Source organism: Bacillus sp. EB106-08-02-XG196, assembly GCF_013396335.1.
GTDB lineage: Bacteria > Bacillota > Bacilli > Bacillales > Cytobacillaceae > Neobacillus.
In genome coordinates this window covers 395,048-452,718 of the sequence record NZ_JABWSY010000002.1, presented here as the reverse complement: position 1 = coordinate 452,718, position 57,671 = coordinate 395,048, and the positions used below count along the sequence as shown (strand labels likewise).

At 39.3% G+C, this 57,671-nt stretch carries 56 protein-coding genes and 2 other annotated features (1 of these 58 cut by a window edge); of the genes, 46 read left to right on the top strand and 10 right to left on the bottom strand.

What is annotated here, in order from left to right:
• The 3 genes from lonB to yihA all read left to right on the top strand — a co-directional run.
• Nucleotides 1–399, top strand: partial view of an ATP-dependent protease LonB gene (gene lonB / locus MLOOGBEN_RS05855; RefSeq protein WP_179157305.1) — the end only. Its footprint begins 1,269 nt before the window's first position; the window shows 399 of its 1,668 coding nt (coding positions 1,270–1,668); its start codon lies beyond the left edge, outside the window; it ends in the stop codon at nt 397–399.
• A gap of 215 nt (nt 400–614) precedes the next feature.
• Complete coding sequence (gene lon, locus MLOOGBEN_RS05850) at nt 615–2,942, top strand: endopeptidase La (RefSeq protein ID WP_179157304.1); 2,328 nt, start codon at nt 615–617, stop codon at nt 2,940–2,942.
• The gene (gene yihA, locus MLOOGBEN_RS05845) at nt 2,939–3,520 is read left to right on the top strand and encodes a ribosome biogenesis GTP-binding protein YihA/YsxC (protein WP_179157303.1); all 582 of its coding nucleotides are present in this window, start codon (nt 2,939–2,941) and stop codon (nt 3,518–3,520) included. The genes lon and yihA overlap by 4 nt, the downstream gene beginning before the upstream one ends.
• 29 nt (nt 3,521–3,549) lie before the next feature.
• Here yihA and MLOOGBEN_RS05840 read toward each other — a convergent pair whose 3' ends face one another.
• The gene (locus tag MLOOGBEN_RS05840; protein WP_179157302.1) at nt 3,550–4,038 is read right to left on the bottom strand and encodes a LiaI-LiaF-like domain-containing protein; all 489 of its coding nucleotides are present in this window, start codon (nt 4,036–4,038) and stop codon (nt 3,550–3,552) included.
• Between the two features lie 230 nt (nt 4,039–4,268).
• Between MLOOGBEN_RS05840 and hemA the strand changes: the two genes are divergently transcribed.
• From hemA to ysxE, 8 genes are all read left to right on the top strand, one after another.
• Complete coding sequence (hemA, locus tag MLOOGBEN_RS05835; RefSeq protein ID WP_179157301.1) at nt 4,269–5,609, top strand: glutamyl-tRNA reductase; 1,341 nt, start codon at nt 4,269–4,271, stop codon at nt 5,607–5,609.
• Nucleotides 5,610–5,621: 12 nt separating this feature from the next.
• Complete coding sequence (locus tag MLOOGBEN_RS05830; RefSeq protein ID WP_179157300.1) at nt 5,622–6,455, top strand: cytochrome C assembly family protein; 834 nt, start codon at nt 5,622–5,624, stop codon at nt 6,453–6,455.
• A gap of 15 nt (nt 6,456–6,470) precedes the next feature.
• Nucleotides 6,471–7,409 carry a hydroxymethylbilane synthase gene (gene hemC, locus MLOOGBEN_RS05825; RefSeq protein WP_179157299.1) on the top strand — a complete coding sequence of 313 codons (939 nt, stop codon included), beginning with the start codon at nt 6,471–6,473 and terminating at the stop codon, nt 7,407–7,409.
• A complete protein-coding gene (locus tag MLOOGBEN_RS05820; protein ID WP_179157298.1) occupies nt 7,403–8,185 on the top strand; it encodes a uroporphyrinogen-III synthase in 783 nt (260 codons plus the stop codon). The genes hemC and MLOOGBEN_RS05820 overlap by 7 nt, the downstream gene beginning before the upstream one ends.
• A 20-nt stretch (nt 8,186–8,205) precedes the next feature.
• On the top strand, nt 8,206–9,183 hold the full coding sequence (gene hemB / locus MLOOGBEN_RS05815; protein WP_179157297.1) for a porphobilinogen synthase: 978 nt from the start codon (nt 8,206–8,208) through the stop codon (nt 9,181–9,183).
• A 30-nt stretch (nt 9,184–9,213) separates the two neighbouring features.
• Nucleotides 9,214–10,500, top strand: coding sequence for a glutamate-1-semialdehyde 2,1-aminomutase (gene hemL / locus MLOOGBEN_RS05810; RefSeq protein ID WP_179157296.1), 1,287 nt, complete (start codon nt 9,214–9,216; stop codon nt 10,498–10,500).
• A 446-nt stretch (nt 10,501–10,946) separates the two neighbouring features.
• Nucleotides 10,947–12,041 carry a stage VI sporulation protein D gene (spoVID, locus tag MLOOGBEN_RS05805; RefSeq protein ID WP_179157295.1) on the top strand — a complete coding sequence of 365 codons (1,095 nt, stop codon included), beginning with the start codon at nt 10,947–10,949 and terminating at the stop codon, nt 12,039–12,041.
• 84 nt (nt 12,042–12,125) lie between these two features.
• Nucleotides 12,126–13,163 carry a spore coat protein YsxE gene (gene ysxE, locus MLOOGBEN_RS05800; protein WP_179157294.1) on the top strand — a complete coding sequence of 346 codons (1,038 nt, stop codon included), beginning with the start codon at nt 12,126–12,128 and terminating at the stop codon, nt 13,161–13,163.
• A gap of 18 nt (nt 13,164–13,181) precedes the next feature.
• On the opposite strand, the gene MLOOGBEN_RS05795 is transcribed toward ysxE, so the two are convergent.
• The gene (locus MLOOGBEN_RS05795; protein ID WP_133367472.1) at nt 13,182–13,379 is read right to left on the bottom strand and encodes a hypothetical protein; all 198 of its coding nucleotides are present in this window, start codon (nt 13,377–13,379) and stop codon (nt 13,182–13,184) included.
• A 170-nt stretch (nt 13,380–13,549) separates the two neighbouring features.
• Nucleotides 13,550–13,787, top strand: a binding site (T-box leader).
• A 70-nt stretch (nt 13,788–13,857) separates the two neighbouring features.
• Here MLOOGBEN_RS05795 and MLOOGBEN_RS05790 point away from each other — a divergent pair.
• From MLOOGBEN_RS05790 to MLOOGBEN_RS05780, 3 genes are all read left to right on the top strand, one after another.
• On the top strand, nt 13,858–16,503 hold the full coding sequence (locus tag MLOOGBEN_RS05790; protein ID WP_179157293.1) for a valine--tRNA ligase: 2,646 nt from the start codon (nt 13,858–13,860) through the stop codon (nt 16,501–16,503).
• Between the two features lie 73 nt (nt 16,504–16,576).
• Nucleotides 16,577–17,896, top strand: coding sequence for a bifunctional folylpolyglutamate synthase/dihydrofolate synthase (locus tag MLOOGBEN_RS05785; protein WP_179157292.1), 1,320 nt, complete (start codon nt 16,577–16,579; stop codon nt 17,894–17,896).
• Nucleotides 17,897–17,967: 71 nt separating this feature from the next.
• Nucleotides 17,968–19,683 (top strand): sensor domain-containing diguanylate cyclase, encoded by a 1,716-nt coding sequence (locus tag MLOOGBEN_RS05780; protein ID WP_368737758.1) that lies wholly within the window; start codon nt 17,968–17,970, stop codon nt 19,681–19,683.
• A gap of 50 nt (nt 19,684–19,733) precedes the next feature.
• On the opposite strand, the gene MLOOGBEN_RS05775 is transcribed toward MLOOGBEN_RS05780, so the two are convergent.
• From MLOOGBEN_RS05775 to MLOOGBEN_RS05765, 3 genes are read right to left on the bottom strand one after another with little or no spacing between them, the layout of a single operon-like run.
• On the bottom strand, nt 19,734–21,083 hold the full coding sequence (locus MLOOGBEN_RS05775; protein WP_179157291.1) for a hypothetical protein: 1,350 nt from the start codon (nt 21,081–21,083) through the stop codon (nt 19,734–19,736).
• A complete protein-coding gene (locus MLOOGBEN_RS05770; RefSeq protein ID WP_179157290.1) occupies nt 21,073–21,567 on the bottom strand; it encodes a prepilin-type N-terminal cleavage/methylation domain-containing protein in 495 nt (164 codons plus the stop codon). Before MLOOGBEN_RS05770 ends, MLOOGBEN_RS05775 begins: the two co-directional genes overlap by 11 nt.
• Nucleotides 21,530–22,048: a type IV pilus modification PilV family protein gene (locus tag MLOOGBEN_RS05765; protein ID WP_256988897.1), complete on the bottom strand. Its 519-nt coding sequence runs from the start codon at nt 22,046–22,048 to the stop codon at nt 21,530–21,532. Before MLOOGBEN_RS05765 ends, MLOOGBEN_RS05770 begins: the two co-directional genes overlap by 38 nt.
• Before the next feature lie 265 nt (nt 22,049–22,313).
• On the opposite strand from MLOOGBEN_RS05765, the gene MLOOGBEN_RS05760 reads away from it, so the two are divergent.
• The 18 genes from MLOOGBEN_RS05760 to minD all read left to right on the top strand — a co-directional run bounded on the left by MLOOGBEN_RS05760 (nt 22,314) and on the right by minD (nt 39,291).
• Nucleotides 22,314–23,096, top strand: a complete 783-nt coding sequence (locus MLOOGBEN_RS05760; RefSeq protein ID WP_179157289.1) for a hypothetical protein — start codon at nt 22,314–22,316, stop codon at nt 23,094–23,096.
• A gap of 19 nt (nt 23,097–23,115) precedes the next feature.
• Nucleotides 23,116–24,411 (top strand): VanW family protein, encoded by a 1,296-nt coding sequence (locus tag MLOOGBEN_RS05755; protein WP_179157288.1) that lies wholly within the window; start codon nt 23,116–23,118, stop codon nt 24,409–24,411.
• Nucleotides 24,412–24,429: 18 nt separating this feature from the next.
• Nucleotides 24,430–26,091, top strand: a complete 1,662-nt coding sequence (locus MLOOGBEN_RS05750; protein WP_179157287.1) for a GspE/PulE family protein — start codon at nt 24,430–24,432, stop codon at nt 26,089–26,091.
• Between the two features lie 12 nt (nt 26,092–26,103).
• On the top strand, nt 26,104–27,153 hold the full coding sequence (locus MLOOGBEN_RS05745) for a type IV pilus twitching motility protein PilT (RefSeq protein ID WP_179157286.1): 1,050 nt from the start codon (nt 26,104–26,106) through the stop codon (nt 27,151–27,153).
• On the top strand, nt 27,146–28,351 hold the full coding sequence (locus tag MLOOGBEN_RS05740; RefSeq protein WP_179157285.1) for a type II secretion system F family protein: 1,206 nt from the start codon (nt 27,146–27,148) through the stop codon (nt 28,349–28,351). Before MLOOGBEN_RS05745 ends, MLOOGBEN_RS05740 begins: the two co-directional genes overlap by 8 nt.
• A 140-nt stretch (nt 28,352–28,491) precedes the next feature.
• Nucleotides 28,492–28,971 (top strand): prepilin-type N-terminal cleavage/methylation domain-containing protein, encoded by a 480-nt coding sequence (locus tag MLOOGBEN_RS29580; RefSeq protein WP_179157284.1) that lies wholly within the window; start codon nt 28,492–28,494, stop codon nt 28,969–28,971.
• Nucleotides 28,971–29,723, top strand: coding sequence for a prepilin peptidase (locus MLOOGBEN_RS05730; protein ID WP_179157283.1), 753 nt, complete (start codon nt 28,971–28,973; stop codon nt 29,721–29,723). The genes MLOOGBEN_RS29580 and MLOOGBEN_RS05730 overlap by 1 nt, the downstream gene beginning before the upstream one ends.
• Nucleotides 29,724–29,739: 16 nt before the next feature.
• Nucleotides 29,740–30,735, top strand: a complete 996-nt coding sequence (gene pilM / locus MLOOGBEN_RS05725; protein ID WP_179157282.1) for a type IV pilus biogenesis protein PilM — start codon at nt 29,740–29,742, stop codon at nt 30,733–30,735.
• The gene (locus MLOOGBEN_RS05720; RefSeq protein WP_179157281.1) at nt 30,735–31,508 is read left to right on the top strand and encodes a PilN domain-containing protein; all 774 of its coding nucleotides are present in this window, start codon (nt 30,735–30,737) and stop codon (nt 31,506–31,508) included. The genes pilM and MLOOGBEN_RS05720 overlap by 1 nt, the downstream gene beginning before the upstream one ends.
• Nucleotides 31,505–32,287 carry a hypothetical protein gene (locus MLOOGBEN_RS05715; RefSeq protein ID WP_179157280.1) on the top strand — a complete coding sequence of 261 codons (783 nt, stop codon included), beginning with the start codon at nt 31,505–31,507 and terminating at the stop codon, nt 32,285–32,287. Before MLOOGBEN_RS05720 ends, MLOOGBEN_RS05715 begins: the two co-directional genes overlap by 4 nt.
• A 130-nt stretch (nt 32,288–32,417) precedes the next feature.
• On the top strand, nt 32,418–33,494 hold the full coding sequence (locus tag MLOOGBEN_RS05710; RefSeq protein ID WP_179157279.1) for an SPOR domain-containing protein: 1,077 nt from the start codon (nt 32,418–32,420) through the stop codon (nt 33,492–33,494).
• Between the two features lie 231 nt (nt 33,495–33,725).
• Nucleotides 33,726–34,295, top strand: coding sequence for a Maf family protein (locus tag MLOOGBEN_RS05705; protein ID WP_179157278.1), 570 nt, complete (start codon nt 33,726–33,728; stop codon nt 34,293–34,295).
• Between the two features lie 44 nt (nt 34,296–34,339).
• The gene (gene radC / locus MLOOGBEN_RS05700; protein WP_045523430.1) at nt 34,340–35,029 is read left to right on the top strand and encodes a RadC family protein; all 690 of its coding nucleotides are present in this window, start codon (nt 34,340–34,342) and stop codon (nt 35,027–35,029) included.
• Between the two features lie 159 nt (nt 35,030–35,188).
• Nucleotides 35,189–36,211, top strand: a complete 1,023-nt coding sequence (locus MLOOGBEN_RS05695; protein ID WP_179157277.1) for a rod shape-determining protein — start codon at nt 35,189–35,191, stop codon at nt 36,209–36,211.
• 69 nt (nt 36,212–36,280) lie between these two features.
• Nucleotides 36,281–37,168, top strand: coding sequence for a rod shape-determining protein MreC (mreC, locus tag MLOOGBEN_RS05690; protein WP_179157276.1), 888 nt, complete (start codon nt 36,281–36,283; stop codon nt 37,166–37,168).
• On the top strand, nt 37,165–37,683 hold the full coding sequence (gene mreD, locus MLOOGBEN_RS05685) for a rod shape-determining protein MreD (protein WP_179157275.1): 519 nt from the start codon (nt 37,165–37,167) through the stop codon (nt 37,681–37,683). Before mreC ends, mreD begins: the two co-directional genes overlap by 4 nt.
• Before the next feature lie 122 nt (nt 37,684–37,805).
• Nucleotides 37,806–38,486, top strand: coding sequence for a septum site-determining protein MinC (minC, locus tag MLOOGBEN_RS05680; RefSeq protein WP_179157274.1), 681 nt, complete (start codon nt 37,806–37,808; stop codon nt 38,484–38,486).
• A gap of 1 nt (nt 38,487) precedes the next feature.
• Nucleotides 38,488–39,291 carry a septum site-determining protein MinD gene (minD, locus tag MLOOGBEN_RS05675; protein ID WP_179157273.1) on the top strand — a complete coding sequence of 268 codons (804 nt, stop codon included), beginning with the start codon at nt 38,488–38,490 and terminating at the stop codon, nt 39,289–39,291.
• Nucleotides 39,292–39,625: 334 nt separating this feature from the next.
• Here minD and MLOOGBEN_RS05670 read toward each other — a convergent pair whose 3' ends face one another.
• From MLOOGBEN_RS05670 to MLOOGBEN_RS05660, 3 genes are read right to left on the bottom strand one after another with little or no spacing between them, the layout of a single operon-like run.
• A complete protein-coding gene (locus MLOOGBEN_RS05670) occupies nt 39,626–40,072 on the bottom strand; it encodes a hypothetical protein (protein WP_179157272.1) in 447 nt (148 codons plus the stop codon).
• Nucleotides 40,073–40,101: 29 nt separating this feature from the next.
• A complete protein-coding gene (speD, locus tag MLOOGBEN_RS05665; protein WP_256988895.1) occupies nt 40,102–40,620 on the bottom strand; it encodes an adenosylmethionine decarboxylase in 519 nt (172 codons plus the stop codon).
• A 37-nt stretch (nt 40,621–40,657) separates the two neighbouring features.
• Nucleotides 40,658–42,427 carry a spermine/spermidine synthase domain-containing protein gene (locus MLOOGBEN_RS05660; RefSeq protein WP_179157271.1) on the bottom strand — a complete coding sequence of 590 codons (1,770 nt, stop codon included), beginning with the start codon at nt 42,425–42,427 and terminating at the stop codon, nt 40,658–40,660.
• Between the two features lie 230 nt (nt 42,428–42,657).
• Here MLOOGBEN_RS05660 and MLOOGBEN_RS05655 point away from each other — a divergent pair, with 230 nt between their 5' ends.
• The 10 genes from MLOOGBEN_RS05655 to pheA all read left to right on the top strand — a co-directional run bounded on the left by MLOOGBEN_RS05655 (nt 42,658) and on the right by pheA (nt 50,431).
• Nucleotides 42,658–43,446, top strand: a complete 789-nt coding sequence (locus MLOOGBEN_RS05655; protein WP_179157270.1) for a M23 family metallopeptidase — start codon at nt 42,658–42,660, stop codon at nt 43,444–43,446.
• A complete protein-coding gene (locus tag MLOOGBEN_RS05650) occupies nt 43,439–44,305 on the top strand; it encodes a M50 family metallopeptidase (protein WP_179157269.1) in 867 nt (288 codons plus the stop codon). Before MLOOGBEN_RS05655 ends, MLOOGBEN_RS05650 begins: the two co-directional genes overlap by 8 nt.
• Before the next feature lie 43 nt (nt 44,306–44,348).
• Nucleotides 44,349–45,809 (top strand): Rne/Rng family ribonuclease, encoded by a 1,461-nt coding sequence (locus MLOOGBEN_RS05645; protein ID WP_179157268.1) that lies wholly within the window; start codon nt 44,349–44,351, stop codon nt 45,807–45,809.
• 48 nt (nt 45,810–45,857) lie between these two features.
• Nucleotides 45,858–45,939, top strand: a sequence feature (ribosomal protein L21 leader region).
• A gap of 12 nt (nt 45,940–45,951) precedes the next feature.
• Entirely contained in the window at nt 45,952–46,260 is a 309-nt protein-coding gene (gene rplU, locus MLOOGBEN_RS05640; RefSeq protein WP_179157267.1) for a 50S ribosomal protein L21, read from the top strand.
• A 15-nt stretch (nt 46,261–46,275) separates the two neighbouring features.
• Nucleotides 46,276–46,605 carry a ribosomal-processing cysteine protease Prp gene (locus MLOOGBEN_RS05635; protein ID WP_179157266.1) on the top strand — a complete coding sequence of 110 codons (330 nt, stop codon included), beginning with the start codon at nt 46,276–46,278 and terminating at the stop codon, nt 46,603–46,605.
• Between the two features lie 12 nt (nt 46,606–46,617).
• The gene (gene rpmA / locus MLOOGBEN_RS05630; protein WP_095248784.1) at nt 46,618–46,911 is read left to right on the top strand and encodes a 50S ribosomal protein L27; all 294 of its coding nucleotides are present in this window, start codon (nt 46,618–46,620) and stop codon (nt 46,909–46,911) included.
• Nucleotides 46,912–47,124: 213 nt separating this feature from the next.
• Entirely contained in the window at nt 47,125–47,655 is a 531-nt protein-coding gene (locus MLOOGBEN_RS05625) for a sporulation initiation phosphotransferase B (protein ID WP_179157265.1), read from the top strand.
• Nucleotides 47,656–47,698: 43 nt separating this feature from the next.
• Nucleotides 47,699–48,988 carry a GTPase ObgE gene (gene obgE / locus MLOOGBEN_RS05620; protein WP_179157264.1) on the top strand — a complete coding sequence of 430 codons (1,290 nt, stop codon included), beginning with the start codon at nt 47,699–47,701 and terminating at the stop codon, nt 48,986–48,988.
• 87 nt (nt 48,989–49,075) lie between these two features.
• Nucleotides 49,076–49,531, top strand: coding sequence for an ACT domain-containing protein (locus MLOOGBEN_RS05615; RefSeq protein ID WP_179157263.1), 456 nt, complete (start codon nt 49,076–49,078; stop codon nt 49,529–49,531).
• A gap of 45 nt (nt 49,532–49,576) precedes the next feature.
• On the top strand, nt 49,577–50,431 hold the full coding sequence (gene pheA / locus MLOOGBEN_RS05610; RefSeq protein WP_179157262.1) for a prephenate dehydratase: 855 nt from the start codon (nt 49,577–49,579) through the stop codon (nt 50,429–50,431).
• A 33-nt stretch (nt 50,432–50,464) separates the two neighbouring features.
• On the opposite strand, the gene MLOOGBEN_RS05605 is transcribed toward pheA, so the two are convergent.
• Nucleotides 50,465–51,004, bottom strand: a complete 540-nt coding sequence (locus tag MLOOGBEN_RS05605) for a transcription repressor NadR (RefSeq protein ID WP_179157261.1) — start codon at nt 51,002–51,004, stop codon at nt 50,465–50,467.
• A gap of 42 nt (nt 51,005–51,046) precedes the next feature.
• The gene (locus MLOOGBEN_RS05600) at nt 51,047–52,177 is read right to left on the bottom strand and encodes an IscS subfamily cysteine desulfurase (RefSeq protein ID WP_179157260.1); all 1,131 of its coding nucleotides are present in this window, start codon (nt 52,175–52,177) and stop codon (nt 51,047–51,049) included.
• A gap of 241 nt (nt 52,178–52,418) precedes the next feature.
• Here MLOOGBEN_RS05600 and nadB point away from each other — a divergent pair, with 241 nt between their 5' ends.
• The 4 genes from nadB to safA all read left to right on the top strand — a co-directional run.
• On the top strand, nt 52,419–53,993 hold the full coding sequence (gene nadB / locus MLOOGBEN_RS05595; RefSeq protein ID WP_179157259.1) for an L-aspartate oxidase: 1,575 nt from the start codon (nt 52,419–52,421) through the stop codon (nt 53,991–53,993).
• Nucleotides 53,962–54,810: a carboxylating nicotinate-nucleotide diphosphorylase gene (nadC, locus tag MLOOGBEN_RS05590; RefSeq protein WP_179157258.1), complete on the top strand. Its 849-nt coding sequence runs from the start codon at nt 53,962–53,964 to the stop codon at nt 54,808–54,810. Before nadB ends, nadC begins: the two co-directional genes overlap by 32 nt.
• Nucleotides 54,811–54,812: 2 nt before the next feature.
• Nucleotides 54,813–55,910 (top strand): quinolinate synthase NadA, encoded by a 1,098-nt coding sequence (nadA, locus tag MLOOGBEN_RS05585; RefSeq protein WP_179157257.1) that lies wholly within the window; start codon nt 54,813–54,815, stop codon nt 55,908–55,910.
• Between the two features lie 162 nt (nt 55,911–56,072).
• A partial coding sequence (gene safA / locus MLOOGBEN_RS29780; protein ID WP_483296378.1) for a SafA/ExsA family spore coat assembly protein occupies nt 56,073–57,671 on the top strand: 1,599 nt, incomplete at its 3' end.

Sequence of the window (57,671 nt, the reverse complement as noted above, 5' to 3'; positions counted from 1 at the left end):
GTTCCAGCAGGGGATTTTGATATTCATGTTAATTTCCCAGGCGGGGTTCCAATTGACGGTCCATCAGCAGGTATAGCAATGGCAACGGGAATTTATTCTGCCATCTACAAAACCCCAATTGATAACAAAGTAGCGATGACGGGAGAAATAAGTATTCATGGCAATGTGAAGCCAATCGGCGGGGTATATCCTAAGGTAAAAGCAGCTCAAAAAGCGGGAGCAACAACCGTTATTATCCCAGAAGAAAATATGCAATCGATATTAAATGAAATAAAGGGAATCAGAATTGTTCCTGTTACCCATTTAAGTGAAGTTTTTGACATTGCACTCGTCAGCAATCTCGCACATAAAGAGGTTATACCAGCATCCATAGAACTTTCTAAAAAAGAATCGATTTAACAGATAACACTTCGGTTGTCCTAACCGAAGTGTTTTTTATCAGGAAAGAACGAAAGAAATCCTCTTTCTTGGGGAAAATTAATTATATTGACAAACAGATATCTGTTGCTTTCGTAATATTAGACACATATTTGCAAATGAGATAGAATTGTACAAAGACGATTTCTGCTATTAAAGCGGGAAAGATTGATTTATGCATGTGGAGGTGCAATTTAATGGCGAAAGATAGAGAATTGATCGTCCCCCTCCTGCCGCTTCGAGGGTTGCTTGTATATCCGACTATGGTCCTTCATTTAGATGTTGGACGTGAAAGATCGGTTGAGGCTCTTGAAAAAGCGATGGTAGATGACCATTTAATTTTTTTAACCACTCAAAAGGATATTGCAATAGACGATCCTTCTGAAGAGGATTTATACCAAATTGGGACGTTAACGAAGGTTAAACAAATGCTAAAGCTCCCGAATGGTACCATCAGGGTTTTGGTTGAGGGGCTGAACAGAGCAAAAATTGAATCCTTTCATGATGAGGAAGAATATTATGCTGTCAGCATTGTGACATATGAGGAGTCTACAACAAAGGATGTTGAAGACCAGGCTTTAATGAGAACAATGCTTGAGTATTTCGAGCAATACATAAAGTTATCTAAAAAAATCTCAGCAGAAACCTATGCCTCAGTTGTAGATATTGAAGAACCAGGAAGAATGGCAGATATTATCTCTTCCCATTTGCCAATCAAGCTGAAGGAAAAACAAGAAATACTCGAAACGATTGATGTAAAAGAACGTATGAATATGGTTATCGATACGATTCAGAATGAAAAAGAAGTGCTGAATCTTGAAAAAAAGATTGGTCAGCGTGTGAAACGTTCCATGGAAAGAACGCAAAAGGAATATTACCTGCGTGAGCAAATGAAGGCCATTCAGAAGGAATTAGGCGATAAAGAAGGAAAAACGGGTGAAATCGCCGAACTCACGGAAAAAATAAACAAAGCGGGCATGCCTGAGCATGTACAGAAGACTGCATTAAAAGAACTTGACCGCTATGAAAAAGTGCCATCAAGCTCAGCAGAAAGTGCTGTGATTCGAAACTATATTGAATGGCTGATTACGATTCCGTGGTCGAAGAAGACAGATGATGATATTGATATTCTTCGTGCCGAAAAAATTCTCAATCAGGACCATTTTGGACTTGAAAAAGTAAAGGAACGTGTCTTGGAGTTTTTATCTGTTCAAAAACTGACGAATTCTTTAAAAGGTCCAATCCTTTGTCTAGCTGGACCCCCAGGAGTAGGTAAAACAAGCTTAGCACGCTCGATTGCCAATTCATTAAATCGTAATTTTGTCCGTGTGTCCCTTGGCGGAGTGCGTGATGAGTCTGAAATTCGCGGTCATCGAAGAACCTATGTTGGAGCGATGCCTGGCCGGATTATTCAGGGAATGAAAAAGGCTGGCACGATTAATCCTGTCTTTTTATTAGATGAGATTGATAAGATGTCAAGTGACTTCCGAGGCGATCCATCCTCTGCCATGCTTGAGGTATTGGATCCGGAACAAAACCATAATTTTAGTGATCATTATATTGAAGAGACATACGACCTTTCCAAAGTCATGTTTATAGCAACTGCTAATAACCTGTCAACGATTCCAGGTCCGCTATTAGACAGAATGGAAATTATCACCATTGCTGGTTATACGGAAATCGAAAAAGTTCATATCACAAGAGATCATTTGCTGCCGAAGCAAATTAAAGAAAATGGGCTTACAAAAGGAATCCTTCAAGTACGCGATGATGCGATTCTGAAGGCAGTCAGGTATTATACCCGTGAAGCTGGGGTCCGAAGCCTTGAACGGCAAATGGCCACCATCTGCCGGAAGACAGCCAAAATTGTGGTTTCAGGTGAGAAAAAGCGAGTCATCGTTACGGAAAAGAATGTTGAGGATTTCCTAGGCAAACCAAAGTTCCGCTATGGTCAAGCGGAGACAGAAGATCAAGTCGGGGTTGCCACCGGTCTAGCTTATACGACTGTCGGTGGAGATACACTGCAAATTGAAGTTTCTTTATCTCCTGGTAAAGGAAGACTTGTGTTAACCGGAAAACTCGGGGACGTTATGAAAGAATCAGCTCAGGCTGCTTTTAGTTATATCCGTTCTAAAGCCGGTGAGCTTGGCATTGAAGAAGATTTTCATGAAAAATATGATGTTCACATTCATGTTCCAGAAGGTGCTGTACCGAAGGATGGTCCATCAGCAGGAATCACAATGGCGACAGCTCTTGTTTCGGCACTTACTGGCAGAGCGATTCGCCGTGAAGTAGGAATGACAGGAGAAATTACCCTTAGAGGACGCGTGCTTCCAATTGGCGGATTAAAAGAGAAAACGCTCAGTGCGCATAGAGCAGGTTTAACAAAGGTCATCCTTCCGAAGGATAATGAAATGGATATCGATGACATCCCAGAAAGTGTTAGAAATGAAATAGAGTTTGTGCTTGTTTCGCATGTCGATGAAGTCTTAAGGCATGCACTCGTAGAAGGTGGATTGCAATGAAAGTAGTTAGTTCCGATATCGTCATCAGTGCCGTAAGGCCAGCGCAGTACCCAGAAACAGACTTGCCAGAATTTGCCTTAGCAGGACGCTCTAATGTAGGTAAGTCTTCCTTTATCAATAAAATGCTTAACCGAAAAGGCTTAGCAAGAATTTCTTCTAAACCGGGTAAAACTCAAACGCTGAACTTTTACCTTATTAATGAAATTCTCCATTTTGTCGATGTCCCTGGTTATGGATATGCTAAGGTATCCAAATCAGAGCGGGCAGCATGGGGGAAAATGATTGAAACATATTTTACCTCTCGTGAGCAATTAAGAGCGGCAGTTTTAATCGTCGACTTACGCCACCCGCCCACACAGGATGATATTATGATGTATAATTTTCTGAAGCATTATGATATTCCCTGCGTTATCATCGCGACAAAAGCAGATAAAATTCCTAGAGGGAAATGGCAGAAGTATTTAAAGGTTACAAAAGAAACGCTCGATATAGATGAAAATGACCAAATCGTTCTATTCTCATCGGAAACTGGTGAAGGTAAGGATAAAGCATGGTCCATTTTGCAAAGTTATATGTAAGAAAAACGTCAGGCTCAGCAGCCTGACGTTTATTTTTTCTTCCTAAAAAGAAAATAAATTCCTACCAGAATAATAATGGCAGGCCAAAATTTCCATACAAAACTTAGGCCATTTTGAAGGAATCCGAGATATTCAGCAACTTTGTCGTAAAATAATAACAATAATGCCAATACTAGAAAGAGAAAGGCTTGAAACAAGCCATTATTTGTCTTTTGAAAACGAAGAAAGAAGCCAATGGATATAAACAATACAAGCATCCCAATGGTGTTATTCGGCCAAATTAAAATTTTGCCGGCAATATGATAATGAAGACCGAAGCCTGCAATGATGACTCCTGGCAGAATTGCTTCATGATCCTTTGCAGAATATCCCTGTCCTAAAAAAGCGACGCCTACGATAATAAGAAGAGTAGGCCATGAATACAATGTCTGTAAAGCAGTAAATCCAGACTGTTGTAGGAAAAGATAGGCACCAAAGCCAATAAGAATGATTCCAGGGAAAATGCGCTGATTCTTCATTTTAACACCACTTTCAGTAAGGTATACTTGAATAACTTTCTTTTTTTTGGTACTGTACATAAGATGATATTTTTATTTATTACTTAACTTTTTTCCTATATATAGTAACATAATGTTTCGTTTTCTGTTCACATTTTTCGGGTAAATGTTGAAAAAACCCGTGTTATAATCAGACTAGTTAATAATGTATTAGTAGTTCTTGTATTACTTATTGGGGGTGTGGTAACAAAATGCATATTGTAGTGATAGGTTTAAACTATAAAACTGCCCCTGTGGAAATCCGTGAGCGGTTGACATTTAACGAATCCGACCTTGGAGATGCGATAAAAAAATTAAACACAAAAAAAAGCATTCTTGAAAATATAATCGTATCCACTTGCAATCGCACAGAAATTTATGCGGTTGTAGATCAGCTGCATACTGGCCGCTATTATATTAAAGAATTTTTATCTGAATGGTTCGGAATTGAACAATCTGAGTTTTCACCTTTTCTATTTGTTTATGAGGAAGATGGTGCCATTGAGCATTTATTTAAGGTAGCATGCGGTCTTCATTCAATGGTTTTAGGGGAAACTCAAATTTTGGGGCAGGTTCGTACGAGCTTTATGTTAGCTCAAGAACTAGGAACCACGGGTACAGTATTCAACCAACTATTTAAACAGGCGATTACTCTTGCGAAGCGTGGACATGCTGAAACGGATATTGGCGCAAATGCAGTCTCTGTCAGCTATGCTGCAGTGGAGCTAGCAAAGAAAATCTTCGGTTCACTTGAGAATAAGCATGTTTTAATTTTTGGTGCAGGCAAAATGGGCGAGCTGGCAGCCCAAAATCTTCATGGTAATGGAGTTAGGAAAGTTACCGTGATTAATCGTACGTATGAAAAAGCGAAAGTTCTGGCAAACCGATTTGCCGGCGAGGCTAAAACTCTTGAAGAACTACAAAAATCATTGGTTGATGCAGATATCCTCATCAGCTCTACAGGTGCAAAGGACTTTGTTATTACCAAAACAATGATGGAAAGGGTCGAGAAAAAGCGTAAGGGTAAGCCATTATTTATGGTTGATATTGCCGTACCACGTGACTTGGATCCAAGAATAGCTGAGCTTGAAAGTGTATTTTTATATGATATCGATGATTTAGAAGGAATTGTTGAGGCAAACCTTCAGGAGCGTAAGAAAGCGGCTCAAGTCATCATGCTGATGATTGAAAAGGAAATTGTTGATTTCAAGCAATGGCTTGGACTTTTGGGTGTAGTACCTGTTATCTCGGCTCTTAGAGATAAGGCACTTGCCATTCAAGCTGAAACAATGGTAAGTATTGAACGCAAGCTTCCTAATTTATCAGATCGTGATCGAAAAGTCTTAAATAAACATACAAAGAGTATTATCAACCAGCTATTAAAAGATCCTATTTTACAAGCAAAAGAATTGGCTGCTCGTCCAGATGCTGATGAGGCATTGGAATTATTTATGAAAATATTCAGGATTGAAGAGCTTGTTGAAAAACAAACGAAAGCAGCCGAAACCAAAGAAGCATTGGTTCATGTACCGCAGGCTTCCTTTCAGTCATAAGAGGTACTAATTATGTTTGACTTCTATATGACGCGGCTGCATGAATTGACAGTAGTCCTATATGCCTTCAGTGTGTTGTTATATTTTTTCGATTTCATTCACCATAACCGGAAGGCAAACCGAATCGCCTTCTGGTTACTTGCGTTTGTATGGGTTTTACAAACGATTTTCTTAACTTCCTATATGTTAAAAACAGGGAGATTTCCAGCGTTAACGATCTTTGAGGGCTTATATTTTTATGCCTGGGTATTGGTAACCCTGTCGCTTGGAATAAATCGGCTGCTTAAGGTCGATTTTATCGTCTTTTTTACGAATATACTTGGCTTTATTGTTATCGCGATTCATACATTTGCACCGATTAAATATGATTCGCATGTCATAAGCAACCAGCTTATGTCCGAGCTCCTGCTTATACATATTACAATGGCCATTCTATCTTATGGGGCATTCTCCTTGTCCTTTGTCCTATCGCTTCTCTATCTCATTCAATATGATTTGTTGAAAAGGAAAAAGTGGGGCACAAGACTTTTGAGACTAGCAGATTTAAGCAAGCTGGAGCGATCCTCATATATTTTAGTAGTTATTGGGGTTCCCATGTTGTTATTAAGTTTAATCCTTGGCTTGCAATGGGCCTTTTTAAAGGTTCCAGGAATGCCGTGGTACGATATGAAAATAATTGGGTCATTTCTTTTGTTAACAGGCTACAGTATCTATTTGTACCTGCGTATTGTTAAAAATATGTCAGGCAGACAATTAGCCCTTTGGAACGCCGGGTCTTTTTTAGTTGTATTAATTAACTTTTTCTTATTTGGTCAATTATCATCATTTCACTTTTGGTACTCATAATCGTAGGAGGAAGTCATGAGAAAAATTATCGTAGGGTCTAGACGCAGCAAATTGGCACTAACACAGACAAATTGGGTGATTGAACAGCTTAAAAAGCTCGGAGGACCTTTTGAATTTGAAGTAAAAGAAATTGTGACAAAAGGGGATAAGATTCAAGATGTAACCCTTTCAAAAGTCGGCGGAAAAGGTTTGTTTGTTAAGGAAATTGAGCAAGCCATGATGGATAAAGAAATTGATATGGCCGTACATAGTATGAAGGACATGCCAGCCATTCTTCCAGAGGGACTTACAATCGGCTGTATTCCTTTCCGTGAGGACCACCGTGATGCCTTGATTTCCAGAGACCATGTTAAATTAAAGGATTTAAAGCCAGGTGCGATTATCGGGACGAGCAGTCTTCGCCGGAGCGCTCAGATTTTAGCAGAACGTCCAGATTTAGAAATTAAATGGATTCGCGGAAATGTTGATACGAGATTACAAAAGCTTCAAGATGAAGAATATGACGCTATCATCCTGGCTGCAGCAGGACTTTCTCGTCTTGGCTGGACAACGGACACGGTAACGGAATTTATCGATGCAGACATTTGTGTACCTGCCGTTGGTCAAGGGGCATTATCGATTGAATGCCGCGAAGATGATAAAGAGCTTCTTGAACTGTTTGAAAAATTCACGTGTAAAAAAACAGAAAGAGCCGTTAAAGCGGAACGTGCTTTCCTTCATAAAATGGAAGGCGGCTGTCAGGTGCCGATTGCTGGATTCGCCACTGCCGCTGATAATGATGAAATCGCTCTAACAGTTCTAGTTGGTTCGCCAGAAGGTAAAGAAATCTTCAAAGAGGAGTTAAGAGGTACGAACCCAGAAGAGCTAGGTATTCAAGCAGCTGACCTATTAATCGAAAAAGGAGCTAAGGACCTGATTGATCGGGTTAAACGGGAGCTCGAAGGTCAATGCTAAAACCCTTAGGTTTGGTAGACAAAAAGGTCCTGGTTCCTCGCGGAGCAGGCCAGGCAAAATCCTTTTCACAACTTGTCGAAAAGTATGGAGGGATTTCAATCGAAATCCCTCTTATTGCATTTCGTCCTATTGAAATCACACAGCAGCTGCAGCATGCTATAAACGAGATTGATACATATGACTGGATTATTTTTACGAGCAATGTCACTGTCGAAACCTTCTTCTCCTTTTATAAAAAGGAAGAGTATAAAACCTTTCCGAAAATTGCTGTGATAGGCAAAAAAACGGAAGAGGTATTGCAGGAAAAAGGATTAAAAGCGGAGTTTGTTCCATCTGCTTATGTGACGGAGGTATTTACAGACGAGTTTTTACCAATCGTTCCTAGTGGATCTAAAGTGCTGATTCCAAAGGGAAATCTGGCTCGGGAGTATATCTCTGCATCGCTCAGTAACCATGGTGTCCTAGTCGAGGAAATCGTTATTTACGAAACATATATGCCAGAGGATAGCAAGGAGAAACTGGCTAAAATGCTCGCCGAGGACGAAATTGATATCTTAATGTTTACGAGCCCTTCCACGGTTAATCACTTTATGAGTGTCGTGAAGGAGCATCAACTCGAGAGTCATATTAAAAGATGTGTGATAAGCTGTATTGGTCCAGTGACAGAGAAAAAACTACGTGCCTTTGGACTGCCAGTACATGTATCTCCAAAAGAATATACGGTCAAAGAAATGATTGAAAGCACGATAGAGTTTTTAGAAAGAAGTAGAAAATAAAATTTTGGGGGTAAATACAAATGGAACTTCAATTTTCACGTCATCGCCGATTACGTTCAAGCGCTAACATGCGTGCACTAGTAAGAGAAAACCACCTACGACCAGAGGACTTCATCTATCCATTATTTATCTATGAAGGTGAAAACATCCGCAGAGAAGTATCTTCTATGCCAGGTGTATTCCAAGTATCAATGGACAATCTAAAAGCTGAACTGGATGATATCGTTGCACACGGAATTAAATCCGTTTTATTATTTGGGATTCCTACTACAAAAGACGAATGTGGTACACAAGCATTTCATGACCACGGCATCATCCAAGTAGCCACTCGATTTATTAAAGAACATTACCCAGAAATGATTGTAGTTGCCGACACTTGTTTGTGCGAATATACCAGCCACGGACATTGTGGAATGGTGGAAGGCGATAAAGTCTTAAATGATCCATCCCTTGAGTTATTGGTAAAAACAGCCATCGCTCAAGCCGAAGCAGGCGCTGATATTATTGCTCCATCGAATATGATGGACGGCTTTGTGGCAGCGATTCGCGCTGGATTAGATGAAGCTGGTTTTAAGGAAACTCCAATCATGTCTTATGCCGTTAAATATGCTTCTGCCTTTTACGGACCTTTCCGTGAGGCTGCTGAAGGTGCACCACAATTTGGTGACCGCAAAACCTATCAAATGGACCCTGCCAACCGGATGGAGGCATTTAGGGAAGCTGAATCCGATGTAGCAGAAGGGGCAGATTTCTTAATCGTGAAACCAGGTATGCCTTACCTTGATATCGTTCGTGATGTGAAAAATAACTACAATCTTCCTGTTGTTGCCTATAACGTAAGCGGTGAATATTCGATGATTAAAGCAGCTGCTGCAAACGGCTGGATTGACGAGAAACAAACGGTTATGGAAATGTTAATCGCATTCAAACGTGCAGGCGCAGACCTTATCATTACCTATGCAGCTAAAGACGCATGCCGTTGGTTAAAAGAAGACTAATAACTACAACTCGAAAAGAGGAACTAAAAAATGCGCTCATATACAAAATCAGTAGAAGCATTTAAAGAAGCTCAAAACATGATGCCTGGCGGCGTTAACAGCCCGGTACGTGCGTTTAAATCAGTCAATATGGAACCGATTTTCATGGAAAGAGGAAAAGGTTCAAAAATCTATGATATCGATGGCAATGAATATATTGACTATGTATTATCATGGGGACCGCTAATCCTTGGCCATACAAATGACAGGGTCGTTGAGGGAATTAAAAAGGTGGCTGAGCTTGGCACTAGCTACGGGGCACCGACCTTAATGGAAAATGAACTGGCTAAGCTTGTGATTGAACGTGTGCCATCGATTGAAGTGGTAAGGATGGTATCATCCGGTACAGAAGCGACGATGAGTGCGCTCCGCTTAGCGCGCGGCTACACTGGCCGTAACAAGATATTGAAATTTGAAGGCTGTTACCATGGACATGGTGATTCCTTATTGATTAAAGCAGGTTCTGGTGTTGCGACTCTTGGATTACCAGACAGCCCTGGCGTACCTGAAGGCGTGGCTAAGAACACGATTACAGTGGCATACAATGACCTGGAAGGTGTTAAATACGCTTTTGAACAGTTCGGCGAGGACATTGCTTGTATTATCGTTGAACCAGTTGCCGGTAACATGGGACTTGTACCGCCGCTTCCAGGGTTCTTAGAAGGACTGCGTGAGATTACGACTGATAACGGAGCATTGCTGATTTTTGATGAGGTAATGACAGGCTTCCGTGTTGGATATAACTGTGCTCAAGGTTATTTCAATATCATGCCTGATATCACTTGTCTTGGAAAAGTAATAGGCGGCGGGCTGCCAGTTGGTGCTTACGGCGGTAAAGCTGAAATCATGCGTCAGATTGCTCCTGCAGGACCGATCTATCAAGCAGGAACACTTTCTGGAAACCCGCTTGCGATGACAGCTGGTTATGAGACATTAAGTCAATTAACACCAGAGCATTATGAAGAGTTCAAACGCAAGGGTGATATGCTGGAAAAAGGGATTACGGCTGCGGGAGAGAAATATAGTATCCCTGTAACCTTTAACCGTGCTGGTTCCATGATTGGTTTCTTCTTTACCAATGAAAAGGTCATTAACTATGAAACAGCTAAATCCTCAAATCTAGAATATTTTGCTGCATACTACCGTGAAATGGCTGAACAAGGAGTATTCCTGCCGCCATCTCAATTCGAAGGATTGTTCCTATCAACTGCACATACTGATGAGGACATCGAAAATACAATCAAAGCAGTAGAAATTGCTTTTTCAAAACTAAAATAATACCTTTTTCAAGCACTCATCTTCTATTAGGTGAGTGTTTTTTTATGGTTTTGAGCTATCTGCACTTAAAATCCGAACTGATAAATAGACGGAAGAATTCCGCTTAATAAGTAAATGTTACTAAAAGTGGCTTAAATAGACGGAGAAATTCCGTCTATTGGCTCAATAAATTAGAAAATGGGAGATATTTCTTTGATTAAGCGGAAAACCTCCGCCTATTTTCCCCGAAACGAGCACCATTCAGCATCTAGGCGGAAAACCTCCGCTTATTTTTTGCCGGTTCTCAAAACTCCACGGGATTTCCTCCCATACCAATTCAAAAGAACCCTCCATATCTTAAACTTTTTCGCATCACTAGGCTTTTTTATCATATTTAAAAGCTTTGGTTCATATTGTGTAAGTGACATAGTGATTTTGCGTGAAAGGAAACGAAAGGAGGAGTCGCTTTGTCTCAAGAGAATCAATCGTGCCTGCGATTTTCCTTGGAGGAATCTTTGTGGTTTAGAAAGGGACAGGAAGTAGCTGAACTTGTGTCGATTTCTCTAGACCCGGATATTACCATCCAGGAAAATGATCAATACGTAACCATACGTGGTTCGCTGGAATTAACAGGCGAATATAGAAATGACGAAGAAAGTGCCGTTGAAGAGGAAGAAAATGCCCCTAACCAAAAGTATGTTGAAAGAGTAGATCCACAGGAGGAAGGCTTTTGTGAATTTTCACATCGTTTTCCGGTAGATATTACCATTCCAAACAATCGAATTCAGAGCATTTATGATATCGATGTCATTGTGGAGTCCTTTGACTATTCCATTCCGGAACGCAGCTGCCTAAAACTGTCTGCAGAACTGACCATCAGCGGCTTGTATGATTCCACTCAGCAAGAAGAAGTGGTCGAGCAAGAGGAAGAGTATGAAGTACTTCATCGGTATCAGGTAGAAGTGCCAAGAGTACAAGAACTAGAAGAAACACATCAAGAAGAGAATCAATTCGTGGATACTTTCCTGTTTGAGGCTGAAGCAAGAAAGCAGCCAGAAGAAGAAAAGGTTGAAGCTTTCCCGAAATTCCCAACCTTTTCGTATCAAGAGCCTGAAGAAGAGCTTGAAGAAGAGCCACAGCGGCCTTTAGTTTTTGAGCATGCCAGAAGTGAAATAAGTGAGCCAGTCGATGAGATGGAGGAAATCGTCGAAGAAGCTCCAGCGGAACCAATTCAACAAGAAATAGAAGTCCCAGCAGAACCAAAAGAGCCAGTTATGGAAGAGAGTTCATCCTCTCCAGAAGCACCGCCAAAACAAGCTAAAAAGAAAAATACCAAGAAGAAAACAATGACATTAACGGAGTTCTTTGCCCGCAAGGAAGAAGCTTCAGATCAAGCTAGATTAAAAGTTTGTATAGTTCAAAAGGGCGATACGCTCGACAGTCTTTCCGACCGTTATGACGTTTCCGTACCAAACCTGCTGCGGTACAATAATCTTGAACTCAATCAAGATGTATATGAGGGTCAAGTATTATATGTACCTGTTTCCTTTGCAAAAAAATAATTACCAAAAGAAGTGTGAGCGGGTTTCAAAACCTGCTCACATCCTTTTAAGGACTTTCCATGAGCGAAAGGCAGTTGAATGCTGATGAGTGATTCGAACCAGCTGGAGCCACTTATACCCATTTTAAAAAACTATCAAGTAAAGCCCTATTTCGTTGAGGAACACGGCAATATTAAAAAAATCTATTCCGATAAAGGGACATTTGCATTGAAGAAAATCGTTCCGACTACGGGGACAGATTTTGTTCGCCATGTCCATCTTCTTTACCAAAAGGGCTTCAATCGGATTGTGCCCATTTTTCCTACTATGGACGGAAGATATGGTGTCCTCCATGATAAAAACCTATATTACCTAATGCCTTGGATGTCCAATGAAATAAAGGAAGACCGGACTCATAAACACCTGCAGCTATTTCGTGAATTAGCAAGGCTTCACACATTATCTGCAAAAGAAATCAATGTGAACAAAGACGAACGAGAAGAACATTATGATAAAACCATTGCGCTGCTCGATAAAAATCAGGAGCTTCTCGACGGGTTTATCGATGAATGTGAAAAAAAGACCTATATGTCTCCTTTTGAACTTTTGTTTTGCTTGTACTATAACGAAATAAGCCAGGCGCTTCGTTTTTCAAAAACAAAATTTGAAGAATGGTATGAAAAGACAAAGGAAGATGAAAAAGCACGAATGGTGATTACCCATGGGAAATTATCATCCGAGCATTTCCTTTACGACGATAAGGGTTACGGATATTTTATTAACTTTGAAAATGCCCGTTACGGCTCACCGATTCATGATCTATTACCATACCTGTCACGTTCCTTTAATACTCAGCCAACACGTAATGATGAGGCAATCGAGTGGGTGTACCATTACTTTAAATACTTTCCTTTTAAAACTGACGAAAAACTTCTTTTCTTCAGCTATTTAGCTTATCCCATTCCGATTATCCAGGTGGTCGAACGGTATTATAAAAAAGAACAGCCAAAAAATGAGTTGAAATTTGTGCGAATGCTGCAGCGCAAATACTGGCATTTAAAGAATTCCGAGTATGTTGTGATGAGAATGACAGAACTCGATGAACAAGAGAGGCAGGCAAAAGAAGGAGCCCAGCAGCAGTAAAGATTGCTTTTTGGGCTCTTAAACAATTTCAAAATATATAGATACGGCAATCGCAATAAAAATACTTAGTAATAAAACATCAAAGACTGTAGGAATAAATAACGTCCGGATTAATTGAAAAATCGTAAACGGCAAAATCAGCTGTTCACATACTCTCCTGCAGGTTCGATACCAGGGAGTATAGGAGTATTTGGTGATGAACTTCCTCCGCTTCATAACTTCCTTCCTCTCCAAAAAGGCATTTCTTTTATGTATATTCTTACTACATAGGTAATTCTCCTAATTCCTTAACGTTTTTTGCAAAATGGTATATAATATAAAAAAATTGGCTATCATTATTGACGTCTAGAACCTTTTTTGGGTAGTATAACAATATAATAAAAAACACATAAGCATAGACAGGGAAGAGTACGATGTTCACCTGCTTAAAGAGAGGGAAGCCATTAGCTGGAAGGTTTCCTAAGCAGACACTCGGAAGGTCGCCCTCGAGCTTCTTCAGCGAACGGATTTTCTAATCCTATTAGTTGAGGACGGATCAAATCCGTTATCCATTTAAGAGCCAGCCAGTTTCATTATGGTTGGAAAAAAGGTGGTACCGCGAAGCAAACTCCATTCGTCCTTTTATGACGAATGGGGTTTTTTGTTTGTCTAGTTTTTCTTAATGGGCAGAAAGAGAAATAAAGGAGATGGTCAAATGGAAACAAAGGAAATAACCATGCCGACGAAGTATGATCCACAGTCAATCGAGCAAGGACGCTATGAGTGGTGGTTAAAAGGCAAGTTTTTTGAAGCACAGAACGATGAGGGTAAAAAGCCTTATACCATCGTGATCCCGCCGCCAAACGTTACTGGGAAGCTCCATTTAGGGCATGCTTGGGATACAACATTACAGGATATACTTACCCGCATGAAGCGGATGCAAGGCTACGATGTTCTTTGGCTCCCAGGGATGGACCACGCCGGTATCGCAACACAAGCGAAGGTAGAAGAAAAACTCCGCGGTGAAGGAAAAAGCCGTTATGATTTAGGACGTGAAAAGTTCGTTGAGGAAACATGGAAGTGGAAGGAAGAATACGCTTCCCATATCCGCCAGCAATGGTCAAAGTTAGGTTTAGGATTAGATTACAGCCGTGAGCGCTTCACATTAGATGAAGGTTTGTCAGATGCTGTAAAAGAGGTATTTGTTACCCTTTATAAAAAAGGCTTAATTTACAGAGGCGAATACATCATCAACTGGGATCCATCTACAAAGACAGCATTATCTGACATCGAAGTTATTTACAAGGATGTTCAAGGTGCATTTTATCATATGAAATATCCATTAGCAGACGGGTCAGGACATATTGAAGTTGCGACCACTCGTCCAGAAACCATGTTGGGCGATACAGCTGTTGCCGTTCATCCAGAGGATGAGCGCTATAAGCATCTAATCGGTAAAACCGTTATCCTACCAATCGTTGGCCGGGAAATCAAAATTGTTGGTGACGACTATGTAGATATGGAATTCGGATCAGGAGCGGTAAAAATTACACCTGCACATGACCCGAACGATTTTGAAATCGGCAATCGTCATAATCTCGAGCGAGTTCTTGTAATGAACGAAGACGGCACAATGAATGATAGAGCTGGAAAATACAAAGGTATGGATCGATTTGAATGCCGTAAGCAAATTGTTAAAGACCTTCAAGAACAAGGCGTTCTTTTCAAAATTGAAGAGCATTTGCACTCAGTTGGACATTCCGAACGAAGCGGAGCAGTAGTTGAGCCTTATTTATCGACACAATGGTTTGTTAAAATGCAGCCACTTGCTGATGAAGCGATTGCGCTTCAAAACAAAGAGAATAAAGTAAACTTTGTGCCAAATCGCTTTGAAAATACCTATCTGCGATGGATGGAAAATATCCGTGACTGGTGTATCTCAAGACAGCTATGGTGGGGTCACAGAATTCCAGCTTGGTATCATAAGCAAACAGGCGAGGTATTTGTTGGTCACGAAGCTCCTGCCGATATCGAAAATTGGGAGCAGGATAAAGACGTATTGGATACCTGGTTCAGTTCTGCATTATGGCCGTTTTCCACAATGGGCTGGCCAAATGTTGAAGCAGAGGACTTCAAGCGTTTCTTCCCAACAGATGTACTCGTAACCGGTTATGATATCATCTTCTTCTGGGTTTCAAGAATGATTTTCCAAAGCCTTGAATTCACGGGTGAACGACCGTTTAAAGATGTTTTAATCCACGGATTAGTTCGAGATGAACAAGGACGCAAAATGAGTAAGTCTCTTGGTAACGGTGTAGACCCAATGGATGTCATCGATAAATACGGTGCCGATGCCTTACGTTACTTCCTTTCAACAGGAAGCTCTCCAGGTCAGGATTTACGCTTTAGCTTTGAAAAAGTTGAATCCACTTGGAACTTTGCTAATAAAATCTGGAATGCCTCTCGTTTTGCACTAATGAATATGGATGGCATGACACATGCTGAAATTGATTTTAGCGGAGAAAAGTCTGTTGCAGATAAATGGATTCTAACGCAATTAAACGAAACCATCGAAACTGTTACGAAGCTTTCAGAGCGTTATGAATTCGGAGAAGCTGGCCGTGCCCTTTATAACTTCATCTGGGATGATTTCTGTGACTGGTATATTGAGATGGCTAAGCTTCCATTATATGGTGACGATGAAGCAGCTAAGAAAACTACTCGTTCGATTCTCGCACATGTGTTAGATCAGACGATGCGTTTGTTACATCCATTCATGCCATTCATTACCGAGGAAATCTGGCAGAACCTTCCACATGCTGGTGAATCGATTACAACCGCTAAGTGGCCTGAGGTTAATCCAGTCTATTCGGATGAAACAGCAGCACAAGAAATGAAGATGTTAATGGAAATGATTCGTTCCGTTCGAAACATCCGTGCCGAAGTAAACACGCCAATGAGCAAGAAGATTAAAATGCTTGTGAAGGCGAAGGACGATTCAGTTTTAAAAGCAATCGAAAAGAATCAAGCCTATATTGAAAAATTCTGTAACCCAGAAGAATTACAAATAGGAATCAATCTTGAAACGCCAGAAAAGGCTATGACAGCCGTGATCACTGGATTAGAAATCATTCTTCCACTGGAAGGATTGATTAACATTGATGAAGAAATTGCCCGTCTTCAAAAAGAAGTGGAGAAATATACAAAAGAAGTTGAAAGAGTTGAAAAGAAACTCAACAACGAAGGCTTTATGAAAAAGGCGCCTGAAAGTGTTGTTGCTGAAGAGCGTGCCAAAGAAAAAGATTATCGCGAAAAGAGAGCGTTAGTGGAAGCACGTTTAAATGAGCTAAAAGGTATATAATAAGTTAAGTAAGTAAGACGAGTCCTGCTTTAGGATTCGTCTTCTTTTAGAATACTTAATAGAGGTGTCATGGATGTTTACAACTTATAGCGAAGCCCTTGACTGGATTCATGCAAGATTAAGGCTCGGCATTAAACCAGGCCTTGCCCGTATGGAATGGATGATGGAGAAACTTGGACATCCAGAATTAAAAATGAAAACAGTCCATATTGGCGGTACAAATGGCAAAGGTTCAACTGTAACCTATCTCCGTTCGATTCTTGAAACAGGTGGTTATTCCGTTGGTACCTTTACCTCACCATATATTGAACAATTCAATGAACGAATTTCGGTAAATGGAAAGCCCATCAATGACGAAGAAGTGTTGGAATTGACAAATGTAATTGCGCCGCTTGCTGACGAATTAGAGGAAACCGAACTTGGCGGACCTACAGAGTTTGAAGTGATCACTGCGATGTCTTTCTATTATTTTGCGAATGTAAATCAGGTGGACATTGTTTTATACGAAGTTGGCTTGGGGGGAAGATTTGATTCAACGAATATTATTCAACCAATTGCTTCTGTCATAACAAATATAGGACTAGATCATACGAATATATTAGGGCATACCTATGAGGAAATTGCTTTTGAAAAAGCAGGGATTATAAAAGCGGGGATTCCTACTTTCACTGCAGTTAAAAATACAAATGCCTTAAAGGTGATAAAAAGGCAAGCTAAAAAAATAAATGCTCCTTTGAGTATTCTTAATCAGGATTTCTCCATTACCTCCCACAGTCCTCAACCTGCGGGTGAGGTATTTACTTTAAAAGGTGAGCAATTGTTAAATGGACTAGAAATCAGTATGATTGGGCAGCACCAAACAGAAAATGCAGCATTAGCAGTAATGGCGGCTCAGTCTATCAATCATCACGAAGAATTCTCCATCTCTGAGAACGCAATTAGGACAGGCTTAAAGAAAGCATATTGGCCAGGCAGGTTTGAAATATTATCAAATCATCCACTCGTTATTATAGACGGTGCCCATAATGACGAAGGTATTTCAGCTCTTGTTCATGAACTATCAAATCGCTATTCTAACTATACTATTCATATTGTATTTGCAGCATTAAAAGATAAAAAGCTAGACCAAATGATTTCTCAATTGGATCAAGTAGCAGATGAAATCTCCTTTGTTTCGTTTGACTTTCCTCGGGCAGCAGAAGCGATTGATTTGTTCGCTTTAAGTCATTCGAAGAATAAAAGTATCGGGGAAAATTGGGATTCTCATCTTGCCAAATGTATCCAAAATTCACAGCCGGATTCCGTGCTAGTTGTTACAGGGTCTTTGTATTTCATCTCTGAGGCTAAACCTTACTTGTGTGAATTTTTGAAAAACAATACAATTTCATTATGACAAGCTAAAGTATTTTTGGTAAAATAAATACATCTCGATTTCAAAATAATGTAAGTGGGGAGGGGAGTTATGTGGCAGTTCAAGCTAAAATGAAAAGAGCGATCTTTCTTGTATGGCTTTTGATAGTACCTCCAGGTATGTGGTTTACCTACAAAACTTACCCTCCTGACTTCTCTGGCCGCTGGTTAGAACTGCTGGCATTTTTGTTATTAACGTCAGTTGTAGCCTCAATGCCAATCATTATCAATGAGATGTCTATCTTTTTGATTCAATGGGTATCCCTTGCCGTCTTTTTAAGTTTAGGCATATTTGCAGAAATGGTTCTTGCGCAGATTGCAGTAATCGTTCTGCTTCTAAAAATAAGGATTCAGAAGGGAGAATCTTTCCGACTTCCTCTAAATCTGAATATGTTCTTTCTTGTTTCTTTCCTGAGTGGTATTTTTTATTATTCACTCGGAGGGCAGACAGGACCTAATCTTATGAATGATCCACGATCGTTATGGCTTGCTGCTTTATATGGTGTTGTAAGTTACTTCTTAAACCAGGTTATTATTTCTATTCATATTCGTTATATATATAAGAGGAATGAATCCTACTTCGGAAAAGAGTTTATTGTCGAGACAAGTACCACTCTAGTCACTCTACCACTTGGATTAATGTTATATATGTTTTACAACCAGGTAGGATTCTTGGCACTATTAATCGTAGGTATTCCTTTTATTAGTCTATCAATCATATTCAATCTGTATTATTCTAGTCAAAAAGTAAATGAGTATTTACAGAAAGCTGCTGAAATTGGCCACCAAATGGCAGAACGACTCGAGGTTAATGGGGTAATTGACCTTTTCATCCAAAAGCTTAGTGAAATGCTTCCGGTTGACTACGCCTATATTCTAGAAGTAGTAAATGAAGACGAACTCCACTTAACCCGCCAAATTGAAGGCGGTACTGGGTTAACCAGCGATATAGTAATGATTAGAAAAAATGAGGGAATAAGCGGTTTTGTTTGGGAAAAGCAAAAAGGCTGCTTATATAATGCAAAAAAAGATTGGCAGACTTTTTCGAAGGGCTTTCTCCCAACGGATGCTGAAAGTATATTAGCGGTACCAATTGTCAGAAATAAAAAGGCAATTGGGGTACTGATGCTAGCTTCAAAGCGAAAAAGGGCATATGAAAAATCTCAGCTTATGATTGTCGATATTCTTTGTTCCTATTTTGCAGTGGCAATGGAAAATGCAAAGCATTATGAGCTTACAAAGAGGCAAAGCGAACACTGTGCACTAACGAAATTATATAATTATCGGTACTTTGAAAAATTATTATCTGAGGAATTTGCTAAATTAATGCAATTTGAACGCAAGGTTTTATCCTTAATCATTCTTGATATCGACCATTTTAAGGCCGTCAATGACACATATGGGCACCAAAGTGGAAATGAAATTCTCTGTGAATTGGCAGCAAGATTAACTAACCTTATAGGTTCACGCGGAACCATCGCCCGATACGGCGGCGAGGAATTTGTAGTTCTCTTACCTGAAGCTCAAAAAGAGGAAGCCTACCAAATGGCTGAAATGATCAGACAAGCCATTGCCAATTGGCCATTTACATTAAAGCAATCATTAGATCTAGCCCAACACCAGGTGAAAATAACAGCTTCAATTGGAGTCGCAACGGCACCTGAGGATGCAGAAGATTCACTGGCTTTGATTCGGCATGCTGATCGTGCGTTGTATGTAGGGGCGAAGCGGGCTGGGAGGAACCGGGTTGCGGAATATTCGACATGTTAAAAGAGGTGGGAGAGTAGTTTATTGACACTACTTTCACACCTCTTTTTTATTTAATATTCAACATCACTTATTACGGGACTAATTCTGTCCCCCCAGTTAATCTCGAATTCTGGTGGAACATAGGTACCACACTGTTTAGCGAATTCAAGTGAACTAACTTTGTAGAGAGTATTCATTGCAGTGTCAATTACATATTTTGGATTATTATTAGCATCCAATCCAGCGTATTTGTTTACATCCCCTGATACATACAGCTTACTTGGTAAATCATCATTATTTTTGGTTGTTACAGTAATGCCATTGTTTTGATTGTAATTTAGGTTACCTTTCACACACATTTTAGATGATGTTTGAATGGTTAAGGAATTAACAGTTGCATTTTCACCAATATATGCAAAAGAATGATCCTCGATGCTTAATCCTTCTATTACTTTAAGATTCCGATTTACTAATAAGTTTGAGTAAGAATTAATTTTTAAGTTTTGACCAAAAGTTGCATTCCCATTTGTTTCTAAGGTTAGTTTTATTTGTCTATTCATATTCTGTCCAATATAAATATCACCTTCAGCATGAATATTAATATTGGTAATATTGTTTTCATTACCTTGTCCAGTTATCGATATGTTACCTGGCTGGGTGGGTGTACTAGTAACATATATGGTTTGAAAACTTTTAAGTTCATTGTTCCCTTGAAAATCTGCATTTCCTTCAATAACAACATTATTACATGCTAACGTTATACATGTATTTGTAGTTGGCTTTTTGATGTTATTGAAAGATGGCATTTGGTAGTTATCAGGGTTTTCGGTTGTAGGAAGATTAACAATTGTATTTAAATCTATAAACATTTTGGTAGAGAGTATAGTATCCTTTCCATCCTCTGTACCAACAACATTAAAGCTGATATTAATTATATAGGGTCTATTTGATTCAGCATTAACAGCTTCTGCTTTAAAATCTTTTATATAGTATGAAGCGTTAGGATGGTCGTCAATCCGAATTGGTTCTGTTGGTGTTCCTATCATGTATTTGATTGATTCTATGGGTAAACCAGACTCAACCGGTATCATGATTTGAAGTTGTTCAGCCATTTTTTCTGTTGCAAGTCGTTTAAAATCTACTGTTTCACTGTCTATTGTTTCATCATCCATAATGGATCTGACATATTCAGTAACTGTAGTTTGATTTAATTTAAACATGTTCTGGATTGTTACTTGATAATAGGATATTCCCATTTCAGCCGCCGCTACAGAGCGTGTAGTCTTCTCAACCACTTGATTTTGCTTTACACTTGAGAATGCCTGACCCATAAATGAAAGGAAAATAACTGTGAAAACTGTTACAATAAGCAATACAGTAACGAGTGCATATCCTTGTTCATTCTTATTATTAACCTCCATAATCCGCACCCTTGCCTTTCATGCGATAGAGGAACGTATCTAACGCAATTTTATTTTCAGGAATATTTTTATCGTTAGTGATTAACTCTAAGCGTAGGTTTCCTTCATTTGGTTTTACTGGGTTAGTCACCGCATTTTCAAACTTAAAGCACATGTTTGAATGGCTGAATACCTTTGTTTTTTCTGTATTTGTTATATCGTTTTTGCTTATATATTTTACAGTAATCGTACAATTAGAATCAGTATTTGTAATTTCATATTGTTCAGTAGTACGGTGAAGATTGGTCAGCTCTGCAACTAAAATGTTGGTTTCTTGATGCATAAAGTTTTTTGAAATTGCTTTTTGTGAAAATGTATAGCCTTGAAAGAAAATGCTCCAAATAATAATACCGATGATTGAAAGTAAGGTAAGAGTAACTAAAGCTTCAACTAATGTTAGACCGCGTTCATTCGGTTGTGGTTGTAGTAGTAACTTCTGTCGCAACAGCCTCATCCCCTCCCATTCTTTTTATATAACCATAGGTTTCACCTACAACATTTCCTTTTTCATTTAATAGTTGTACAGTAATTTGATTTACTTGTCCTGAACTTGAGTCTATTTTTGGAGCCTTCTTTATTTTAATATGGACCTCATAGTGATCTTTAGTTGTTACAAAATAGTAATAGCCATCATCTTCCGTATCATAAGAAAAATTGGTATAAGCAACTTTGGTATTTCCAGCTATTGGTGTGAACCCAGAAGTACGATTTTCCTTAATAAACTCCTTTAATTCGTCTGCATCCTGCCAATCGATAAGAATTTCTTTCGCTGTATTAATTGCCTGAGCTTTATCCTCGTTATATTTATTCATCATTCCCATTTGTGGAAAAATGTTCATTAGTGTAATTAGAACAATTGACAAAAGAGTAATTGATACAAGAACCTCTACTAAGGTAACACCTTCTTCACTCTTTATCATATTCATGAAATTCATTCCCTTCTGGGCAGAAAATATTATATTTCTATTTTCATAGATACATTTTAACAAATTATTTAGACAAAAAATAACAAATTTCAGTAACATATACCTATAAATGTTTTCCAGCTTCTTTTAAACTATCCAAAAGTATTATACAATATCTAGTAGACGAAATTTGTCTAAATTTAGTTTTTGATGATAAAAAAGATAATTTTTTGTAATAATATGTAATTTTATAGTATATATGAACTAGTTAAAGGGATGTGAATGAATGCTAACAGTTATTTGGGTATTAGGTTCAATGCTATTGATGTTCTTGATTCATTTTTTATTACCACTTGGGTATACGACAAAAGGAAAGTTTGTCGTTGTTGTATCTAGTGGCTTGTTAGCATTGGGTGGACTTGGAGCAGTTGTAATTATTCCTCTCTGGCAAACGTTATTGATTTTACTCGCACTCTCCTTTTTTGCAGCCTATTTAATGGATAGTCGATTAGGAAAAGTTATCTATATGACGAAAGAGCAGTTTATAGAACAGAATGAAATTCCGGATAGTGACGCTTCATTTATTTTAACAAAGCAACCAGAGAAAACTTCTGACCTAGAATTAATGGATTTGTCTGAACTAGAAATCACTGCTTCTTCATCTGTAATTAAACAAGAGGAAGATGCTTTTTCTACTGAATCATTTGAAGAAGACATTTCCTTTTTACAAGACCGAGAGATAGAACGTGATCCGGAGGAAGACTTAGAGGATGGCGAAATTGAAGTTGGTTACTTATCGGATATTGAAAGTTTACTAGAGGAAAGTAATCAAGAGACAGTAGAAATCAACGAGGAAGAAGTAGATTCACTTGATGAGGAAGGCTGGCTGGATGAGCTTGCAGAATTAACCTTGGTAGACGATGAAGAAAAAAGCATCAATGAGGAATCTCACTTAGAAGATTTTGAATTAGAGGAATTACTTGCTGATAAAGAGGCTACGGCAGCAAGAGCAACTGACAATGATGAAAGTAAACCAATGAAAGTACTCGAATTACAAAAAATAACTTAAAAGAAGTGGGGCATAAATTTTGAACAAGCATCAACCATTCATTAAATTATTTGTTGTACTTTTTTTAAGCGCAGGTGTTATTTTTAGTTCTTCCCATTTTGGAGCCAAAGCATTCGAAAATATAACGAATTCTTCTGCCGGTATGTACTCAGAAGGGACAATGGTTGGTTCGATAGATATTTCTGGTAAAACAGAAAGTGAAACGATTGCTTTGTTAGAGGAGAAGTATGTGGAATGGGTGAAAAATACAAAGTTTGAACTGCAATATAGTGAAAAAGTTGTACCATTCGATAGTAACCTTTTTAGGTTTGATGCAACTCAATCAGTCTATTCAATTAAGGACGGACAATCGAATATAGTTTCGATGACAATTGAATTAATGCCCGTTGAGGATCAAATCCAATTACAATTTCCACAGATTGACTTAAAAGGAATCGAAATATCTAAGTTAATTACAGACCTGCAAAATACAGCTGCAAAGCTTGAAACAGGCTCTTATAAATTTAATTTGAATAAGGATTATCTTATTGCTGAAGCTAGTAAAAAAGATAATGTCATAAGTACAGCTATTGTGAAGTTAACAGAAGTTCCGAATGATTTGGTTTCATTGGTTACTGCAAATCCTGAAATACAAATTTCTGATGGTGCTGATTTCTCCTTACTTGAATTTGCAAAGCTACAGAAGCTTGAAAGTTCTTCTTCATTAAATGTGATTGCAACTGGTATCTATCAGACGATTTTACCAACGAATTTTAAGATTGTTGAAAGAAATATTAGTAGTGCGCTTCCCAATTATTCAGCTGTTGGATTTGAAGCGAAGGTAAATGCAGCTACTGGTGCAGATTTCATTATCGTTAATCCAAATACAACACCTTATACCGTAGAACTTAAATTAGATAATAAAGATCTAATCGTTACGCTTAAGGGAGAAAAGTTCCTTTACGATTATAAAATTAGCAAAAAAGAGGCTCAGCAACTAAAGCCCAAAACTATTGTTCAATATAGTCCATTACTTCTACCAGGAAAAATAAAGGTCCTAGCTATTGGTGGAGATGGGCAAATCGTAAAAATTTATCGAGAAACTTATCAAGGGGTACAATTGATAAACAGTGAATTTTTATTTGAGGACTACTACCCACCTGTTTACCGTGTTGAAGTACATGGTTTAATAGGGACACAAGGGGCAGCTACTACCGAAACACCTGCTACAGCAAATGAAGGTGATTCTACGGGAAATCCACCAACACCACCTGCGAAAATTGATCAAGATTCGGATGATGACCTTTGGGGGAAACCAAATGAGCAACCAAAATAATCTAAGTAGTGATAATAAATGAAACAAACACGCAGACGACTAGGAGATTTATTAATTGAAGAAGGGTTAATTACCCCTGAGCAGCTTCAATCAACATTAGATGAAAAGGCACCAAATCAAAAAATAGGGGATGCACTTCTGCAAAGGGGTTATATTACAGATCAGCAGCTTGCTGAGGTATTAGAGGTTCAATTAGGAATTCCAAATATCAACCTAATGCATTATCCATTTGATACGAATCTTTTTTCACTAGTATCAAAAGAAACCGCAAGGCGTAATTTGATTATTCCTTTAAAAAAAGAAGGCAATAGACTATATGTTGCCATGGTTGATCCAATGGATTTCATCGTCATCGATGACCTCCGTCTTTCAACAGGATTCCAAATCGAAACCGCCATTGCAACAAAAGAGGGTATCTTAAGGGCAATTAATAAATATTACAATGTCGACGAAGGTCTTGAAGAACTGTTTGATGAGCTTTCACCAAGTGATCGAGGCCGTGACGATGATATTAATGACCTCGATTCACCGATTGTGCGTCTAGTAAACCAGATTCTTACGAATGCCGTTATCCAAAAGGCTAGTGATATTCATATTGACCCACAGGAAACAAAAGTAGTAGTTCGGTATCGTGTAGATGGGGTACTTCGAGTGGAACGTGTATTGCCAAGGCATATGAGAAGTGTGTTAACCGCAAGGGTTAAGATTATGTCCAATCTTGATATAACGGAACACCGTATTCCCCAGGATGGCCGCATTAAAATAAATTTGGAGTTCCATCCCATTGATCTTCGTGTTTCAACCCTGCCGACGGTTTACGGCGAGAAAATAGTTATGCGGATATTAGATATGGGAGCGGCCCTAAATGACTTAAATAAGATTGGTTTCAATGCTTTAAATCTTAAAAGATTCTCAGAAATGATCGAACAGCCTACGGGGATTGTCTTGATTACAGGTCCAACGGGTTCTGGTAAATCGTCCACCCTTTACGCCGCTTTGAATCGTTTAAACAGTGAACAAGTAAACATCATTACGATTGAGGACCCAGTTGAATATCAGTTAGAAGGAATTAATCAAATTCAGGTAAACACGAATGTTGGGATGACCTTTGCTGCTGGTTTACGTTCGATTCTTCGGCAAGATCCCAATATTATTATGGTCGGAGAGATTCGTGATAAAGAGACTGCAGAAATAGCCGTACGTGCTTCTTTGACTGGTCACTTAGTGTTAAGTACACTTCATACCAATGACTCATTAGGTACAATCACGAGGTTAATTGATATGGGGGTTGAACCGTTTTTAATTGCTTCCTCCTTAACGGGTATCGTTGCACAACGGTTAGTTCGTAAGGTATGCCGTGATTGTGCAGAGGTTCAAGAAGCTACCAAGCGTGAAATCGATATATTTGCCCGCCGGGGAATGAAGATTGAAAAAATCACGCGTGGTAAAGGCTGTCAATCTTGTAATATGACAGGTTATAAGGGAAGAGTTGCCCTTCATGAAGTACTCGTCCTGAATGATGATATGCGCAGGGTTATTATGAATGAAGATACAACTCATAAATTAAAGGAACATGCAGTAAAAAATAAAACCATCTTCTTGATTGACGATGGATTATTAAAGGTTAAACAAGGTCTAACTACAACGGAAGAAGTATTGCGTGTAGCCATCTTGGAGTAGGAGACAAAAATTATGAGAGAAAAAATAGAAAATATCTTAAGGGCGGCGTTAGAATTTAAGGCATCCGACATCCATCTTACCGTTGGCGTTCCGCCCATCTTTCGTATAAATGGGGATATTAAACGCTATGGGAAGGATATATTACTTCCTGCAGACACAGAAGAAATCGCGAAAATAACCATACCGGAAAATATGTATGATTTATTTAAGGAAAAAGGGGAACTTGATTACTCATATGGTATTCCAGGTGTGTCGCGTTTCCGTGTTAACGCCTATCACCAACGGAAAAGCGTGTCATTAGCACTAAGGGTAGTTGCTTCTAAAACTCCCACCATCGAAGAACTAGATTTGCCAAAAATTATCCCAGAACTTTGCGAGAAACCACAAGGGTTAATTCTGGTCACTGGTCCGACAGGTAGTGGTAAATCAACCACACTTGCTTCGATGATAGACTATGTAAACCGGACGATGCGAAAGCATATTGTTACATTAGAAGACCCTATCGAATACCTGCACAAGCATGGAAATTCGATTATTGACCAGCGAGAAGTTGGCTTTGACACGAAATCCTATGCAAATGGTTTAAAAGGTGCACTTCGTCAAGACCCAGACATTATTCTAGTTGGGGAAATGCGTGATTTAGAAACGATTGGAATTGCGATTACGGCTGCTGAGACAGGTCACCTTGTATTAGGGACACTTCATACATCCAGTGCTCCATCAACCATTAACCGGATTATAGACGTATTTCCACCAGCACAACAGCCGCAAATTCGGGTACAGTTAGCATCTGTTTTAGTAGGGGTTATCTCACAGCGTTTATTCCCTACTCTTGATAAAAAAGGGAGAAAAGCCGCTACGGAAGTTTTGGTAAATAACCCGGCAATTGCAAACTTAATACGAAATGAAAAAATCCATCAGATTCAAAGTACAATGCAAACGTCGCGTGCGCAAGGAATGCATACACTTGAAATGAGTATAAGAGATTTGATCGAACGAAATCTTATTCAAAAAGAAGCTGCAACCAAATATCTACAAGAAAAGATGATGCTGGATGGCTAGATTTAAATACTCAGGACGCGACAAACGAGGGAAAAAAGAGGGAACTGTAACGGCTTCTTCTAGAAGAGAGGCAATGGCTAAACTAAAAGAAGATGGAATCCGAGTCATTGAAATGACCGAAGTACCTGAAACCCTTATGACCATGGAATTAACCATTGGAAATCCCGTTAAGCTACAGCATTTTGTCATCTATTTGAGGCAATTTGCGACTTTAATAAAAGCAGGAGTAACCGTTGTTGAGGCCACAGGGATTCTCGCAGTTCAAACAGAAAGTAAAGCCCTGAAAAAGGCATTACAAGCTGTTGAACAGGATCTACGAGAAGGAAATCCTTATTCAGAGTCAGTTGCAAAACATAAAAAGATTTTCAACTCGATGTTTATTAACATGGTAAAAGCTGGCGAAGTCGCGGGAAACATGGATGAAACACTAGAAAAACTAGCGGATGATTTTGAAAAACAGCATGATACAGTGTCAAAGGTGAAGTCTGCCTTGACGTACCCTGCAGTTATCGGGATTCTAGCGATTGGTGCTGTTATCTTCTTACTAGTTGGGGTTGTACCTACATTTGTAACAATGTTTGAGGATATGGGGGCTGAGCTTCCCGGGATTACGAAATTTGTCCTAAATGCTAGTGGGTTTATGCAATCATTCTGGTGGATGATACTGCTTATCGTATTTGGGTTTGTGTTCGCGATTATGTATATGAAGAAAAATAAAAAAACAAAATATTATTTAGATTATTTTCTCTTAAGAATGCCGATTTTTGGGAATATGCTTCAAAAAGCTGCACTGGCTCGAATGATGAGGACGCTTAGTTCTCTATTCTCAAGTTCTGTACCTATACTGCAAGCAATGTCGATTGTTGAAAAAGTTGTAGAAAATGAAGTGATTGCCAGAGTAATCCGAGAATCCAGAAATTCTCTTGAGAAAGGTCGCTCAATGACAGAACCAATGATGAACCATTGGGCATTCCCACCACTTGTAACGCAAATGATTTCGATTGGTGAAGGAACTGGTGCTTTGGATGCGATGCTATCGAAGATTGCTGAGTTCTATGAGAAAGAAGTTGATCAAGGCACTGACCGACTTAAGTCCTTGATAGAACCCATTATGATTGTATTTCTAGCTGGTGTAGTCGGAGTCATTGTCCTATCAATTATGATGCCAATGTTCTCAATGTTTGACCAAATGAGTTAATGTAACAAAATACTAGTAAATATTACAAATATGTCAAAATCAAGACAAAATGCGATAAAATTCTCTTTCCATCAGCTTACATTTATTGTATACTCATAGAGAAATATTACTAGGTTCATAGAACCAGAAGGAGATGTAAAATGTTAAAAAAATTAGGTTCAAAACTTAAAGAACAAAAAGGTTTTACATTAATCGAATTACTAGCAGTTATCGTTATTTTAGGGATTATTGCTGCAATTGCAATTCCTGCCATTGGGAATGTAATCAAAAAATCAGAACAGAAAGCTCAAGTGCAAGAAGGTCTGCAAATTATTAATGCTGCTAAGCTTTATGTTGCGGAACATCCTAATGCTACTACTTTAACATTGAATATGAATGGAACTGGTGCATTGGATGCTACTACTGGAACTGGCACTAACGTACCATTAAATGATTACCTAGATCGTGTTGAAGATGAAACCTTTGTTGTTAATGTTACGCATACTGCTTCATCAGGTAAGTACACATATACATTATCAACTCATAAGTCGGTTGCTTTAGTAGACAAACCAGGTGCAGGTGTGGGTGCTGTAGCAGACGGCAAAGCAACAGAAAAAGAATTGATAGAATACACTAACTAATGATTTTAGTTTTTTTTATCTATGGTATAGTTCTAGGCTCCTTCTTCAACGTGATCGGCCTTAGAGTTCCATTAAAGAAATCGATTGTAACACCAAGATCTGCATGTTCCACTTGTGGACATCAATTGTCAGCTTTAGAACTTATTCCAGTAATTTCATATTTGTTTCAAAAAGGGAAATGCCGCGGCTGTCAGTCGCGGATTTCTCCTATCTATCCGTTTTTTGAATCACTGACTGGCGTTTTGTTTGCAACTGCACCACTTGTAATTGGATGGTCCGGAGAATTAGTAATAGCATTAACACTAATTTCAATGTTTATCATAATTGTTGTTTCTGATATTCACTATATGATCATCCCTGATAAGATCTTAATCTGGTTTGCAGGGATTTTTTTATTTGAACGAATTTTTTGGCCGCTCTCACCCTGGTGGGACAGCCTTCTAGGCACTGCTACTGGCTTTACCCTCTTGCTCGTCATTGCGCTTGTAAGTAACGGCGGGATGGGCTTCGGAGATGTGAAACTTTATGCATTACTTGGTTTTGTGTTAGGCTTTAAACTAGTACTTTTATCCTTCTTTTTTTCTACATTATTTGGAGCCGTCATAGGCGGTTTGGCACTTCTTTTTAAAATTATTAAAAGAAAACAGCCGATTCCGTTCGGACCATTTATTGCAGCCGGAACATTGACGGCTTATTATTGGGGTTCGGAACTCATCGATTTATATATACAGTTTCTTAATTCAGCTTTTTAAGTAAGGGGTACTAAATATGGCATTTTCCCTCTTTTCATCAAAAAATCGAATCGTTAACCTGGTAGTAAATGACCATTCGGTTCGTTTTGTTGAATTAAAACAAAACAACCCCCCTGCTGCACAAAAATGGTGCGAACGCTTCCTTCCCCCGGGTGTTATAACCGATGGGAAGATTATTGATATTGATTCATTAGCGAATATACTCGAAGAGTGTATTGATGGATGGAAAATAAAAGGTCGTCAGGTTCGTTTCATTGTCCCAGATCCACTTGTAATCATTCGTAAAGTCTCTATTCCTGCTGATATTCAAGATGATGAAATCAAAGGATATCTGTATTTGGAGCTTGGGTCAAGTATTCATTTACCTTTTGAAGAACCTGTCTTTGATTATTTTCCTCTCGCGAATAACGGAAAAACAAAGGATCTCCTTTTGTTTGCTGCCCCGGAACAATATGTAATGGAATATGCAGAGTTATTCTCTAGTCTGAAGCTAAATCCAATTGCAGCAGATATATCACCACTTGCACTTTATCGTTTATTTCATCAACTCGGTCAAGCTGGAGAAAACGAAGTTTTATTTACAGTCCAGTTTGACTTAACAAGTGTTAACTTGTGTATTTTTGAAGATACCGTTCCTTTAGTTATGCGACAATTTCCACTACCCTTTGATATCGAGAAATGGGAAATCAAACAGGACACCGCTGGGTTAATGGTGTTTAAATACACTGGTGACACCGAAGAATTAGCAATGCAGATTGAAGATATTCTGAATGAAATTAACAAGCTAGTGGATTTTTATCGCTATACCCTATCAAACGAAAAAAAGGATGTTTCTAAGTTTCTTTTAAATGGTGACCATCCAATGCTTGAAGCGATTTTTGATGAAATGAACGAAAGATTTGATATTCCTGTTGAGAGAATACAGCAGGAAGTAGATGTTAATGGTAAAACAGGAAGCGTACCGGCTAATCTATTATTATCTTTAGGTCTCGCTTTAAAAGAGGTGAAATGATGCTAGTAGAAATTAACCTGCTTCCCCAAAAAGAACGTGGGAAAAAGAGTCTCGTGATCATGTTAGTAAGTTTTGCCGCAGTGTTAGTAGTAATTGGAGGCATATATTTTTGGCAAATCCAATTAGTAAAATCTGATATTGCTGCTGTCGAAAATCGTATATCTACGACTAAAAAACTTGCTGAAATCGAACAGAGAAATATTGGAAACAATGAAGCACAGCTGTCTGTAACTGTACTAAAGAGTGCGGTGGATTGGGCCAATAATTATCCAATCCAAACAGTTCCAGTTATGCAGCACTTAACAGGTTTACTGCCTGAACGAGGATTTATTCAAACCTTTAGTTATACGGAGGCAGGGACGGTTTCACTTTCAGTTCAATTTGATAGTGCTAGAGAGGCTGCTTACTTCCTTGATAATTTAAATGAATCTGATTGGATTAATGAAGCTAGTCTCAGCTCATTAAATGCTCAAGAGGTAGAAGAAGCGAAAGAAACTCCTACTGATTTCACAGGTACTCAAACTGAGAATAACCAGCCAAATATTAACGATAGCTTTATCGTTACTTTAGACCCGAATGATCCAACCAGGTTTATCTTTACACCGGTAAATCCGACAGTCACAAACGATAAAGAAACAACTAAGGTTGCCGTTCCGACTAATAAATATGTTCCAAGATATATTGGTCAGTTCGAGGTTAAATTTACAAAAGAAACAATTAAACAGCTCTTAAACAAAGGTGAAGGTGATGAGGAAGGAGGGACAGCATCATGAAGCTTAAACTTTCAAAAAAGGAAAAGCTGTTACTGTTAGCTGGCATTCTTTTCGTTATATTACTTATTGCCATTGCTCAATTCATGATGCTCTCTCCTTTGAAGTCTGACCTTGTAACGAAAGAGCAGTCACTACAAACAGAACAAAAGCTTTTAGATGCTATTACTCAGAAAAAGGCAGATGAAACACTTAAGGTTGTAGAAGATACAAGAGAACTACAGAAGAAGGTGCCTGTCACACCACTTCAAGAGCAGTTTATCTTGGATCTAGAAAGAGCAGAAAACGTTTCAAATAGTTTAGTTAAATCTATGAGCTTTTCTAAGGATGCTGATGTTACGATTACACCGCCAGTGCAAGAAAATACAAGCGCGAATGGTGAAACGAACACTGATGAATCACTAGAGGTCAAGACTGTACAAGAAGTAGAGGCAGAAAAAGAAGCACAAACAGCTAACACGGTCACTGGTTTAAAGAAGCTAACCATTAGCTTGAGTGTCGAATCACCAACCTATGAAGACTTGGAAAAGTTTATTGGTACTCTTGAATCATTGAACAGGATAGTTGTAGTGGAATCTATTAACTATACTGGCGGCCAGGAAATTACCAGTTTAGAAACAGAGCCAGTAGAAAAGAAATTAAGTTACAGTTTATCGGTTTCTGCTTATTATCTGCCTACAGTGAATGATTTACTTGCTGATTTGCCGAAAATTGATGCACCAGGCCCAGCTAACAAGAAAAATCCTTTAACTACTTTTACTGATACGACTAAAACAAATTAACACCATTGCGAAGTTGCAAATAATTTGACGAAAGCATTGTATAACAAGACGACAAAAGTCTTGTTATTTTTTTTTGTCTTTATGTTAGGATGGTAGAAATTGCTATTGGTAGGGGAAGGAGTACAAGTTAGTGGACAAGCCGAATCGTGGCAATACCATCAAAATAAAGTTAAATGGAGAAACCCAAACCTTTTCAGATGAACCCATTAAGAAGAATCAAGAATCTAGTAAAGATTCTTTTACGAAAGTGATAACAATCGACGAGGATAATAGCGGACAGGATGGATTTCTTGAGACTGCTGCCGCCAAGGATCCGGTTGACGAAAGCTTTGATTGGATTATTCCTGAATCCTCAGATAATGACATCAAGGAGTATAAAGTTGTTAACAGCCAGAAGTCGAATAAAGGTGGGAAAAAGAAACCTGTTTCGTTTTCAACCTTTTCAACAAAGCGGAATGGTGGAGTGTTCAAGTCCATCTTAGTAACTGCAGTTTTTGCGATCTTGATTGGGACGAGCTTTGGGGTCCTGATGCTTAACCTAGTTATTTCTGATAACAGCAAACCAGCTGTAACTGAACCTGCAGTTGAAGATACGGGGCCGGATAAAGATTCGAAAGCAACCGGAGGGAAGAGTAGTTCTATTGTCATAGGTGCTCAAACTGCGTTTATTGTTCAAGGTGGTGCCTTCTCATCTAAAGATGCAGCATCAGGAGCAGCAAACGAGGCAAAAGGTAAAGGTGCACCAGCTCAAACACTAACGATGAATGAGAGAGAATTTATGTTTTTAGGTGTGGCAGACTCAATTGAAACAGCAAAACAAATGGAAAGTCATTATGAAGCAAATGGCTTTGATGATGTTCTGCCAAAACAAATCCCTATTGCTGAAAAGACAGTATCGGATATAAATGAAAGTGAAAAATTTTTTTTAGAGGCTGCTCCAGCTATCTATCAACAGCTCTCAAAGGTCACTTCCAATGCCATTGTTTCTGGAAGTATATCATCTGAAGCTAGTAAAGAAGTCATGAGTATAGGTGATCAATTGAGTCAATCCGCAGACCTGAAAAATGAAAAGGTAAAGAATCTAAATGATGAAATATCAAGTGCACTTGGAAAAGTTGAAGCTTTTCAAGAAAAAAAGAAAGAAGATAGTTTAATTGAAGCACAACAGCATTTATTAAACTTTTTAAGTATTTATTATTCACTCTAGTCGACAAAAGCTGATATTTTCCGGGAAATTATTTTAATAAAGTAAGCCTGTCTAATTTGGACAGGCTTTTCCTGTTTAAATCATAATATTCTGAACTCGGATTTAAAGATATTATTTGCATAATCTGACAAAAATCTTCGAACTTTAATGATATAAAAATTGTTTGCTTCAACAAATTCTGATAGGATTAACATGTATCTCCCTAATTGATGCAAAAGGTAAGGTGATTGTATGCAGAACCTCATTTTAGCCTCTTCTTCTCCACGGCGAAAAGAACTTCTAGAAAACCTCCGATTAACATTCACAATCTCAAGCAGTGAAGTAGATGAAAGCTTTGATCCAACGCTTTCTCCAGAGGATGTAGTTATGGATCTTGCCGAGCGAAAAGCGCAGGTTATTTTTAAAGAAAATCCAAATGCTTTTGTTATTGGTTCCGACACGATTGTCGTTGCGGATGGTCAGGTTTTAGGAAAGCCGACTGACGAAGCAGACGCTAGAGAAATGTTGAAAATTCTTTCTGGAAAAAAGCATGATGTTTACACAGGTGTATCCATTTTGTCTCCAAATGGAACTGCACGATTTTATGAAAGAACAGAAGTTTGGTTTTGGGAGTTAACGGACGAGGAAATCAATTTCTATGTACAAAGTGGTGAGCCGCTTGATAAAGCAGGTGCATATGGTATTCAGCAGCTTGGAAGCATGCTTGTCAAAAAAATTAATGGAGACTATTTTGCGGTTGTCGGCCTGCCTGTCTCAAGGACCTATCGTGAGTTGAAAAGGCTAGGCTACCAGTTGTCGTAACAACTAGATAGTTCATTAACTCCCTAAAATAGGGAGGAAATAGAATGTCGACTAATTCATTAATGATCCGTGATTTTCCTCAAGACGAAAGACCTAGAGAACGATTTATACAAAATGGTCCAGAGAGTTTATCAAACCATGAACTCATTGCAATTTTGCTTAGAACTGGTACTAAGGATGAAAGTGTCTTACAATTATCCAACCGGCTGCTTACAAATTTTGAAGGCTTACGGCTTTTAAAAGCGGCCACATTAGAAGAAATGACTGAAATAAAGGGAATCGGCCAGGCAAAGGCGATTCAAATTCTGGCTGCAGTTGAAATTGGCAGAAGGATTGCCAACTTAAATTATACAGACCGCTATGTGATCCGCTCACCTGAAGATGGTGCCAATTATGTGATGAACGACATGCGCTTTCTATCACAGGAGCATTTTGTTTGTTTGTATTTAAATACGAAAAACCAAGTGCTCCATAAACAAACCATCTTTATTGGAAGCTTAAATGCCTCGATCGTACACCCTAGAGAGGTGTTTCGCGAGGCCCTAAAACGATCAGCTGCCTCCATTATATGCCTCCATAACCACCCTAGCGGTGATCCGGCCCCGAGCCGAGAGGATATCGAGGTGACCAAAAGGCTTGTTGAATGCGGTAAGATGATAGGCATCGACGTCCTCGACCACCTCATCATTGGCGAAAATAAATTTGTCTCTCTCAAGGAAAAAGGATATTTATAATACTATGATTTTTTGGGACGTTGGGATATAATAATGTTTATGATTTTTTAGGACATCTTTCGTGATTACTATATAAATTTTACTAGAAAAATACATGATTAGAAGGTAGGTATATTCACTTACCTAAGCTATTTTCGTATCAGAAAGGGAGATACAACTATGTTTGGAATTGGGACAAGAGACCTTGGTATTGACTTGGGGACCGCAAATACCCTTGTTTATGTTAAAGGTAAAGGAATTGTATTAAGAGAGCCATCTGTTGTGGCTATGCAGACTGACACGAAGTCAATTGTGGCGGTTGGTAATGATGCGAAGAACATGATTGGCCGTACACCAGGAAATGTGGTCGCAATGAGACCAATGAAGGATGGAGTCATCGCGGACTTTGAGATTACAGCAGCTATGATGAAACATCATATCCGTCAAGCAATTAAGAGTAAAAGCATTTTCTCAGGTAAGCCTTATGTAATGGTTTGTGTACCATCAGGAATAACGGCTGTTGAGGAAAGAGCTGTAATAGATGCAACACGTCAAGCTGGTGCTAAGGATGCCTATACGATTGAAGAGCCATTTGCGGCTGCTATCGGTGCAAACCTTCCTGTATGGGAGCCAACGGGCAGTATGGTAGTTGATATTGGCGGTGGTACTACAGAAGTAGCAATTATTTCTTTAGGTGGTATCGTTACGAGCATATCTATTCGTGTGGCTGGCGATGAAATGGACGAAGCAATTGTTACTTTTATCCGGAAAAATTATAACCTGATGATTGGTGAGCGTACTGCTGAAGCCATTAAAATGGAAGTTGGATCTGCTGGTGACCCGGATGGAATCGAAAATATGGAAATCCGCGGCCGGGACTTATTAACCGGTTTGCCGAAAACAATTGAAATCACAGCGAAGGAAATTGGTGTTGCTTTAAAAGATACTGTCTATGCAATTGTAGAGGCTGTGAAAAACACATTAGAAAAAACACCTCCAGAGCTTGCTGCAGATATTATGGACCGTGGAATTGTTTTAACAGGCGGAGGAGCGCTGCTTCGAAATCTGGACAAGGTGATTAGTGAAGAAACTAACATGCCTGTACTTATTGCAGAAAATCCACTTGATTGTGTGGCTATCGGTACTGGAAAAGCGCTAGACCATATCCAACTATTCAAAAACAAAGCAAAAGAATCAAGATAACAAATAAAAAAGGTAGTGTTAAATCAACTCACACATTTAACACAGACATTAAAATAGAGGTGTATAATCATGCCACAGTTCTTTTTGAATAAACGATTGATCGTTTTGCTGGTAAGCATTATTGTTCTCGTGGCATTGATTGGGTTTTCGTTAAGGGAGAGAAGTAAACTATCCTGGCCGGAACAGTTCTTAAAGGATACTGTCGGCTTGGTTCAATCCCTGGTTTCAAAGCCTGCTCATTTAGTTGCAGGTTTCTTTGAAAATCTTCAGGACTTGCAAAATACATATGAAGAGAATAAAGAATTAAAGTCACGGCTGGAGAAACTTGTTAGCCTTGAAGCACAGGTACATGAGCTTGAAAAGGACAATAATGAGCTGCGTGATATTCTCGGTGAAGAAGAGACCCTGAGTGATTTTGAACCTTTACAGGCAACAGTAATAGGTAGAAACCCTGATCGTTGGCATGAAATGATTATTATCAATAAAGGAAAAACAAATGGTATTAAGAAAAATATGGCGGTTGTCACTGCCCATGGCTTGATTGGCAAGGTAAAAACAGTCAATCAATTTAGTTCAACGGTCCAATTGTTAAGTGCAATGGATCCAAAAAATCGGATTTCTGCAATCGTCCAAGGTGAGACGGATGTTTTTGGACTGGTCGAAGGCTACGATAAAGAGAAAAAAGCGTTGTTAATAAAAGCGATCCCTTCAGGGGTGGAAATTAAAAAAGGACAAAATGTCATCACCTCCGGTTTAGGTGGAGTCTTTCCTAAGGGCCTACAAATTGGGAAAGTCATTGATGTTAAGCCGGACGAATATGGATTGAACCAAACAGCTTTAGTGGATCCGGGTGCGGATTTCTATGATTTGGAAAATATTATTGTGATCACACGATCGATGGCTCAGCCTAATGAAAGTGATATGGGCGAAACCGAAGGGAAGGAGGAGGATTTGTGAAGAAATTCCTACTTCCTCTTTTGTTTCTCTTCCTTTTCTTATTAGAGAGTATTTTCGTCCAATATATTCCGCCAGAGGTCTTTGGGCACAACTACATTTTGGCGCCGCATTTTCTATTCGCAGGAATATTGTTTTTGACCATTTATACGGGCAGAAAATATGGAATCATCTATGCAGCCATTTTTGGTCTGTTATTTGATATTGTTTGGATTGAAATTATTGGTATTTACTTATTCCTATTTCCATTCATTGCATACCTTATTTCAAAAATTATGCACGTGCTGCAGACTAATATTATTGTCGCATTTTTAGTATCTTTAGTGGGGATTGCCTTACTTGAATTAGGAGTTTATGAAATGGACTTTTTAATCCATATCACTACTCTTAAAATTATGAGTTATCTTGAGATGCGTTTTTATCCTACCCTCATTCTAAATGCAATCTTTCTCTTAATCGCGGCGTACCCGTTAAAGCGTCATTTTGAAAGTTTTGCGGAAAGCTTGCGAGATGAATGATTTTTGTATTTCTTTTTAAAAAAGGAGAATACAGAAAGCGTGTCGAATTGTATAATAGAAGTGTGTCTTTGGATAGAAAAGGTATCTAATGTGTTTCTTATTATTTGAGGTGAGTTTTCTCCATGAAAAAGCGGCAAAATGTTACGATTAAAGGTACGAAGGATGGAATTGTCCTTCATCTTGATGATAGCTGTTCCTATTATGAGCTGAAAAAAGAGCTCGATGAAAAACTATCTGAAAATCAAAGAACTCAGGCTGAGCGTCAATTAACACCTGTTAAAGTAGATGTGGGCAACAGGTATTTGACTGACGCTCAGCGTGAAGAAATAAAAGACCTTATCCGTCAAAAAAAGGATTTAGTGGTCGATAAAATTGAATCAAACGTTGTCACACGAGCCGAAGTAGACAAGCTGAAAGCGGAAAACGAAGTCGTTACCGTTGCTCGTATCATCCGCTCTGGACAAGTATTAGAAGTTCCAGGAGATTTACTGCTCATTGGCGATGTAAATCCAGGTGGAACCGTAATAGCAGGCGGCAATATTTTTATCATGGGATCGTTAAAGGGAATAGCCCATGCAGGGGTTTTTGGCAATGATCAAGCGGTTATTACTGCATCTAGCATGCAGCCGTCACAGCTTAGGATTAGTGATTGTCTAAACCGTGCGCCTGATAACGCCAAAAATAATGAAAAACGTGAAATGGAATGTGCGTACATCGACGATAACCATCAAATCATCGTAGATAGATTGCAAGTTTTAATAAATTTAAGGCCTAATTTAACGAGATTAGAAGGGGGACATTAATGTGGGAGAGGCAATAGTAATTACATCCGGTAAGGGCGGCGTCGGAAAAACCACGACTTCTGCTAATATAGGTACAGCATTGGCCCTTCAAGGAAAAAAGGTATGTTTAGTAGATACAGATATTGGCCTTCGAAATTTAGATGTCGTAATGGGGCTGGAAAATCGAATTATTTATGATCTTGTAGATGTAGTAGAAGGTAGATGTAAAATCCACCAAGCACTCGTTAAGGATAAGAGATTTGAAGATTTATTGTATTTGCTGCCAGCAGCGCAAACAGTTGATAAGTCAGCGGTTAAGCCAGAACAGATGCACAAACTAATTAATGAACTTAAGCAAGACTATGACTATATTGTTATTGATTGCCCTGCAGGAATTGAGCAAGGCTTCCAAAACGCCATTGCAGGTGCTGACCGTGCCATTGTCGTCACAACCCCTGAAGTATCAGCTGTCCGTGACGCTGATAGAATCATAGGATTACTCGAGAAATCGCAGACAATCGAGCCTCCGAAATTAGTGATTAACCGAATTCGCAATCATATGATGAAAAGCGGCGATATGCTGGATGTAGATGAAATCACTGCACATCTATCTATAGAGTTAATTGGAATCGTCGCAGATGACGAGGAAGTCATTAAGGCATCCAATCACGGCGAACCGATTGCCTTGAATCCTAATAGTAAGGCGTCCATCGCTTACCGAAATATCGCTCGACGTATTTTAGGGGAATCGATCCCGTTGCAGCCGCTAGAAGAAGCGAACAAAAGCGTTTTTGGGAAAATTAAGAAGTTTTTTGGTGTTAGATAATATATAGACCTGTTCACTAAATTGTGGACAGGCTATTTTTTATAGCTCGTTTTGGTAATATTTGGCTATAAGTCCAAAGTGGTGGCAAAAAAGTCCAAAACTATTAAAAAAAGGTCCATAACCCCAAGAAAATAGTCCAAAACCACTAAAAAGTAGTCCAAATCTATATGAAAAAAGTCCATAATCCAAAAACACCAATACCAGTTAAAAATTTGCAGTCAAGTCATACAAACAAGAGTGTCTTTGGTAAAATTAAAAAGTTCTTTGGTATTAGATTATAAATAAATATGCCTGTTCACTTCAAGTGGACAGGCCTTTTAGTGTTCCTAGCATTTTAATATTCAAGCAATTGAACAGTGAGTGCGGCTCTAATATAACGTGGCAGTTTGCCTCTATGAGCATGCATATCAGAAATATAAATACCAATTGCATCTCCAGCATACAAATAAGCTTGAACAATTATTCCCGTGCCGGTACTTATCCCGTTTGCTCCAAAGGTAGAACCTATCAGTGGGTCGGATCCGTCAGGTAGACGGTTGATGTTGAATACTGCCGACTGTTCTTCTTCCAAAATAACGGATACATCTGCTGTAATCTGATAAACACCAGATTTGTAAACAGTAATTTGATTTGCTGCAATGTCAGGTCTAGTATTTTGAAAGGGCCCGGCTATATTAAAATCTATTAGGTTTCCAGCCGCAAGAGGCATAATTTTACTGTCAGGAAGATCTTCTTTATATAGGGATCCATAAGTAAATGGCTTTACATTTTTAGTTCTCATATGTTTCCACCTTGGTTTAATATGCAATGTTAACTGCCTAATTCTTCACACTTAATCAGTTGAGGATATGAAACTCCCCGAGAAATGGAGTAGACCATTGCTTGCTTTGAAGACAATTCTTTAATAAGAAATTCTACTTGAGGTGTTAGTTCCAGCGTTCCACAAGTATAAAAATCTAATGACACGTACTTCTCTTCTGGCCATGTATGAATGGATAAATGGGATGTTGATAAAACCAGTACCCCTGTCACACCTTGTGGCTGAAATTGGTGGAAGTAAGAGTATAGAATCTCCATATTTGCATCAAGAGCCGCTTTTTTACACATTTCTTCTAAAAATTTAACGTCATTTAAATGGGAAGAATCACACTCAAATGCGTCAATGATAATATGCTTTCCTTCTTTGGTCGAAGCTTTGGTCAAAACCTCATCATTCCCCTCCGTTTTCATTTGTAAGTTATGGTATGAGATTTCTTGAAAAATAAATTGTACAGTTGTCCTAGTGTTATAGAAATAATACTTTTCTTGCACAAAAGAGGCTATACTCATTAAGCAGGATATTAAGAGTAGAGCAATTTTTTGTAAGTTACCTTCTGAGTTCTTGTTTATAAATTTCATGTAATTTTAAATTAGATAAGGTATTCATGTGTGAGTTTTCCCGAACAGATCGGTACTTAGATGGAAAGACAAATAAGCTAGATAGGTCTTCAGGCAGTGTTTGATACGGGACAAATACTTTTCTGTTCTGTAAATTCAGATGTTTCTTTGATGCCAGATGAAATCCCCAATCCCCGAACGAAGGAACTTCGGTATGGTAACTCCGGATATTCATTCCAGTCCCTTTAAGTGATAATCCGATGCTCCAGTAAACAAAGGGTGCATACTCTGGTGAATGTGATTGACAGACTAGAATGCCATCTTCCGTTAGTAGATTGGATAATTTGCTAAAGAATTCTACCGTATACAATCGGCTCAAAATCTCATCGCCAGGATCTGGTAAGTCCACAATGATGACATCATAGGGTTCCTTTTGTTCCTTTTGAAAAACCTGAATATCCTTTTGATGAACAGTTACTCGCTTATCATGGAGTGCTCTTCCATTTAAGGAAGCTACTTTAGGTATATTACGGGCTATGTGGATCATCAATGGGTCGAGGTCCACTAAGTCTATATGCTTTACGTCTGGGTATTTAAGGGCTTCACGAATGGCAAACCCATCACCGCCTCCGGCAATCAGGATACGGTCTCGTTTTTGTGCAAATGTAAGGGCTGGATGAACCAGTGCCTCATGATAGATTTGTTCATCTAGAGAACTAAACTGAAGCTGTTTGTCTAGATATAGACGTACATCTTTTGTCTCCAAAACTTTTACATGATCCCCTCTGGTTCCACCATCATAAAGTATACGATGGGAATTGGAGAGCAGATGACGAAGTTCTTTCACGTCTTCCGAACCTTGCTCTTTATTCTGAAGGAATCCACATAGGCGTAAGCACTTTAATGAGTTGACAACAGCTTGTTTTTTGAATGACAATAACCGCTGCGAAAAAGTAAACCATGTTTTTAGATTTTTTGGTAATGAACGGTTTTGGACATCTATTTTCTCTCTACACCATCTTAGAACTTTCTTCCCCGCGAGGTGAAATCCACATTCTCCAAACCATGGGACGTTGACATGATAGCTGAGGGTATAAAGGGATGCGCTTTGTATTGTTTTATCAATACTCCAGAATATCAACGGAGTGTCTTCAGGCGAAGCGGACTGCGAAATCAATATACCGTCATCGGTTAGGAGATTGGATAATTTTCGAAAGAATTCTGTTGTGTACATTTTGCTTATTTCCTTGGTTTCTGGATCAGGAAGATTAGCGATGATCACATCAAATGGCTGTTGTTCTTTCTTGAAGAAGTCATGAATGCTGCTCTTTATGATTTGAACACGTCTATTGATAAAAGAACTTTCGTTTATCTCAGAAATTTCTTGTGTTGTCTGCGCAGCTAAAAGGGTTTCAGCAGATAGGGGTAATAAACTAACGTGGGAGACATCTGAATATTTGAGAACTTCGCGCAATGCCATTCCGCATTCATCACCGATTATTAAGACACGTTCGTGCTTGTCAGATAAAACAAAAGCCGGATGAACAAGTGCTTCGTAATAAATCCGTTCATCCATGGAATTCCACACTAATTGATTGTTCCTGTATAAACGGATATTCTTCGTTTCTATCAAAAGCACGTCCTGAAATGGACTTTTCCCCTCAAAAAGAATTTGGTGAGGACCCTTTAATAATTGCTCTAACTCAATTAAATCGTAAACATCACCACGAAAGGTGTCTTGGTTGTGGCTGGTAGACAATATTCTTCACCTCTATTAATTAACTTACAGCCATTATATGGAGAAGGAAAAAAAACGTGTGGCTTATCCAATTATCCTTGTCTAATTATATGTAGGCAGGAGTATATTTTTTAAGATTTGGGTGATTAACATCCTTCCGAAAGCGGAGTCTTAATTTTATCGGATAGTCATACTCTGTGAGACAACCTCATAGACTTGTACAAAAAGCTGTCTAAAGGTTGGTGGATAAAATGCGGTCTACACCAGAGGAAATACGACGACGAATCGCAAAGCGAAAACGAGAAAATGGTGGTTCATCAGGAAAAGGCCCTGAAAGAGAAATAAGCTGGCCGGGGGACGATGAAAAATATGGTTTTAACAATTTTTCTTCCTATGACCCAGGCAAGGATGAAGTCGTTCATCCTTTATTTAAAAAGGAAGTCTTCATCTTCAAGATTTTGGCATCCGCTGTTTTATTTCTTGTAATTGCTATTATGTTCCGAGAAAACTCAGCAACATTTGCTCCAGCGAAGGATTTTGTAATGAAGACAATGGAGCAGGATTTTAAATTTGCCACAGTATCAAAATGGTACGAGGATCAATTCGGTAAACCATTAGCACTTCTGCCTTTTTCAGAGGATGGGAAAGTAGAAGATAAAAACGTTGTTGAGAAAGACCATGATATCCCTGTGTTTTCAGGGAAGGTCCTCGAGAACTTTGAAAAAAATGGGCAGGGCATCATGATTGAAACAACAAAGGGCGCTACCGTTGAAGCCATGAAAGAGGGAAATGTCATGTTTGCGGGCGTTAAGGAAGATACGGGTAAGACCGTCATTATCCAGCACGCAGATCAGACACAATCCACGTATGGTAATCTCGATGAAATTAAGGTTAGTTTATATGAATTTATCGAGACAGAAACCATCGTAGGTACAGCCTCGGAATCAGCTGGAGAAGACAAAACGAAGGGCACCTATTATTTTTCCATCAAAAAGGGCGATGATTTCATCGATCCGATACAGGTGATTCGCTTTGAGTAGAGTCATTAATTTATTACAACATGTATATATCCATCCCTTGTTATGGATTGTCATCGCGATATCAATTGCTACAGCACATTTCCTCGAGCTCTGCCTGTTAATCGCCATCATTTTTGTTCACGAAATGGGGCATGCTGCTGCGGCTTCTTTTTTTTCTTGGAGAATAAAAAAAATCACCCTCCTCCCCTTTGGAGGGGTGGCTGAAATGGAGGAGCACGGAAACCGGCCGTTGAAGGAAGAGGCTATTGTTGTTCTCGCAGGCCCTATTCAGCACATCTGGATGGTAGCAGCAGCTTACGCACTATTTTCCTTTGATTTTATTTCTGAGGATTTGTTTTTTTTATTTTTTAACTACAACATTATGATTTTTATCTTTAATATGTTTCCGGTTTGGCCGCTAGATGGCGGAAAGCTTATTTTTATGCTACTTTCGTTGAAAAAATCATTTCCCATAGCCCACCGGTTAACACTAATCATTTCTTTTTTCAGCATTGGAATCTTTTCGGTAGTAACACTGCTAGCCGCTCCGCAACAAATAAATGTCTGGATTATCGTAGGCTTCTTACTATTCTCGCTCTACCATGAATGGAAGCAGCGCCGATATATTTTTATGAGGTTTTTACTCGAACGCTACTATGGTAAGAAAAGCGACCTCCATGCACTGAAACCAATCCAGGCGAATGAGCAAGACTTGCTAATCGACGTGCTAGAAAAATTTCAAAGAGGCTGCAAGCACCCAATTATTATTGAAAGCGATGGCAAAGAAAAAGGGATGTTAGACGAAAACGAACTACTGCATGCGTATTTTTCAGAAAAACGATTAACCGATAAAATCAGCGACCTTCTTTTTTCATACTAATTAGGTATAATAGGAACAACAAGAAAAAAGTGAGGAAGTTCGATTGGAAAAGTTAATTATTAATGCACTATCAAGAGAAAAAAGATTTGCTCATATTCGGAATAATACAGTTGAAGGAATTATATTTGACCGACCAGAGCAGCGATCTCTGGTCGGTAATATTTATTATGGGACTGTAACTAAGGTGTTGCCAGGGATGAACGCAGCATTTATTGATATTGGCGAGGAGAAGAATGCTTATTTACATCGAGATGTGCTTGCATCATATGTTTTATCGCCAGAGCGGAGTATCGATAAGGAGAAGAAAAGTGTAACTACCTATGTTCACCAGGGACAAAAGCTTATAGTACAAGTTGATAAGGACGCAACTGGTCCAAAAGGGGCAAGAGTGACAGGGATTATTGAGATAACTGGAGACAACCTTATTTATATGCCGCAAGGCCGTTATGTGGCAATCTCTAAAAAGATAGTCGAGGAAAAGGAATTCCTACGCAATTTAGGGATGAAATTGAAAAGTGAAGATGAGGGACTTATTTATCGTACATCAAGCACTGCTGCCACAGAAGAGGAAATAGCAAAGGAATTAAACAGCTTACGAAGTAAATATGCTGAAATTCTCGAGAGAGCAGCAGTTATTAAAAAGTCGGGAATCTTATTTCAAAATGATACCTTCACTGAAATGGTCTTTGATTCGATAAATAAAATGACCTCAGGTGAAGTATTTGTTGATGACCTTTCCTTAAAAAAGGTAATCGAATCTAGAAACCCTATTTTAAAAGTTACCTATTATAATGGTAAAGAAAATATCTTCACAGTTCATCGAATTGAGCATGAAATTGATAAAGCACTAAAGCGAATCGTCTGGCTCGACAATGGTGCTTATTTAATCTTTGATGAAACCGAGGCCATGACGATTGTCGACGTGAATACCGGGAAGTTTTCCGGTAAAATGGATTATCAGGATACAGTGGTGAAAACAAATACACTAGCTGCTATCGAAGTTGCTCGACAACTTAGGCTCCGTGATATTGGCGGGATTATCCTTATCGACTTCATTGATATGAAAAACGAAAAGGACAAGCGTTACATACAGGAAACGATAGAAAAAGAATTTCAAAAGGATAAAACCAGGACGAAGATTATCGGATTTACTGCCCTGGGAATCCTTCAGTTAACGAGAAAGAAAACAAAGGTATCACTATCGGAAGCTCTTCAGGAAAAATGTCCGGTTTGCGAAGGGACAGGTAAAATATTAAGTGCAGAGACAATAGCATTCCGACTAGAGCGGGAATTATTAGAACACCGAAATTCAGATGCTGAAGCGGTATTAGTTGAAACAACACAAGCTGTAATAGATGAAATCGCACCACATCTTGGTATGTTAGAAGAATGGCTGAAATTCAAAGTGTATTTTTTAATCCAGTCATCTATCTCTCATTACTATGTAGTAAAACAATTTGGGAATCATACTGAGATTGCACAAAAAGCTAGCGAACCCTATTGACACTAACGCCTATATCATGATAAAATTTTCAATGTTATGTTTGTAGCACCCGTGCTACAACCGCACAGGACAGGTATTAAGCTGGATGCTTATGCATTTGCGCCTGTATATGGCGAGTCTGAGTTTATAAGGAGGTGCAGTTATGTACGCAATTATCGAAACAGGTGGTAAGCAAATCAAGGTAGAAGCTGGTCAAGCTATCTACATTGAAAAGCTTAACGCAGAAGCAGGCGAAACAGTTACATTTGATAAGGTATTATTCGTTGGCGGTGAAAATGTAAAAGTAGGAAGCCCGGTCGTTCCAGGTGCTACAGTTACAGCTAAAGTTGAAAAACAAGGTCGCGCTAAGAAAATCATCGTTTTCAAATACAAAGCGAAGAAAAACAACCGTAAAAAGCAAGGTCATCGTCAGCCATACACTAAAGTTGTGATTGAAGCAATCAACGCGTAAGGTGTTGGTTAATAGATGATTAATATTACGATTAATCGTACTGAATCCGAATTCATTCATTCATTTATAATAAGTGGTCATGCATTTTTCGCTGATCGGGGAAAGGATATCGTCTGTGCAGGCGCATCCGCAGTATCCATCGGTGCAATCAATGCTGTGCACGCCTTAACTGGTGTCACGCCTGAGATTGAACAGGGAGACGGCTTTCTCCGCTGTGTTGTTCCAGAGAAACTTTCGGAAGACATAAATGAGAAGGTTCAGCTTCTTCTTGAAGGTATGATTATATCATTACAAACGATTGAAGAAGAGTACGGAAAGCACATAAAAATTACCTTCAAAAAGTAGGAGGTGGAATAAATGTTATTAAAATTAGATCTTCAGTTGTTTGCATCTAAAAAGGGAGTAGGTTCGACTAGAAACGGACGTGACTCTCAAGCAAAACGCCTTGGCGCTAAGCGTGCAGATGGTCAGTTCGTATCTGGTGGTTCAATCCTTTACCGTCAACGCGGTACAAAGATTTACCCAGGTGAAAACGTAGGCCGTGGAGGAGACGACACTCTTTTTGCAAAAATCGACGGCGTTGTGAAATTCGAACGTTTTGGTCGTGACCGTAAAAAAGTGAGCGTTTATCCAGTAGCTCAAGAAGCGTAAGCATTCAGAGAAAACTCTAACCTGATTGGTTAGGGTTTTCTTTTTTAACTAAAGAGGAAAAAATACCCAATTATAAGCTCCAATTTGACCTCCTATGAAAAGCCTCATAATACCTCAAATGGAAAACATTCACGCAAAATTGCTTACTCATGTGAACTTTTTTGATATACTAACATCAAATAGTTTTACGAGACCCTAGCTAGGAGTGCGATTATGGACAAAGAATGGGATATCGTTGAAGTGCTGCGGCACTCACGGCATGATTGGCTGAATAGGCTGCAGTTAATCAAAGGCAACTTGGATTTAAATAGAATTGACCGGGCAAAAGAATATATAAATGAAATTGTAATCGAGGCACAGCATGAATCGAGGTTGTCGAATCTTCGTCTGCCAAAATTTGCCTCTTTGCTCTTGAAATTAAATTGGGAGAGGCATTTATTTCTGCTTGAATATGAGGTTATTAACGATTTAGAGGCAGTGGAAATAAATGATAACATTCTCTCGAATTGGACAAAATCCTTCTTTATTTGCTTAGATCAAGCGATTGAGGCGTTTCAAGAAAATCATTTATCAATAACAATTCAACCGCAATCAGATGGAGTTCGTTTCTTTTTTGATTTTAGCGGAATAATAATAAAAAAAGAACTGATTGAACAATTCCTGAACTCCTCTGAAATACAGTGTGTAGTTAAGGAATTCTCAGAAAACGAATTGAGTTTAGAAGTCTTTATGCCGATAGTATAAGCTTGTATTCCATTCGTTTGTCAGTCAAATCAGGAGGATTCACATGTTTGTCGATCAAACGAAGATTTACGTAAAAGGCGGAGACGGCGGTAATGGAATGGTCGCGTTTCGCCGTGAAAAATATGTACCAATGGGTGGACCTGCTGGCGGAGACGGCGGTAAAGGTGCCAATGTTGTTTTTGAAGTAAATGAGGGTTTGCGTACATTAATGGATTTCCGTTATCAGCGCCATTGGAAAGCCCCGCGTGGTGAGCATGGCATGTCCAAAAATCAGCACGGTAAAAATGCCAAAGATATGATTGTTAAGGTACCACCAGGCACAGTCGTTATGGATGCAGAAACAAAAGAAGTTATTGCTGATCTAGTTGAGAATGGTCAACGTGCCATTATTGCTAAAGGCGGGCGAGGTGGAAGAGGGAATTCCCGTTTCGCGACCCCTTCAAATCCGGCGCCAGAGTTGGCTGAAAATGGCGAACCAGGTCAAGAGCGTGATGTTATCCTTGAATTAAAGCTGCTTGCTGACGTTGGACTTGTAGGCTTCCCAAGTGTTGGGAAATCCACTTTGTTATCAGTCGTTTCTTCTGCAAAACCTAAAATCGCTGAATATCATTTTACAACGATTGTTCCAAACCTTGGAATGGTTGAAACCGAAGATAACAGAAGTTTTGTAATGGCAGACTTGCCTGGATTAATTGAAGGTGCAAGTGAAGGTGTAGGACTTGGCCATCAATTTTTACGTCATATTGAAAGGACACGTGTAATCGTTCATGTCATTGATATGGCTGCGATAGAAGGCCGCGATCCATATGAGGATTACCTGACAATTAATAAGGAGTTAGAAGAGTATAATCTCCGCTTAACCGAGCGTCCGCAAATTATTGTTGCCAATAAAATGGACATGCCGGAAGCGGAAGAGAATCTGCAAAAGTTTAAAGAGCGATTAGAAGAAGATTTTCCGATTTTCCCGATTTCTGCATTATCAAGAAAAGGCTTGAGAGAGCTATTATTTGCGATTGCAGACAAAATCGAGCAAACTCCTGAATTTCCTCTTGATCATGAAGAAGAAGATACAGGTGTTAATCGAGTTCTTTACAAGCATGAGGCAGATCCTGAGGCCTTCTATATTACAAGAGAACCAGATGGATCATTTGTAATTTCAGGAGAAAAGGTTGAAAAACTGTTTAAGATGACTAATTTCCAAACAGAAGAATCTGTTCGCCGCTTTTCAAGACAGCTTCGTGGTCTAGGAGTAGATGAGGCCTTAAGGAAAAAAGGTGCAAAAGATGGAGATACCGTTAAATTATTAGAATTCGAATTTGAATTTGTTGAATAGGAAATAAGAGGAATTTGGGGATTCTAGCTGAAGCGCCCAGATACGTTCAAATGGGCGCTTACGCTTTTCGATCAGGTGGGGATAGAGATGAAAAATGAAAAATTCGATAAGAAATTTTATTTAATAAGAGAAGATGTCTTGCCTGAAGCCATGAAGAAAACACTTGATGTAAAAGAAATGCTAGAAAGAGGTAAGGCTGAATCTATTTGGGATGCTGTACAACAAGTAGACTTAAGCAGAAGTGCCTATTATAAATACAGGGATACTGTATTTCCTTTTTCAACAGTGGTAAAGGAACGCTTAGTTACACTCTTTTTCCATCTCGAAGATCGTTCAGGAACATTGTCTAAGCTGCTAGGTGTAGTTGCTTCCTCTGGCTGCAATGTATTGACGATACATCAAACTATACCGCTGCAGGGAAGAGCAAATGTTACACTTTCGCTAAATACCACCGAGATTTCAACAGATATAGATGATCTGCTTTCGGAATTACGCAAGCTGGAATTTGTAGAAAAAGTAGAAGTGCTTGGAACAGGCGCATAAAGAATAGCAGCAGAGAGATTTTTTTGTTAGGGAGTGAGAGAAATCATGAAAGTTGGTTTTTTAGGACCAAAGGCAACCTTCACTGAATTAGCGGTGAAAAAGGTTTTTCGTGGAGTTGAACTTGAACCGTACCGAACGATTCCAGAATCCATGGATGCCGTTGTCAGTGAAAAAGTAGACCTAGCGGTTGTTCCCATTGAGAATACCCTTGAAGGAACAGTAAATATAACAATAGATTACTTAACCCATGTGGTTCAATTGCCGATTGTCGGAGAAATTACCATTCCGATTAAGCAGCATTTAATGGTTCACCCTGATAATCGGGAAAATTGGCAGAATGTTCAGAAGGTGTATAGTCACTCTCATGCGATTGCCCAATGTCATAAATTCTTACATACTCAGTTTCACGGGATTCCTTATGAGAATATCAGTTCCACGGCTGCTGCAGCGAAAATGGTGATGGACCACCCTGAATTGCGAATTGCAGCCATTGCCAATGAATTGGCAGCAGAAGAATATGGATTGTCGATTGTTCAACGTAATATTCATGACTTTGATCATAACCATACTCGCTTTTTCGTTTTATCAGAAAAAGGGCTGGATTTTGAGGAACTTAGCGGCTCCTCCCATTATAAAACAACCCTGATGGTCACACTTCCAACCGATAAAGCTGGAACACTGCATATGGTCCTTTCAGCCTTTGCTTGGCGAAAAATAAACCTGTCTAAGATTGAATCAAGACCGATGAAAACTGGAATAGGTAATTATTTTTTCATTATTGATTTGGAAATGAAGCTGGACGAGGTATTGATACCAGGCGCAATGGCCGAGCTCGAAGCACTAGGCTGTGGAGTTACATTATTGGGAAGTTACCCATCAAAAGTGGTGGAATTAAACTAAAGTACCGGGCATATGCTCGGTACTTTTTCGTATTTAGTATTCAATTAAAAAGCCAGCTTCCTTCAAAGCGGTTTCGGCTTTGTCTAAGGTTTGGACATTGGATGCTGCGATTGTATGGAGATGAATGCCCCCTGTTAGCTCCGATAATAACGATGCCCTCGTCGTTTGGATATTTTCCAAAAATTGTTTGACCTCTTGGCGATTAGATACCATAATAGACGCCGTTAAATCCCCGTATACCGCATGTTCAACTTTTACATCCTTTACCAATACACCATGATCGACGAGTAAATTTAACTCTTTTTCCGTGTCATCTGGTATGTGCCTGCAGGCGATGGTCCGTTCAAATAATGGGTCGCCTGTGTTTTGTTTAAAATACAAATAGCCTTGGCTTGTTGCGATGATCGGCTCATCTTTTGCTTTCAGGAGCGTTATATCCCCGACAATTACCTGTCTGCTCACATTTGTCCGTGTTGCTAACTCACTTCCAGTAAGCGGCACTGGACTATCTTTAAGCGACTCTAAAATGAAAGCTCTCCTTTCATCGCCTAATATCTTCTTTTGCTCAGCCATAAAAACCTCCTCGTAATCCTACTCCATATTCTAGCATAAATTCTATAGTTTAAAATTTTTTATGATATCTACAATAGTTTCCCCAAGCTTTACGACATCTTCCCTCTTGGTTGAATTTCCAAACGATATTCGAATAAATTCCTTGGCCTCTTTTGGGGTTAATCCTAAGGCTTGTGTCACCTTTGCTGGGGATTGCATGCCAATTTGACAAGCACTTCCTGTTGAAATTGCGAACCCATTCCGATTACATTCTAACATCATCCATTGTCCTTCAATCCTAGAAATCCTTAAACCAATTATTGAAGGTAATTGTGACACAGACTCCGCCTGATGAATATGGACAAATTCCTTAATAGGATTAAGCGACTCCATAAAAGCTGCACGAAACTCTAAAAATTTATCGTAATTTTGCTCCATATTCCCATGTATCTTTTGAGCAGCAGCTGTCATTGCTGCAATCGCAGGGACATTAACAGTTCCTGGTCTAAATCCTTTTTCATGTGAACCGCCCGGAAAAAATGGTCTCCAGGAAATAGCTGGGTCTATATAAACACCGCCAACCCCTTTTGGACCATAAATTTTATGACCAGAGAATGAAAAACTGCTAACAAGCTGGATAAGACTTCGCACATCAATTTTTCCAAAAGATTGAACAAAATCGCTGTGAAAATAGATGTCATGCTCCCGGCAAATTCGCGCTATTTCTTCAATTGGCTGAATGGTCCCAATCTCCGAATTAACATGCTGGAGGGCCACCAATACGGTTTCCGGAGTAATGTTACGCTCCAATTCTGCTACATCAATGAGACCTGAAGAATTTAGGGGTAAGTAGGTAATACTGTAGCCATCTAACCTGTTGAGAACTCCATGGATAGAAGAGTGCTCAGCCAACCCAGCAATAATGTGCTTTCCAGGTTTTTTAGGCGCAGATAATAAGGCCTCAATGGCTAGAAAATTCCCCTCAGATCCACCACTTGTAAAGTACAGCCCCTTTTTATTAATTCCTAAAAGATTTGCCAGCTCTTCACGGCAATTCTCTAGTAAGTCCTGTGACTGTCCTCCGATATCATGGAGGGAGCTGGAATTCCCAAAATACTCAGTTGAAGCCTGTACAAACACCTCTGCAGCTTCAGGATCTAACGGAGTGGTAGCAGCAAAATCAAAATATATCATAGTAATCTCCAATATTAGTATTTTTGAACATTAGATAGCTGTCTAGCTCCAGCGCCTAGGGGCTCGGGGTCATAAGCCAATCCGTCAAGAAGGTTAAAGAACAACCTTCTCGCCGGCTCGTCTTATGCCTGTCGCCCCTGAGCAAGGCGCTTCCGCTTTTCAAATAAAAAATTTCTTGTATTTAGTTTAAATCTATGTAAATATAGATGTCAAGACACCTGTTAATCCAGGAGGCAATATGATGACAAATAATGATGTGTTAATTTTAGGAAGTGGGATAGCTGCACTGCAGTTAGCCTCGCTTTTAAATAAGGATTTAAATGTGAGGATACTCACAAAGGGAAAAGTAAGAACAGCCAATTCTTATCTGGCCCAAGGCGGTATTGCAGCTGCAATTGGCGAGCATGATCACCCTGCTAAACATATTGCAGATACGCTTGAAGCAGGAAGCTATCATAATAATCAAGAAGCAGTCGAGCAAATCATTCATGCTGCACCTGAGCTAATTAAGTTCATTTCTGAACAAGGATCTGTTTTTGATAAAAATCAAAACGGTGAATTGCTTTTAGGAATGGAAGGGGCACATAGCGAAAAGCGAATTGTTCATGGCGGCGGTGACGCGACAGGTAAAAACGTGGTTGAGTTTCTTATCAGCACGCTGAAAGAAAATGTCACCATTGATGAAAACGTATTTGTTTATGAATTATTGCTGGATTCCAAGAAACGCTGTATTGGTGTCAAAGCGAAGGAACAGGATGGAACAATTAAGCACTACTACAGTACTAATACTATTCTAGCAACTGGCGGTTGTGGACAATTGTTTACCTATACTTCAAATGCCGCAACAGTCAACGGCGATGGAATCGCAATGGCTTATCGAGCAGGAGCTGAGATTGTTGATATGGAGTTTATTCAATTCCATCCAACACTTCTATACCTAAATGGTGAAACAAAAGGGTTGATTTCGGAAGCGGTTCGCGGAGAGGGTGCCATCCTTGTTACCGATGACGGCACGCCAATCATGGAAGGGGTACATCCTCTCAAGGATCTTGCGCCAAGGCATATTGTTTCACAGAAAATATATGAATATCTTAAAAATGGCAACAATGTATATTTAGATATTAGTAATATAGAAAACTTTAAGGATCGTTTTCCTTCGATTACCTCCATTTGCGAGGAAAATGGACTTCAGTTATCAGAGGGAAGAATTCCAGTAGCTCCCGGAAGTCATTTTTTAATGGGTGGAGTTAAAACAGATTTAGTCGGACGAACTTCAATTAATGGACTATATGCGATTGGCGAGGCTGCCTGCACAGGTTTGCACGGTGCTAACCGACTGGCAAGTAATTCTTTATTAGAAGGTTTATATATGGGAGAAGAGCTTTCCAAATGGTTAAATGAGTCAGCATTAAAAAAAATCCAGGGGAAAGTGCTAAATGCTCCTTATATTTCACAAGAAAAAGTAATCTTACCAGACATACAACAAATAAGGGATTGTATGATGGAGCGGGTTGGAATTGTCCGGGATGCTGTTAATCTTCAAAAACAAAAAGCTTGGATAAATCGTATTAATATCCACCAAATCGATAATCTTGACGCCTATTCTTTTGAAGAGATGACGAAGATTTTCATGCTGATTACCGCGACTTTAATTACTGAATCTGCTTTGAAGCGAACAGAAAGCCGCGGCGGTCATTATCGAAGTGATTACCCAGCGGAAGATAATCTACATTGGTTAAATAAAACCATTATTCATAAAAATAGCCAGGAAATGGAGAGAAACCATGAACACATTGAAACTGCGCTCGCAACTTGAGCAATTTTTTATAGAAGATATTGGGGAACAGGATATTACATCTGATTTAATTTTTCCACATGATACAAAAGGGGAAATCGTTTTTCTCTCAAAGGATAATGGAATTTTCTGCGGAGAAGAGATTATAAAAACGGGTTTTAAGCTTTTAAATCAGGATATTGAAACGCAGGTTTTGGTGAAGGATGGTCAAGCCATTGAATATGGGCAGAAGCTGGCAACAGCCTCTGGGAAAATATCTGATCTGCTAAAAGGGGAAAGAGTGGTTCTTAACTTAATCCAAAGAATGAGTGGGATTGCGACCCTTACTAGAAAAGCGGTTGATACTCTAGATAGCGGTCATACAAAAATTTGCGATACCCGTAAAACGACACCCGGCTTAAGAATGCTTGAAAAGTTTGCTGTTACCACCGGAGGAGGCTTTAACCATCGTTTCGGCTTATACGATGGAATTATGATTAAAGATAATCATATTTCTTTTGCTGGATCCATTTCACATGCAGTAGAAAGTGTTCGAGCAAAGGCCGGTCATATGGTGAAGGTGGAGGTCGAAGTTGAAACAGAAGCACAGGTTAAGGAAGCTGTAAGCGCTGGTGCTGATGTCATTATGTTTGATAACCGGACACCGGAAGAAATTAAAGAACTAATTAAATTAGTACCAGCAGGATTCATTACCGAAGCTTCAGGCGGTATTCAATTGTCCAATTTAGCTGGTTATCGAGATACAGGTGTTGACTATATTTCACTCGGTTTCTTAACACATTCTTATAAAGCGCTTGATATTAGCGTCAAAGTCCTATGGAGCAAAGGGGAGGAATAAAGATGAGTTTTTTAGCGACGATGCAAAAAAATAAGATGATTCCTGAAAAATACAAACAAATGTCGAGGGAAGAGTTAGAAGCTAGAGTAATTGAAGTGAAAAATAAATTAGGTTCAAAACTTTTTATTCCAGGGCATCATTATCAAAAAGATGAAGTAGTCCAGTTTGCTGATGCAACAGGTGATTCTTTAAAGCTTGCTCAATTATCTGCTGAAAATAAAGACGCTGAATTTATTGTTTTCTGCGGTGTCCATTTTATGGCGGAAACGGCAGATATTCTAACCGATGAGAACCAAAAGGTTATTCTCCCAGATATGCGGGCAGGCTGCTCCATGGCAGACATGGCAGACCTAGATCAGACTGAAAAAGCATGGGAAATCCTGCAGGGAATCTTTGGTGACACAATTCTTCCATTAACTTATGTTAATTCTACAGCAGCGATTAAATCATTTGTTGGTGCTCATGGCGGTGCCAGCGTAACCTCTTCTAATGCAGAGACAATGGTAAAGTGGGCGTTCACCCAAAAAGAACGGATTTTATTTTTACCTGATCAGCACTTAGGTCGTAATACGGCTGCTGATTTAGGTATTGGTTTAGATGAAATGGCCGTATGGAATCCAATCACTCATGCACTTGAATACGAAGGCGATCCTTTAAAAATAAAAGTCATCCTTTGGAAAGGCCACTGTTCTGTTCATGAGAATTTTACGGTTCAGAATGTACATGATACACGCAGTCAATATCCTAATATGAAAATCATTGTGCATCCAGAGTGCCGCCGCGAAGTTGTGGAACTATCGGACATGGCTGGTTCAACGAGTTATATTATTAATGCGATTGAAAAGGCTGAGCCAGGTTCTGAGTGGGCAATTGGGACCGAGATGAATCTCGTCAATCGACTAATAAAAAATCACCCTGATAAAAAAATCATGTCCCTAAATCCGGCAATGTGTCCTTGTTTGACAATGAATCGAATTGATCTTCCGCATTTAGTGTGGAGCTTAGATACACTGGAAGATACAAATAATATTATTAAGGTTAGTCCTGAAATAGCGGAAAATGCGAAATTAGCGCTTGAACGTATGTTACAAAACGCATAATGATAAGATAGATGCAATTTTCACAAATTGCATCTATTTTTTTATTTTCGAGGGGTTGATTCATATTTTACCGAAAAAAAGCATAAGTTTTTCTGAAGAATGTTAGCACTTTGCCTATCATCACATAGAATATATGGACTTATGCATAGGAGGGAAATCAGAGTGAAGATCCATATCGTACAGAAAGGGGATACTCTTTGGAAAATCGCCAAGAAGTACGGCGTGAATTTTGAAGAGCTGAAAAAGATGAATTCACAGCTCAGCAACCCTGATATGATTATGCCCGGTATGAAAATAAAAGTCCCAACTTCAGGTGGAAATATAAAAAAAGAAGCGCCTATGGGAACACAGCCGGGGGCCACAATCAACTTAGGCGCCAAGAAAGAAATGCCGATTGCTGGGCAACCGTTTACCAAAGAGAAACCAAAAGAAATGCCGATTAAAACAGCTCCAAAGAAGGAGTTTCCAATAAAGGAAGCACCTATTAAAGCAGCGCCAATCAAAGAGGCTCCAAAAAAAGAAATGCCGATTAAAGCTGCGCCAATCAAAGAGGCTCCAAAAAAGGAAATGCCAATTAAAGCAGTACCAACTAAAGAAAAACCTGTAAAAGAAATTCCAATTAAAGAAGTACCTATTAAGGAAGCGCCAGTTAAAACACCAATTATGGAAGCACCAAAAACACCCTATACTCCAAAAATGCCCCTGCAAATCATCCCAGAAATCGATATTAACAACTACTATTTGAACAATATGACCAATATGGAGGTTAAACAGCCTGTTCTACCTCCAAAACCAGCAAACATACTTCCTGAAATAAAAGAGCCGGCAAAAGAAATGCCAGTTATGCCTGTACAAGAAGCACCAATGTCAAACCAGCTCCCTGTACAGCAGCAAATGCCACAAGATTTTTGTACACCAATGTCACCGATAATGCCAGGATCTGGATATTGTCCGCCGCCACCGAAATGGTGCCCGCCGCCACCTTGTCCGCCTGTAGGATTTATGCCATATCCTCAGGTTCAAGGAATGGCAATGCACCATATGCCTAATATGCTGCCTAATCAACCTGGACCAATGCCAGGTGTTGCCGGTGCAGAATATATGCCACATGGGTATGAGGATGAGTCTTCATCCTTTATGCCGCAATTACCGATGACAAACCCAATGGGCAGTCAAATGCCAATTGGCGGTCAAATGCCAGGAATGATGGGCCAAATGCCGATGGGCGGTCAAATGCCAGGAATGATGGGTCAAATGCCGATGGGTGGTCAAATGCCAGGAATGATGGATCAAATGCCGATGGGTGGTCAAATGCCAGGAATGATGGGCCAAATGCCGATGGGCGGTCAAATGCCAGGAATGATGGGCCAAATGCCGATGGGTGGTCAAATGCCAGGAATGGACCAAATGCCGATGGGAGGGTTCGATCAATTCCCAGCAGATGATCAAATGACTTCATTTGATGAAAGTTCTGACGTTCCAACAGGTTCACCAGCTGCAGCAAGCCAAGGATGGTTTGATCCTCAAACACAGGGTATGCAAGGTATGGGGGCGCCAATGGGTCAAGACTTTGGCCAACCAGGAATGGGAGGACCAATGGATCAGGGCTTCGGCCAGCCAGGAATGGGAGGACCAATGGGACCAGGCTTCGGCCAGCCAGGAATGGGAGGACCAATGGGACCAGGCTTCGGCCAGCCAGGAATGGGAGGACCAATGGGACCAGGCTTCGGCCAGCCAGGAATGGGAGGACCAATGGGACCA

What these genes read in the sequence shown, in the direction of transcription:
- lon (WP_179157304.1), top strand. Translation starts at nt 615, where the DNA reads ATGGCGAAAGATAGAGAATTGATCGTCCCCCTCCTGCCGCTTCGAGGG.
- yihA (WP_179157303.1), top strand. Translation starts at nt 2,939, where the DNA reads ATGAAAGTAGTTAGTTCCGATATCGTCATCAGTGCCGTAAGGCCAGCG.
- MLOOGBEN_RS05840 (WP_179157302.1), bottom strand. Translation starts at nt 4,038, where the DNA reads ATGAAGAATCAGCGCATTTTCCCTGGAATCATTCTTATTGGCTTTGGT.
- hemA (WP_179157301.1), top strand. Translation starts at nt 4,269, where the DNA reads ATGCATATTGTAGTGATAGGTTTAAACTATAAAACTGCCCCTGTGGAA.
- MLOOGBEN_RS05830 (WP_179157300.1), top strand. Translation starts at nt 5,622, where the DNA reads ATGTTTGACTTCTATATGACGCGGCTGCATGAATTGACAGTAGTCCTA.
- hemC (WP_179157299.1), top strand. Translation starts at nt 6,471, where the DNA reads ATGAGAAAAATTATCGTAGGGTCTAGACGCAGCAAATTGGCACTAACA.
- MLOOGBEN_RS05820 (WP_179157298.1), top strand. Translation starts at nt 7,403, where the DNA reads ATGCTAAAACCCTTAGGTTTGGTAGACAAAAAGGTCCTGGTTCCTCGC.
- hemB (WP_179157297.1), top strand. Translation starts at nt 8,206, where the DNA reads ATGGAACTTCAATTTTCACGTCATCGCCGATTACGTTCAAGCGCTAAC.
- hemL (WP_179157296.1), top strand. Translation starts at nt 9,214, where the DNA reads ATGCGCTCATATACAAAATCAGTAGAAGCATTTAAAGAAGCTCAAAAC.
- ysxE (WP_179157294.1), top strand. Translation starts at nt 12,126, where the DNA reads ATGAGTGATTCGAACCAGCTGGAGCCACTTATACCCATTTTAAAAAAC.
- MLOOGBEN_RS05795 (WP_133367472.1), bottom strand. Translation starts at nt 13,379, where the DNA reads ATGAAGCGGAGGAAGTTCATCACCAAATACTCCTATACTCCCTGGTAT.
- MLOOGBEN_RS05790 (WP_179157293.1), top strand. Translation starts at nt 13,858, where the DNA reads ATGGAAACAAAGGAAATAACCATGCCGACGAAGTATGATCCACAGTCA.
- MLOOGBEN_RS05785 (WP_179157292.1), top strand. Translation starts at nt 16,577, where the DNA reads ATGTTTACAACTTATAGCGAAGCCCTTGACTGGATTCATGCAAGATTA.
- MLOOGBEN_RS05775 (WP_179157291.1), bottom strand. Translation starts at nt 21,083, where the DNA reads ATGGAGGTTAATAATAAGAATGAACAAGGATATGCACTCGTTACTGTA.
- MLOOGBEN_RS05765 (WP_256988897.1), bottom strand. Translation starts at nt 22,048, where the DNA reads ATGAATATGATAAAGAGTGAAGAAGGTGTTACCTTAGTAGAGGTTCTT.
- MLOOGBEN_RS05760 (WP_179157289.1), top strand. Translation starts at nt 22,314, where the DNA reads ATGCTAACAGTTATTTGGGTATTAGGTTCAATGCTATTGATGTTCTTG.
- MLOOGBEN_RS05750 (WP_179157287.1), top strand. Translation starts at nt 24,430, where the DNA reads ATGAAACAAACACGCAGACGACTAGGAGATTTATTAATTGAAGAAGGG.
- MLOOGBEN_RS05745 (WP_179157286.1), top strand. Translation starts at nt 26,104, where the DNA reads ATGAGAGAAAAAATAGAAAATATCTTAAGGGCGGCGTTAGAATTTAAG.
- MLOOGBEN_RS05740 (WP_179157285.1), top strand. Translation starts at nt 27,146, where the DNA reads ATGGCTAGATTTAAATACTCAGGACGCGACAAACGAGGGAAAAAAGAG.
- MLOOGBEN_RS29580 (WP_179157284.1), top strand. Translation starts at nt 28,492, where the DNA reads ATGTTAAAAAAATTAGGTTCAAAACTTAAAGAACAAAAAGGTTTTACA.
- MLOOGBEN_RS05730 (WP_179157283.1), top strand. Translation starts at nt 28,971, where the DNA reads ATGATTTTAGTTTTTTTTATCTATGGTATAGTTCTAGGCTCCTTCTTC.
- pilM (WP_179157282.1), top strand. Translation starts at nt 29,740, where the DNA reads ATGGCATTTTCCCTCTTTTCATCAAAAAATCGAATCGTTAACCTGGTA.
- MLOOGBEN_RS05720 (WP_179157281.1), top strand. Translation starts at nt 30,735, where the DNA reads ATGCTAGTAGAAATTAACCTGCTTCCCCAAAAAGAACGTGGGAAAAAG.
- MLOOGBEN_RS05715 (WP_179157280.1), top strand. Translation starts at nt 31,505, where the DNA reads ATGAAGCTTAAACTTTCAAAAAAGGAAAAGCTGTTACTGTTAGCTGGC.
- MLOOGBEN_RS05705 (WP_179157278.1), top strand. Translation starts at nt 33,726, where the DNA reads ATGCAGAACCTCATTTTAGCCTCTTCTTCTCCACGGCGAAAAGAACTT.
- radC (WP_045523430.1), top strand. Translation starts at nt 34,340, where the DNA reads ATGTCGACTAATTCATTAATGATCCGTGATTTTCCTCAAGACGAAAGA.
- MLOOGBEN_RS05695 (WP_179157277.1), top strand. Translation starts at nt 35,189, where the DNA reads ATGTTTGGAATTGGGACAAGAGACCTTGGTATTGACTTGGGGACCGCA.
- mreC (WP_179157276.1), top strand. Translation starts at nt 36,281, where the DNA reads ATGCCACAGTTCTTTTTGAATAAACGATTGATCGTTTTGCTGGTAAGC.
- minC (WP_179157274.1), top strand. Translation starts at nt 37,806, where the DNA reads ATGAAAAAGCGGCAAAATGTTACGATTAAAGGTACGAAGGATGGAATT.
- MLOOGBEN_RS05670 (WP_179157272.1), bottom strand. Translation starts at nt 40,072, where the DNA reads ATGAGAACTAAAAATGTAAAGCCATTTACTTATGGATCCCTATATAAA.
- speD (WP_256988895.1), bottom strand. Translation starts at nt 40,620, where the DNA reads ATGAGTATAGCCTCTTTTGTGCAAGAAAAGTATTATTTCTATAACACT.
- MLOOGBEN_RS05655 (WP_179157270.1), top strand. Translation starts at nt 42,658, where the DNA reads ATGCGGTCTACACCAGAGGAAATACGACGACGAATCGCAAAGCGAAAA.
- rplU (WP_179157267.1), top strand. Translation starts at nt 45,952, where the DNA reads ATGTACGCAATTATCGAAACAGGTGGTAAGCAAATCAAGGTAGAAGCT.
- MLOOGBEN_RS05635 (WP_179157266.1), top strand. Translation starts at nt 46,276, where the DNA reads ATGATTAATATTACGATTAATCGTACTGAATCCGAATTCATTCATTCA.
- rpmA (WP_095248784.1), top strand. Translation starts at nt 46,618, where the DNA reads ATGTTATTAAAATTAGATCTTCAGTTGTTTGCATCTAAAAAGGGAGTA.
- MLOOGBEN_RS05625 (WP_179157265.1), top strand. Translation starts at nt 47,125, where the DNA reads ATGGACAAAGAATGGGATATCGTTGAAGTGCTGCGGCACTCACGGCAT.
- obgE (WP_179157264.1), top strand. Translation starts at nt 47,699, where the DNA reads ATGTTTGTCGATCAAACGAAGATTTACGTAAAAGGCGGAGACGGCGGT.
- MLOOGBEN_RS05615 (WP_179157263.1), top strand. Translation starts at nt 49,076, where the DNA reads ATGAAAAATGAAAAATTCGATAAGAAATTTTATTTAATAAGAGAAGAT.
- pheA (WP_179157262.1), top strand. Translation starts at nt 49,577, where the DNA reads ATGAAAGTTGGTTTTTTAGGACCAAAGGCAACCTTCACTGAATTAGCG.
- MLOOGBEN_RS05605 (WP_179157261.1), bottom strand. Translation starts at nt 51,004, where the DNA reads ATGGCTGAGCAAAAGAAGATATTAGGCGATGAAAGGAGAGCTTTCATT.
- MLOOGBEN_RS05600 (WP_179157260.1), bottom strand. Translation starts at nt 52,177, where the DNA reads ATGATATATTTTGATTTTGCTGCTACCACTCCGTTAGATCCTGAAGCT.
- nadB (WP_179157259.1), top strand. Translation starts at nt 52,419, where the DNA reads ATGACAAATAATGATGTGTTAATTTTAGGAAGTGGGATAGCTGCACTG.
- nadC (WP_179157258.1), top strand. Translation starts at nt 53,962, where the DNA reads ATGAACACATTGAAACTGCGCTCGCAACTTGAGCAATTTTTTATAGAA.
- nadA (WP_179157257.1), top strand. Translation starts at nt 54,813, where the DNA reads ATGAGTTTTTTAGCGACGATGCAAAAAAATAAGATGATTCCTGAAAAA.